Annotated in this window: 47 protein-coding genes, 3 tRNA genes and 1 pseudogene (2 of these 51 running past the window's edge); 41 read left to right on the top strand and 10 right to left on the bottom strand. The window is 35.5% G+C overall.

What is annotated here, in order from left to right; genetic code table 11:
- Both RT261_RS05325 and RT261_RS05330 read left to right on the top strand, forming a co-directional pair.
- On the top strand, positions 1 to 1,342 hold the 3' portion of the coding sequence (locus tag RT261_RS05325) for an ATP-binding protein (RefSeq protein ID WP_313130310.1). It extends 785 nt beyond the left edge of the window; only the last 1,342 of its 2,127 coding nucleotides appear in the window; its start codon lies off the left edge, out of view; it ends in the stop codon at positions 1,340 to 1,342.
- A 94-nt stretch (positions 1,343 to 1,436) separates the two neighbouring features.
- Positions 1,437 to 3,929, top strand: a complete 2,493-nt coding sequence (locus tag RT261_RS05330) for a transglycosylase domain-containing protein (RefSeq protein WP_313130312.1) — start codon at positions 1,437 to 1,439, stop codon at positions 3,927 to 3,929.
- A 131-nt stretch (positions 3,930 to 4,060) separates the two neighbouring features.
- Here the strand turns inward: RT261_RS05330 and RT261_RS05335 are convergent, their stop codons facing one another.
- From RT261_RS05335 to murC, 4 genes are all read right to left on the bottom strand, one after another.
- Positions 4,061 to 5,233: a ribose-phosphate pyrophosphokinase gene (locus RT261_RS05335; RefSeq protein WP_313130314.1), complete on the bottom strand. Its 1,173-nt coding sequence runs from the start codon at positions 5,231 to 5,233 to the stop codon at positions 4,061 to 4,063.
- A gap of 105 nt (positions 5,234 to 5,338) precedes the next feature.
- Positions 5,339 to 6,325 carry an ATP-binding protein gene (locus tag RT261_RS05340; protein WP_313130317.1) on the bottom strand — a complete coding sequence of 329 codons (987 nt, stop codon included), beginning with the start codon at positions 6,323 to 6,325 and terminating at the stop codon, positions 5,339 to 5,341.
- Between the two features lie 51 nt (positions 6,326 to 6,376).
- Entirely contained in the window at positions 6,377 to 7,477 is a 1,101-nt protein-coding gene (locus RT261_RS05345; RefSeq protein ID WP_313130319.1) for a DnaD domain protein, read from the bottom strand.
- A 460-nt stretch (positions 7,478 to 7,937) separates the two neighbouring features.
- Positions 7,938 to 9,341, bottom strand: a complete 1,404-nt coding sequence (gene murC / locus RT261_RS05350; protein ID WP_313130322.1) for a UDP-N-acetylmuramate--L-alanine ligase — start codon at positions 9,339 to 9,341, stop codon at positions 7,938 to 7,940.
- Positions 9,342 to 9,767: 426 nt separating this feature from the next.
- Between murC and RT261_RS05355 the strand changes: the two genes are divergently transcribed.
- The 7 genes from RT261_RS05355 to galE all read left to right on the top strand — a co-directional run bounded on the left by RT261_RS05355 (position 9,768) and on the right by galE (position 17,194).
- Positions 9,768 to 11,042 carry a glucose-1-phosphate adenylyltransferase gene (locus tag RT261_RS05355; protein ID WP_313130326.1) on the top strand — a complete coding sequence of 425 codons (1,275 nt, stop codon included), beginning with the start codon at positions 9,768 to 9,770 and terminating at the stop codon, positions 11,040 to 11,042.
- Positions 11,039 to 12,160 (top strand): glucose-1-phosphate adenylyltransferase subunit GlgD, encoded by a 1,122-nt coding sequence (gene glgD, locus RT261_RS05360; protein ID WP_313130328.1) that lies wholly within the window; start codon positions 11,039 to 11,041, stop codon positions 12,158 to 12,160. The genes RT261_RS05355 and glgD overlap by 4 nt, the downstream gene beginning before the upstream one ends.
- 161 nt (positions 12,161 to 12,321) lie before the next feature.
- Entirely contained in the window at positions 12,322 to 12,612 is a 291-nt protein-coding gene (gene spoVG / locus RT261_RS05365; protein ID WP_313130330.1) for a septation regulator SpoVG, read from the top strand.
- 267 nt (positions 12,613 to 12,879) lie between these two features.
- Positions 12,880 to 13,761 carry a transglutaminase domain-containing protein gene (locus RT261_RS05370; protein ID WP_313130332.1) on the top strand — a complete coding sequence of 294 codons (882 nt, stop codon included), beginning with the start codon at positions 12,880 to 12,882 and terminating at the stop codon, positions 13,759 to 13,761.
- Between the two features lie 178 nt (positions 13,762 to 13,939).
- Positions 13,940 to 14,869, top strand: a complete 930-nt coding sequence (locus RT261_RS05375; protein ID WP_313130335.1) for a nucleotidyltransferase family protein — start codon at positions 13,940 to 13,942, stop codon at positions 14,867 to 14,869.
- Between the two features lie 37 nt (positions 14,870 to 14,906).
- A complete protein-coding gene (locus RT261_RS05380) occupies positions 14,907 to 16,028 on the top strand; it encodes a phosphotransferase enzyme family protein (RefSeq protein WP_313130337.1) in 1,122 nt (373 codons plus the stop codon).
- A 152-nt stretch (positions 16,029 to 16,180) separates the two neighbouring features.
- The gene (gene galE, locus RT261_RS05385; RefSeq protein WP_313130339.1) at positions 16,181 to 17,194 is read left to right on the top strand and encodes a UDP-glucose 4-epimerase GalE; all 1,014 of its coding nucleotides are present in this window, start codon (positions 16,181 to 16,183) and stop codon (positions 17,192 to 17,194) included.
- 102 nt (positions 17,195 to 17,296) lie between these two features.
- Here the strand turns inward: galE and RT261_RS05390 are convergent, their stop codons facing one another.
- Positions 17,297 to 18,205 (bottom strand): PocR ligand-binding domain-containing protein, encoded by a 909-nt coding sequence (locus tag RT261_RS05390; RefSeq protein WP_313130341.1) that lies wholly within the window; start codon positions 18,203 to 18,205, stop codon positions 17,297 to 17,299.
- Between the two features lie 235 nt (positions 18,206 to 18,440).
- Here RT261_RS05390 and RT261_RS05395 point away from each other — a divergent pair, with 235 nt between their 5' ends.
- The 5 genes from RT261_RS05395 to RT261_RS05415 all read left to right on the top strand — a co-directional run bounded on the left by RT261_RS05395 (position 18,441) and on the right by RT261_RS05415 (position 26,245).
- A complete protein-coding gene (locus RT261_RS05395) occupies positions 18,441 to 19,442 on the top strand; it encodes a DUF4003 family protein (protein WP_313130343.1) in 1,002 nt (333 codons plus the stop codon).
- 115 nt (positions 19,443 to 19,557) lie between these two features.
- Entirely contained in the window at positions 19,558 to 20,121 is a 564-nt protein-coding gene (pth, locus tag RT261_RS05400; protein WP_313130493.1) for an aminoacyl-tRNA hydrolase, read from the top strand.
- A gap of 31 nt (positions 20,122 to 20,152) precedes the next feature.
- On the top strand, positions 20,153 to 23,692 hold the full coding sequence (gene mfd, locus RT261_RS05405; protein WP_313130345.1) for a transcription-repair coupling factor: 3,540 nt from the start codon (positions 20,153 to 20,155) through the stop codon (positions 23,690 to 23,692).
- Positions 23,693 to 23,777: 85 nt separating this feature from the next.
- Positions 23,778 to 24,971: a peptidylprolyl isomerase gene (locus tag RT261_RS05410; RefSeq protein WP_313130348.1), complete on the top strand. Its 1,194-nt coding sequence runs from the start codon at positions 23,778 to 23,780 to the stop codon at positions 24,969 to 24,971.
- Positions 24,972 to 25,072: 101 nt separating this feature from the next.
- On the top strand, positions 25,073 to 26,245 hold the full coding sequence (locus RT261_RS05415) for an N-acetylmuramoyl-L-alanine amidase family protein (protein ID WP_313130350.1): 1,173 nt from the start codon (positions 25,073 to 25,075) through the stop codon (positions 26,243 to 26,245).
- 250 nt (positions 26,246 to 26,495) lie between these two features.
- Here the strand turns inward: RT261_RS05415 and RT261_RS05420 are convergent, their stop codons facing one another.
- On the bottom strand, positions 26,496 to 28,001 hold the full coding sequence (locus RT261_RS05420) for a DUF1846 domain-containing protein (RefSeq protein WP_313130352.1): 1,506 nt from the start codon (positions 27,999 to 28,001) through the stop codon (positions 26,496 to 26,498).
- An 827-nt stretch (positions 28,002 to 28,828) separates the two neighbouring features.
- On the opposite strand from RT261_RS05420, the gene mscL reads away from it, so the two are divergent.
- The 21 genes and pseudogenes from mscL to RT261_RS05520 all read left to right on the top strand — a co-directional run bounded on the left by mscL (position 28,829) and on the right by RT261_RS05520 (position 48,163).
- Positions 28,829 to 29,263, top strand: coding sequence for a large conductance mechanosensitive channel protein MscL (gene mscL / locus RT261_RS05425; RefSeq protein ID WP_313130354.1), 435 nt, complete (start codon positions 28,829 to 28,831; stop codon positions 29,261 to 29,263).
- Between the two features lie 340 nt (positions 29,264 to 29,603).
- Positions 29,604 to 30,413 carry a tRNA pseudouridine(38-40) synthase TruA gene (truA, locus tag RT261_RS05430; protein WP_313130356.1) on the top strand — a complete coding sequence of 270 codons (810 nt, stop codon included), beginning with the start codon at positions 29,604 to 29,606 and terminating at the stop codon, positions 30,411 to 30,413.
- Positions 30,414 to 30,549: 136 nt separating this feature from the next.
- Complete coding sequence (gene spoVT / locus RT261_RS05435) at positions 30,550 to 31,098, top strand: stage V sporulation protein T (RefSeq protein WP_313130358.1); 549 nt, start codon at positions 30,550 to 30,552, stop codon at positions 31,096 to 31,098.
- A gap of 322 nt (positions 31,099 to 31,420) precedes the next feature.
- A complete protein-coding gene (gene mazG, locus RT261_RS05440; RefSeq protein WP_313130359.1) occupies positions 31,421 to 32,227 on the top strand; it encodes a nucleoside triphosphate pyrophosphohydrolase in 807 nt (268 codons plus the stop codon).
- Between the two features lie 125 nt (positions 32,228 to 32,352).
- Positions 32,353 to 32,628 (top strand): HU family DNA-binding protein, encoded by a 276-nt coding sequence (locus RT261_RS05445; RefSeq protein WP_091688851.1) that lies wholly within the window; start codon positions 32,353 to 32,355, stop codon positions 32,626 to 32,628.
- A 135-nt stretch (positions 32,629 to 32,763) separates the two neighbouring features.
- A complete protein-coding gene (locus tag RT261_RS05450; RefSeq protein ID WP_313130382.1) occupies positions 32,764 to 33,003 on the top strand; it encodes an RNA-binding S4 domain-containing protein in 240 nt (79 codons plus the stop codon).
- A 78-nt stretch (positions 33,004 to 33,081) separates the two neighbouring features.
- Positions 33,082 to 33,369: a sporulation protein YabP gene (gene yabP, locus RT261_RS05455; protein ID WP_313130384.1), complete on the top strand. Its 288-nt coding sequence runs from the start codon at positions 33,082 to 33,084 to the stop codon at positions 33,367 to 33,369.
- Between the two features lie 18 nt (positions 33,370 to 33,387).
- Positions 33,388 to 33,888 carry a spore cortex biosynthesis protein YabQ gene (yabQ, locus tag RT261_RS05460; protein ID WP_313130387.1) on the top strand — a complete coding sequence of 167 codons (501 nt, stop codon included), beginning with the start codon at positions 33,388 to 33,390 and terminating at the stop codon, positions 33,886 to 33,888.
- 1 nt (position 33,889) lies between these two features.
- A complete protein-coding gene (locus tag RT261_RS05465; protein ID WP_313130389.1) occupies positions 33,890 to 34,186 on the top strand; it encodes a septum formation initiator family protein in 297 nt (98 codons plus the stop codon).
- Positions 34,187 to 34,265: 79 nt separating this feature from the next.
- A tRNA-Met gene (locus tag RT261_RS05470) sits at positions 34,266 to 34,339 on the top strand.
- 259 nt (positions 34,340 to 34,598) lie between these two features.
- A complete protein-coding gene (spoIIE, locus tag RT261_RS05475) occupies positions 34,599 to 36,899 on the top strand; it encodes a stage II sporulation protein E (protein WP_313130391.1) in 2,301 nt (766 codons plus the stop codon).
- A gap of 146 nt (positions 36,900 to 37,045) precedes the next feature.
- Positions 37,046 to 38,422 (top strand): annotated as a pseudogene (gene tilS / locus RT261_RS20985) (tRNA lysidine(34) synthetase TilS); the annotation flags it as partial.
- A gap of 45 nt (positions 38,423 to 38,467) precedes the next feature.
- Complete coding sequence (gene hpt / locus RT261_RS20990; protein WP_334308245.1) at positions 38,468 to 38,986, top strand: hypoxanthine phosphoribosyltransferase; 519 nt, start codon at positions 38,468 to 38,470, stop codon at positions 38,984 to 38,986.
- A gap of 19 nt (positions 38,987 to 39,005) precedes the next feature.
- Positions 39,006 to 40,877, top strand: coding sequence for an ATP-dependent zinc metalloprotease FtsH (gene ftsH / locus RT261_RS05485; protein WP_313130396.1), 1,872 nt, complete (start codon positions 39,006 to 39,008; stop codon positions 40,875 to 40,877).
- A gap of 427 nt (positions 40,878 to 41,304) precedes the next feature.
- Positions 41,305 to 43,368, top strand: coding sequence for a glycoside hydrolase family 13 protein (locus RT261_RS05490; RefSeq protein WP_313130398.1), 2,064 nt, complete (start codon positions 41,305 to 41,307; stop codon positions 43,366 to 43,368).
- Between the two features lie 475 nt (positions 43,369 to 43,843).
- Positions 43,844 to 43,929 (top strand) — tRNA-Leu (locus RT261_RS05495).
- Positions 43,930 to 43,952: 23 nt separating this feature from the next.
- Positions 43,953 to 44,023 (top strand) — tRNA-Gly (locus tag RT261_RS05500).
- Between the two features lie 174 nt (positions 44,024 to 44,197).
- A complete protein-coding gene (locus RT261_RS05505) occupies positions 44,198 to 44,626 on the top strand; it encodes a putative ABC transporter permease (RefSeq protein ID WP_313130401.1) in 429 nt (142 codons plus the stop codon).
- 154 nt (positions 44,627 to 44,780) lie between these two features.
- The gene (locus RT261_RS05510; protein WP_313130403.1) at positions 44,781 to 46,637 is read left to right on the top strand and encodes a B12-binding domain-containing radical SAM protein; all 1,857 of its coding nucleotides are present in this window, start codon (positions 44,781 to 44,783) and stop codon (positions 46,635 to 46,637) included.
- Complete coding sequence (gene nth, locus RT261_RS05515) at positions 46,634 to 47,290, top strand: endonuclease III (protein WP_313130405.1); 657 nt, start codon at positions 46,634 to 46,636, stop codon at positions 47,288 to 47,290. Before RT261_RS05510 ends, nth begins: the two co-directional genes overlap by 4 nt.
- A 138-nt stretch (positions 47,291 to 47,428) precedes the next feature.
- The gene (locus RT261_RS05520; RefSeq protein WP_313130407.1) at positions 47,429 to 48,163 is read left to right on the top strand and encodes a 3'-5' exonuclease; all 735 of its coding nucleotides are present in this window, start codon (positions 47,429 to 47,431) and stop codon (positions 48,161 to 48,163) included.
- 107 nt (positions 48,164 to 48,270) lie between these two features.
- Here the strand turns inward: RT261_RS05520 and RT261_RS05525 are convergent, their stop codons facing one another.
- Positions 48,271 to 48,861, bottom strand: coding sequence for a hypothetical protein (locus RT261_RS05525; RefSeq protein WP_313130410.1), 591 nt, complete (start codon positions 48,859 to 48,861; stop codon positions 48,271 to 48,273).
- Between the two features lie 348 nt (positions 48,862 to 49,209).
- Between RT261_RS05525 and RT261_RS05530 the strand changes: the two genes are divergently transcribed.
- From RT261_RS05530 to RT261_RS05555, 6 genes are all read left to right on the top strand, one after another.
- The gene (locus RT261_RS05530; protein ID WP_313130412.1) at positions 49,210 to 50,760 is read left to right on the top strand and encodes a VanW family protein; all 1,551 of its coding nucleotides are present in this window, start codon (positions 49,210 to 49,212) and stop codon (positions 50,758 to 50,760) included.
- 178 nt (positions 50,761 to 50,938) lie between these two features.
- Complete coding sequence (locus RT261_RS05535; protein WP_313130414.1) at positions 50,939 to 51,922, top strand: AIR synthase family protein; 984 nt, start codon at positions 50,939 to 50,941, stop codon at positions 51,920 to 51,922.
- 151 nt (positions 51,923 to 52,073) lie between these two features.
- Positions 52,074 to 52,556, top strand: coding sequence for an Lrp/AsnC family transcriptional regulator (locus RT261_RS05540; protein ID WP_313130416.1), 483 nt, complete (start codon positions 52,074 to 52,076; stop codon positions 52,554 to 52,556).
- The gene (locus tag RT261_RS05545; protein ID WP_313130418.1) at positions 52,553 to 53,716 is read left to right on the top strand and encodes an aminotransferase class I/II-fold pyridoxal phosphate-dependent enzyme; all 1,164 of its coding nucleotides are present in this window, start codon (positions 52,553 to 52,555) and stop codon (positions 53,714 to 53,716) included. The genes RT261_RS05540 and RT261_RS05545 overlap by 4 nt, the downstream gene beginning before the upstream one ends.
- A gap of 34 nt (positions 53,717 to 53,750) precedes the next feature.
- Positions 53,751 to 54,218 (top strand): chemotaxis protein CheX, encoded by a 468-nt coding sequence (locus RT261_RS05550; protein WP_313130420.1) that lies wholly within the window; start codon positions 53,751 to 53,753, stop codon positions 54,216 to 54,218.
- 25 nt (positions 54,219 to 54,243) lie between these two features.
- Complete coding sequence (locus RT261_RS05555; RefSeq protein WP_313130422.1) at positions 54,244 to 54,744, top strand: tRNA (cytidine(34)-2'-O)-methyltransferase; 501 nt, start codon at positions 54,244 to 54,246, stop codon at positions 54,742 to 54,744.
- Positions 54,745 to 55,080: 336 nt separating this feature from the next.
- Here the strand turns inward: RT261_RS05555 and RT261_RS05560 are convergent, their stop codons facing one another.
- The 3 genes in view from RT261_RS05560 to RT261_RS05570 are tightly spaced (at most 52 nt apart) and all read right to left on the bottom strand, a layout consistent with a single transcriptional unit that may run on beyond the window.
- Positions 55,081 to 56,502 (bottom strand): HAMP domain-containing sensor histidine kinase, encoded by a 1,422-nt coding sequence (locus RT261_RS05560; protein ID WP_313130425.1) that lies wholly within the window; start codon positions 56,500 to 56,502, stop codon positions 55,081 to 55,083.
- Positions 56,503 to 56,554: 52 nt separating this feature from the next.
- Entirely contained in the window at positions 56,555 to 57,274 is a 720-nt protein-coding gene (locus RT261_RS05565; RefSeq protein WP_313130427.1) for a response regulator transcription factor, read from the bottom strand.
- Positions 57,275 to 57,305: 31 nt separating this feature from the next.
- A protein-coding gene (locus tag RT261_RS05570) for an endonuclease MutS2 (RefSeq protein WP_313130429.1) crosses the window boundary here: on the bottom strand, positions 57,306 to 57,671 show its final stretch. 2,013 nt of this gene lie beyond the right edge of the window; 366 of the gene's 2,379 nt are visible here — the last part of the coding sequence; the start codon falls outside the window, past its right edge — the gene reads right to left on this strand; its stop codon occupies positions 57,306 to 57,308.

Here is a 57,671-nt window from a genome sequence, read left to right on the forward strand (position 1 = left end):
GGACAGGAATTTAAAACAAGCCTTGAGGGAGAAGCAAAACAGGCAAAAGGAAGAACAAAGGGAGATATTGCATAATGGGAGGGAGAACCATTATGTATCCGGCCAGTTAAAAGAACTGGAAGATATAAACCACAGCATTTCACAATACGAACAAAAAATGTCCTTTTTTATAGAAGATTACAAAAATAAAGTGACAAAAATGAATCCCGGCAATCTGTTTATTGGGCTTATTCCGGCAATTTTATGTATTATCAGTATTCTCCTTTGGATGAATTATAAAAATCCCCTTCTACTAATCCTTGCAGCCATAGGAGGGTTAGGGGTTATTGGGTTTTTATCTATGGCAAAGCGTTCAAAAGAAAAGCAAAACAGTATGTTAAAAGAACAAAACAGTTTGGAAGATACTCTAAAACAATTAAAAGCCAGAAAACAAAGTATTTTAGACAATAATCATGTTGCAAGCCAGGAAGAATTAAAGGATCGGCATGAATATCATTTAAAAGCCGAAATGTCACTTGGGCATCTTCAAAGGCAAATAGAGGAATACGAAGAGCAGATAGCCGGTATTAATGAGAAGATTCATATAATAGAAGAAGAGCTGATAAGATATTTTCAAATTTTTGCAGAAGTGTTTCATAAAGAGGGGTTACCAGTCCATGAAATAAGTGATGGAAGTTTCTCTTTATGGGAAGATTACATAAAGAATGAAAAACAGATCATTGCAGAGTTAAAAGACCACAAAGTGAAAAGATATGAAGAAATCCGGCTGAAAAAAGAAAAGATAGGTTGGGAATTAAAAGGTCTGGAAGACAATGAAGAAAGGCTGCTGGAACTAAGTAAAGAGCTTCAGGAATTGGAGGAACAGGATAAAGCTAATAAAGTGGAGTTATCTGCAATTAAATTAGCCATAGAAACCATAGACTGTCTGTCTGTGGACATTCACGACAGTTTTGGAGGAAAATTAAATGAACTGGTTTCCGGCCTTGCAGGAGTTATCACCGAAGGAAAATATTCCAATATTAAAGTAGACGAAAAAATGAACATAAAAGTGGATCAGCAAAATAATTACATAATATTGGACAAGTTAAGTTCCGGAACCATAGGACAATTATATCTGGCACTTCGTCTTGCCATATCTGATCTGGTGTACGGAAAAGATGTTATGCCCATCCTGCTGGATGATTGCTTTGCTTTGTATGATGATAACCGGACAAAAGCAGCTCTTAAGTATCTTACTCAAAATAAAAACGGACAGATTATAATATTTACCTGTCATAAAAGAGAAAAAGAGTTTCTTGACGAGATGCAGGCAGATTATAATTATATAAACCTTAGCAGTTGATGTATATTATTCCTAAAAGTATTTCATGTACAGGCTTTCATGGAATCCAAACAAGACAGAACATTTGCATCCGGAGGGGAAGTGAAGGAAGAATATGAATAAACCAAATACGAATTCAAGATCTAATGCTAGACAAGCTACTAAAAAGAAGAATAATAAAAAGAGTACTAAAAAAACAAATCAAAAATCAAAAAGAAATAAGAAACAGACAGCCAATAAGGGAAAAAGCTCCATAGGTAAGAAGATAGGCTGGTTTTTTCTTATTCTGTCATTGATACTATCTTTATGCGTTCTGATAGCTGGTTTGTTTATTTACTTTAAATATGGTGCTACCCTCATCCGGTTTCAGGAAGAAGCCCAGGAGGCAGTTATTATGTCCGACAGGAATACTTTTCGTCAGGCAGAAACCAGTTTAGTATATGACGTAAAAGGAAAACCAATCTCTGTGCTAAAGGGAGAAAAAGATGTATATTACCTGGATTATAAAGATATTCCTGATATCGCAATAAAGGCTATGATTTCAATAGAAGATAAGAAGTATATGTCCCATGAAGGGGTAGATTTGTTTGCTATCATCCGGGCTATGAGGGCTCTTATTAAGAATGACGGTGATATTACTCAGGGAGCCAGTACCATTACTCAACAGTTGGCAAGGAATATATTTCTTAGCAATGAAGTAACCTATGAAAGAAAGTTAAAAGAAATATTTATTGCCATTGAATTAGAGAAGAAGTATAGCAAAGAAGATATTATGGAGTTTTATTTGAATAATATCTATTTTGCAAATGGTTATTATGGTATAGAAGCGGCAAGTAAAGGATATTTTAGTAAAAGTGCCAAGGACCTTACTCTGTCAGAGGTGGCATTTTTATGTGCAATACCTAATAATCCTACCATTTATAATCCATTACACCATATGGATAATACAAAGTCCAGGCGGAACCGTATTCTGGACCAGATGTATCAGGATGGCCGTATTGGGCTGGAAGATTATAATATGGCTTCTAATCAGGAGATTACCTTGTCTTTAAGTAAGGTGAAAAAGAACAATTATGTAGATACATATGTGTATTACTGTGCTATAAGGGCATTGATGGAGGAACAGGGTTTTGAGTTCCAGTACCGGTTTGATAATAAAGAACAACAGGAAAAATATGAAGAAAAATATTATGACTTGTATTACAAGATTCAAAAATCCTTATATTTTGAAGGCTATCGTATCTATACTTCCATTGATATGAAAAAACAAAAATTATTGCAGCAGGCAGTGGATAATACCCTAAAAGAGTATGGGGAAGTAAATAAAGAAGGAATTTACACTTTACAGGGAGCTGCGGTCAGTATTGATAATACGACGGGAAAAGTTGCAGCTATTGTTGGAGGGAGATCACAAGAATATAACGGATATACCCTGAATCGGGGATATCAAAGCTACCGCCAGCCGGGAAGTGCTATAAAGCCAATTATTGTGTATGCCCCAAGCTTTGAAAGAGGGTATTATCCCGACAGCATAGTTGTTGATGAACCTATTAAAGATGGACCCTCCAATTCCGGTAGAACCTATTCCGGGAAAATGGAATTAAGAAAAGCAATTGAAGTATCAAAAAATACCATAGCATGGAAGATGTTTGAAGAACTGACACCTGAAGTGGGATTATCCTATCTGCTGAATATGAACTTTTCCAAAATTGATAAGAAGGATTATATACCGGCGGCATCTTTGGGCGGCTTTACAATTGGAACTAGTCCGGTTGAACTTACCTCAGCTTATGCTGCATTAGAAAATGACGGAATCTATCGGGAACCTACCTGTATTATAAAGATATTAGATGCAGAAGGAAATGAAATTGTGGGTGAGGTCAATAAGCAAAAGCGCATTTATGATACCAACGCAGCAAGAATGATGACAAATGTTTTAGAAGGTGTTATGAAAAGAGGCACCGGAAAAAGTCTTGCTCTAGAGAAGATTACCAGTGCTGGCAAAACCGGTACCACAAACGATAACAAAGATGGCTGGTTTGTAGGGTATACCCCTTATTATACTACAGGGGTATGGGTAGGATATGATATTCCAAAGTCTCTGAGCAATTTATACGGCTCTAAACATCCCGGAACCATATGGAAAACTTACATGGACCAAATACATAAAAATCTGGAGAATGAAGAATTTCTAAGCTATACAGATAATAGGCCTCCGAAAGTGAAAGAGGAAGAAGCTGAAGAGGATTCTGCAATAGACCAGGAGAAGGCGGAGGATGCAAAGCCCGGTAAAGATAAGGATAAAGCGGGAGGCAGCGATCAAAAGACGGACAATAGTAAGAACAAAGATCCTAATTCTATTCCTGATTCAGGAGAGGAATGGAATGAATCCAATGGAGATGATTTTTATGAAGATATGGAATCGGGAATGGATTTTGATGACCAATCCGGCTTAGAAGGTGATTTTTATGAAGAAGATACCGATCAAGAGGTACCGGAAGATATAGATACGGATACGGGGGAAGATTTAAATGGTGATGGTGATATGAACAGTGGATGGGAAGAAGATATAAATGGTGGCATAGGGGACGTAGACAAAGCTGGATAATAAAAGAACTACATAAAAGTTAATAAAAAAAGTTAGTAAATAAAGTAAATAAATAAAGTTAGTAAATAAAAAATTCCCGGTTTTTAAATCCCGGGAATTTTTATCTTTCACATAGTAAAATTGTTTTCTTACTAGCGATTCTTATATTTGTTTAATAATTTCTGGATACGTTCGGTTGGACTTAAAAATTCACTGATGGATTTATCGTGATTTAAAGTATCAATTAATAAAGCAATGTATTTGCTCATATCCACACTGATATAATAAGGCTTAGAAAGCAATTCAGCTGATTGATACACTAAATTGGTGGTCAATACACGATCGATTAATCCTTGCTCGTAAGCTTCATCAAATTTCTTAAACCCGTTGGTGAATAATCCGAAAGTTGCACATACGAAGATTTTTCCTGCTTTTCTCTTCTTTAGTTCTGTAGCAACATCTATCATACTTTCGCCGGAGGAAATCATGTCATCAATAATTAACATGTCTTTTCCTTCAATATCATCACCCAGGAATTCATGAGCAACAATAGGGTTACGGCCGTTAACAATTGTGCTATAGTCACGGCGTTTGTAGAACATACCAAGGTCAATACCCAGAACATTAGCAAAATATACCGCACGACTCATTCCGCCTTCGTCAGGGCTGATAACCATCATATGATTCGGGTCTAAATTCAAATCTGGTACATTCTTAAGTAAAGCTTTAATAAACTGATAAGTAGGTTGTACTGTTTCGAAGCTCTTTAAAGGAATAGCATTTTGAACACGAGGGTCATGAGCATCAAAAGTAATAATACTTTCTACACCCATATTAGTTAATTCCTGCAAAGCCAAAGCACAGTCTAATGATTCCCTTGAACTTCTTTTATGTTGTCTGCTCTCATATAAGAATGGCATGATTACAGTAATTCTACGAGCTTTGCCGCCAACAGCTGCTATAATTCTCTTTAAGTCTTGGTAATGGTCATCTGGAGACATATGATTTACTTGTCCGCATACGGAATAAGTCAAGCTATAGTTGCATACGTCTACTAACAGATATAAATCGTCACCACGCACAGTTTCTTTAATGATGCCTTTTGCCTCACCGCTGCCGAATCTTGGGCAGGAAGCGTTGATTAAATAGGAATCTCTTTGATAACCAGCAAAGGCTATGGTAGAAGTATGCTCACTGTTCAACTCATTACGCCAGCTTACAATGTAATTATTTACTTTTTGACCAAGTTCTTTACTACTTTCTAAGGCAATTATTCCTAAAGGCCCCACTGGGATTGTTTCGATTATTTTTTCTTGCTGTGGCATTTGTATTTGTCCTCCGATAAAAATTTAATAAGTTAATGGGAAAATGTCCATTTACGTTATACCATTATCAATATGTTAAGTCAAGGCTAAATCTTAAACAAACTTTTAAAACAGTTTTTTTAACCGAATATCTTCACCTACAATTTTCAAGAGAATGTAATTGCTGGCAATACGGGAAAAAACTCGTTCACTGTAGTTGGTATTTATATTGTCTAAAGATAAGTTTGTAGAAATAATGGTGGACTTACGCCGTAAGAAACGTTCGTTAATACATAAGTATAACTGGGAAGAAACAAAAGTATTATTTAATTCTGTTCCTAAGTCGTCTACGATTAGTAAGTCACAGTCTAAAATATATTCAAACTGGTTTTGGGATTCAAAAGTTTCTTCGCTCTTACCGAATTTGTTCTTCTCCAATATATCAAATAATTGAAAAGCAGTTAAATAAATAACAGTATGAGCGTTGTCTAAAAGTTCCCTGGCGATACAGTTTGCCAAAAAGGTCTTCCCAACTCCAGTATTGCCATAAAGCAAAAGGTTGTTATATTCCTTATCAAAGTTCTCAATAAATTGCCTAGAGGTCTGAACTGCTTTTTTTATGTTCTCTCTTGGAGTCATATTAATACTTGGATCCACATAATCATCGGAATAAAAATCATAAGAAAATGTAGAAAAATTCTCTAGGTTAATGGCAGTTTTTATATTAGACTGGGAGTAAACAATATCCACAATAGCCTGCTTAAAGCAATGGCATTTTTTCTTGCCGATATAGCCGGTATCTTTGCAATCCGGACAATAATAGGAGGGTTGCAGGTAGTCTTTTGGAAAACCATACTGCTCTAACAGTTGAATTCTTTTTTTGGAGGCTTCTTTGGTGATTTTTTTTAAAGAATTTAATGCTTTCTCATCCCCATATAAAAGAAGCTTCGCACTTTCAATGGAACTGCTTATGACCTTCTCGTCAATCTCTTTCATTTCAGGGATTGTTTTATATACCAGCTCAGTGCGCTGGTCTAATTTGTGCTTGCTTTCCAATTGCTTTGCATCATAATCCCGTAATATTTTATTGTATTGAAAATTTTTCAATGCCATAGGTAATTCCTTCCTAATGATTCGCATCATTACATACCATTGCGTTATGATTTATTGCTTATTTAGCAGCCTCTGCTCCATAGAAGAATAATCTTCATCGGTATAAGTTCTTTGCGGAAAGGCATTAAAGCGGTTTGATTGAGAAGATTTGGATACAGGAGCTGATTTGGCGGAATTAGCTCTGGCATTTGCGTTCTTAGAATGTTCTTCATCTAATTTAGCTATATGGCTTAATTCTTTCACACCTTTTTTAAACCAGTTTTCCAATATTTTATCTGCATATTTAAAATCCGGTTTTTGAGTCATAAGAATGGTACGGTTGCAGGCTTCTACAATAATATCTATAGGAAAGCCATACTTATTTAACCATTTATTAATAAACTGTTTTTCAACATTACCGGGTGCTCTATTTAAGCCAAATGCTTTATTAACAGCATTGTAGTTGCTGTTATAAAGAACAGTGGCTGCTTCTGCTTTCTCTACGGTATCAATGCCTTCTTCTGCCCATGATAAGGCAACTGCTTCTATGTAAGATGGATTTTTCTTGTTCTTGGAAACACAGTACTCATACAGATACATAATCAGTTCTGCTGAGAAACCAAGACTTTCATATAAGTACAAGATTAATTGAAGATCCATTGGTTTTATCAAACGGTCCAGATATATTTCAATAATGTTTAATAACCATTTTACTTCATCATGATTGGTAAGTTGTTTAATTTGGGCCTCTGAGTAAGTTGGTTTTTCAAAGTTCTGTTTTGGTGAAATGGAAACTGTCTCAATCTGCTCCGGCTCTGACAGTGGAGCTGCGGAAGAAGTTGCATATTCTTCGGCATCCTGACTATCTTTTGCTGTATAGATGTCATTGATAGTAATGGATACAATGTGCTGGCTGTTATCTCTTGCTAATGAAAGCAGATTAACCTTTTCCCAATAACATAACCCTCGAATAATGTCTTTTTCAGTATCTTCCAAATGATCAGCAATGGAAGACAGGGAAATCTCCATGTCCGAAGAGGCCATACAACGCAATAAATATAAATAGACCTTCACATAGGCTCCATTTGCAGAGGGCATATAGTTGTCTATAAAAATATTTGGTATAACAGTACTTTCGGAGGTACTGTTGGATTGTAAAGTAATTGTGTTCATTTTTTATACCAAGCCTTTCTATGCAGAATACATACTATAAAACTTCTGCTGTTAATATGTAATTTGTATTTGCTATAACGCTATTATTAACATGAACAAATAGGTATTTCATGTTGTGCAGCGTCCATGAGAATTGACAGGAACGTTTCACAAGGGAGTGCTCCATCCCCTCACTATCCTCATTCCGCCTCATTATAGCATAGGTTTCAAAAGAATGAAATAGGCGAAATGGGGGTAGAAATTCCCCACAAAATATTTGTGGACAATGTGGATAATGTGGATAGAATGGTGCAAGAATCCTTTTAATTTATGTTGCAATAGCGAGAAAGGTTGATATTTTAAATAAATATTAAGAATTGGTAAAATTTTATAGTGAAGTACAAGGGTTATTATGTGAACTAAAAAATCCACAACCTTATCACAATAGAATTGTTGATAAGATTGTGGATAATGTGGATAACTATTCCCCAAGAAGTGCTTCTCCAATGTTTACAACGTCTCCGGCGCCCATAGTTATCAACAAGTCGCCGTTAGTACAATTTTGCAATAAAAAGTTTTCTATTTCTCCAAAGCCTTGAAAATAATAGGCTTCTTTTCCTAATTTCAACAGTTCATCCTGCAAATCTTTTGAAGAAATATCACCGGGATTGACTTCCCTTGCGGCATATATATCAGTTAAAACTATTTTATCTGCCAAAGATAAAGCTTTTGCAAAATCTTTTAAGAAAGATTTTGTTCTGGTATAGGTGTGGGGTTGAAATACACACCAGGTTGTTTGATGAGGATAATTTTTGGCAGCTTCTAAAGTAGCTCTTACTTCAGTAGGATGATGTGCATAATCATCAATAATGGTAACTCCGCCTATCTCTCCCTTATATTCAAACCGGCGTTCCGTACCCTGAAAGGATAACAAAGCTTCTTTGATAACTTCCAGAGGTATATTTAAACTTCTTGCCAGTGCAATTGCCGGTAAAGAATTGGAGATATTATGAATTCCAATAATATTTAAATCAATATGGGTCAACAGCTTGCCATTTTCCATTAAATCATAATGGCCATGGCCATTTCCATCAAATTTTATGTCTGCGGCACTATAATGAAGCAATGCCTTTGAAATTGGACTTTTTTCATGATTTACACTGTAAGTTATTATGTCACAGGGTAAATCCTCTGTGAAGTAACTTACATTATCAATATCCCCATTGATAATTAATAATCCATCATCGGGAAGGCGCTTTGCAAATTCACGGAAAGAACAACGGATATCATCTAAATCCTTAAAGAAATCAAGATGTTCTGCCTCTACATTCAGTATAATACTTCTTGCAGGGTTAAATTTTAGAAAACTGTTGGTATATTCACAAGCTTCCGTAACGAAATGTTCGGAATGACCGATACGGATATTTCCACCGATATTATCCAAGATTCCGCCTACGGAAATGGTGGGATCTAAATTCGCCTTTAATAGGATAAGGGACAACATGGAAGTTGTTGTAGTTTTACCGTGAGTTCCGGCAATGGCTATGGAGTCGGTATAATGAAGCATTACCTGGCCCAGGAGTTCTGCACGGTCCATAATGGGGATGCCCTCCTGTATAACAGCTTGATATTCAGGATTATCTTCCTTAACCGCTGAAGTATAAACAACGAAGTTAATATCAGGTGTAATATTTGAAGACCTTTGTCCATATATTATATTTATACCAATACTTTCTAGGTGATTTGTAATTTTACTCATTTTTGAATCAGAACCACTGACACGAAAACCCATCGTATGTAAAAGTTCGGCCAGTCCACTCATACTGATACCGCCGATACCAATAAAGTGTACATTTTTTGGCTTGCTAAAATCGATTTGATACATAAGACACTTCCTATTCTAAATTAATTGGTTTATATCTGAAATAAGTGTCAGATATAAGTTACATATTGTTATTATAACCGTTTCCTATAAAAATACAATTAAAATTTATACAATGGGGAAGCAAACATGGAATGTAAGCTGCGGCTAACTAAAAATACTCTGTCTTTGTTGCTTTCTTACTCCTAATTTCATTAAAAATAAAAACGTAGTTAGAATAATCGTATTCCTATAATATATGGAATATTATAATTAATGACAGGAATTAAGTAATTATGTTAATAATTTATAGTAAATTAATATTTAATGGTAATGGGTATATACAATATGTAGTAAAAGTTTTTAATTATTCGAAAAATATTGTAAAATTTATTCACAACAATAGAAATATATGGTATAATAGTCTCAGATTGAATAAGAGGTGATTGCATGATTAAAAAAGAAATGATAGCAATGCTTCTTGCCGGTGGACAAGGTTCCAGACTTGGAGTTTTGACATCTCATGTAGCTAAGCCGGCTGTGGCATTTGGGGGGAAATATAGAATCATCGACTTTCCTCTTAGTAATTGCATCAATTCGGGCATTGATACCGTCGGTGTGCTGACTCAGTATCAGCCTTTGCGATTAAACACACATATAGGAATTGGAATACCCTGGGATCTTGACCGGAATATTGGCGGTGTAAGTATCCTTCCTCCTTATGAAAAGAATACTTCTAGTGAATGGTATACGGGAACGGCCAATGCCATATATCAAAACTTAGGATATATGGAATATTATAATCCGGATTATGTACTAATTCTTGGCGGGGACCACATTTACAAGATGGATTATGAAGTTATGCTGGATTTTCATAAATCCAAAAATGCGGATATTACCTTAGCAACCATACCGGTACCAATAGAAGAGGCCAGCAGGTTTGGGGTAGCAATCACAGATGAGAATAAGAGAATTACAGAATTTGAAGAGAAACCGGAAAATCCCCGAAGTAATTTAGCTTCTATGGGAATCTATATTTTTTCCTGGAAGGTGTTAAAGGATGCATTACTTGCCTTATGGTCACAAGAGGGATGTGATTTTGGCAAACACATCATTCCCTATTGCCATCAAAAGGGGGACAGAGTATTTGCTTACGAATACAATGGGTATTGGAAGGATGTGGGTACCTTGGGGGCATATTGGGAGTCCAATATGGAGCTGATAGATTTGATTCCGGAATTCAATTTATATGAAGAATTCTGGAGAATATATACCAAAGCAGATACTATTCCACCTGGGTATATTTCAGATAACGCTGTCATTAATAAAGCAATCATAGGAGAAGGATCGGAAGTTTATGGTGAAGTACATAATTCAGTTATCGGTTCCGGTGTTACAATTGGGCCCGGTGCGGTTATCCGGGATTCCATTATAATGAAGGACGCAGTGATTGAAGCCGGAGTGCTTGTTGATAAATCCATTATTGCAGAAGGAGCAGCGATTGGTGCCAATGCACATTTAGGTATGGGAGAAGAAGTTCCCAACAAATTATATCCTAATATTTATTCCTTTGGTCTTGTTACTGTGGCTGAAAAAACTCGAATACCATCCGGTGTTAGGATAGGTAAAAATACGGCCATAGAAGGAATTACCCTTCCCGAGGATTATCCAGACGGAGTTCTTGAAAGCGGTGAAACTTTGATTAAGGCAGGTGACAGATTATGAAAGCAATAGGTATTGTTTTAGCAGGCGGGAATAACAATAAGATGCGGGAACTATCTAATAAAAGAGCTATTGCGGCTATGCCTGTTGCCGGAAGTTATCGTGCAATCGATTTTGTGTTAAGTAATATGTCCAACTCTCACATTCAAAAAGTTGCAGTTATTACACAGTATAATGCAAAATCTTTAAATGAACATTTGAATTCTTCAAAATGGTGGGATTTTGGGAGAAAACAAGGGGGATTATTCGTATTTACTCCTACAATTACCGCAAGAAATAGTTACTGGTACAGGGGAACCGCAGATGCCATGTATCAGAATATCAGTTTCTTAAAAAAGAGTCATGAACCTTATGTCGTTATTGCATCGGGAGATTGTATATATAAGCTGGACTATCACAAAGTTTTGGATTATCATATTAATAAAAGAGCAGATATTACGGTAGTATGTACCAGTCTTCCTAAGGATGATGATGCTGGCAGATTTGGTGTTGTTAAAACAGGGGAAGATGGGAGAATCGTACAGTTTGAAGAGAAGCCTATTATAACAGATGCTAATACTGTATCGGCAGGAATATATATTATCCGCAGGCGTCAATTAATTGAGTTATTAGAAAAAGCGGCTGAAGAAGTACGATTTGATTTTGTAAAAGATATTTTGATCCGTTATAAAGATATCAAGAAAATATATGCCTACTCTATGGATACTTATTGGAATAATATTTCTACCGTAGAGGCTTATTATAGAACGAACATGGATTTTTTGGACAAGGATATCCGTAATTATTTTTTCAGACAATATCCGGATATTTATTCAAAAGTAGAAGATTTACCTCCTGCAAAATACAATCAGGGTTCTAATACGAAGAACAGCTTAATTTCCAATGGCTGTATTATAAATGGTCAGGTGGAGAATTCGATATTATTCAAAAAGGTTTATGTAGGCAATAACTGTACTATTAAGAATTCTATTATTTTGAACGATGTATATATAGGTAATAATACCTATATTGAAAATTGTATTATAGAAAGCCGAGGGACCATCCGGGCAAATTCCAATTATATAGGAGAAGATGGTGAAACCAGGATTGTAGTGGAGAAAAACAATAGATTCGTTTTATAAAAACTCCAATCTGCGTGCTTTAGCACGCATACAAATTAAGAAGTTGAAAAAACATTATTTTTCAACTTAATCCTACAGGTTTTGGTGGGTATTAAATACGTTAAGATAAAATTTTTATCTATAAAAAACCAAAAGATAAACTCAGAAGGGGGACTTACAAAATGCAAATCACAGACGTGCGAGTACGCAAAGTAAGCAAAGAAGGAAAGATGAAGGCGGTTGTTTCAATTACCATGGATAATGAATTTGTTGTTCATGATATTAAGGTAATTGAGGGTGAAAAAGGTTTATTTATAGCAATGCCAAGCCGTAAAGCCGGTGATGGTGAATATCGCGACATCGCACATCCAATTAATTCTGAAACTAGAGATAAGATTCAAAAAATTATCTTAGAAAGCTATGAAGCAGCAGCTGAAGTAAGCGCAGATGAAAATGTGGCAGAAGCAGAATAAAAAGATAATAGGATAAGAATATTTCTAGTGTAAGAAAGTACCGTTTAGAAGTAAGGCATTATATAGTGCATAAATGGTTTATACCATTCTAAACAAAATTAATATGAAAGGGAAGAATACGGTTTAAGCTATTCTTCCCTTTCTTTTTTTTCATATGGTTATTGGTTTGGAAATAAGATATAATGAACCAATAAGTTATATGATAATTATATGAAACTTGTGTAATTCATGAAACCATAAAGATTTAGAATGTTAGAGGAGCCTCTTGTGAAAAAATTTATAAAAACTGTAGTTATTATAGTACTATTTGCTATTTTAATATATAAGCTTGAAGATAAATATAAAATAATAGAATGGGTATACCATGTATTCACAACGGAAGAAACCGTGGAAGAAGAGTTTATTGAAACAATCCGGCAAGCTATGCTGGAGGGAGAAGAAGAACTTATAGTGCAGTATGTGGGTGAATTTGAACGTATAGATTGGTTTACGGAGGATGCAATAAATCTGGCTTATTCCATAGATGATAAGGGAACCTCCAGTGACCATGATTATTTGAAATATAAGGTAGAAAGTATATATGCGAAAGTTGGCGGTTTGGGAAAGATTCTAACCGTTACTTATCGGTTTAAATATAATGAAACTGCCTATGAAACGAATAAAGTAGATGAAAAGGTTAAGAAGCTTTTTCGTAAGTGGAATATAGAAAAACTGAGCGATTATGAGAAGATTAAGAAAATTCATGATTATATTATAGAAAATGCTTCCTATGATACCTCTATGGCCAATTACTCCGCTTATGATAATTTGTTTGAAAAAAAGTCTACCTGTCAGGGATATATGAGTCTGGCCTATAAAATGCTTACGGAAGCAGGGATACCCTGTAGAATCATAACCGGAATAGGGAATGGTGAAGCCCATGGCTGGAATATCGTATATTTAGAGGGTGAGTGGTACAATTTTGACAGTACCTGGGATGATCCTATTACCTGGAACGGAGAAGATATAATTACTTATGACTTCTTTTTAAAGGCGGATAGAGACTTTCCAAATCATATCAGAGATGAGGAGTTTCAGACAGAGGATTTTAACAAAGAATATGTAATGAGTAAAGAAAGTTATGAATTTATTTCTGAAATCGTAAAATAATATAACATCACACTAAATTACTAATAATCATACGATTCTGCATAGTATTCTTTCACGTTATTAAATAAAATAAAGCTATAAATGAAATACTTTATAAAAACACCATATTAGGAGGATTTATAAAGTATTGAAAAATATTTAGCTGGATTTTATAGAACGGGTTTAGAAGGAGGAAACTATGGGCAATACAGATAACTTAACGTTAGTGATTATGGCAGCAGGAATGGGAAGCAGATATGGTGGCTTAAAACAAATCGATCCGGTTGGCAGACATGGAGAATTCATTATTGATTATTCCATCTATGATGCTCTTAAAGCGGGCTTCAATAAAGTTGTATTTATTATAAAAGAAGAAAATTACGATGTATTTCATGACACCGTTGGCAAACGGGTTGAGAAATTGATCGATGTAAAATATGCATTTCAGAAAATCAATACAATTCCAGAAGGAGCAGTAATGCTGGAGGGAAGAACAAAACCTTGGGGAACCGCACATGCTGTTTATAGCTGCAAGGATTTGGTGAATGAGAATTTTGCGGTTATTAATGCAGATGATTTCTATGGCAGAGATTCTTTTGTACAATTAGCAGGTTTTCTGAAAGAAAAGTCAGAAACAGGAGATAAATATCATTTTGCAATGGCAGGTTTTATCCTAAATAATACCTTAACTGAAAATGGCCACGTTGCAAGAGGTGTCTGCACCACAGACTCCAATAATTATCTTAAAAATGTAACGGAAAGAACAAAGATTCAATACAACGACGGAAAAGTTCAGTATTACGAAGAAGGTGAGGGCTGGACAACAATAGATCCCAATAGTATCGTATCCATGAACTGCTGGGGTTTCACACCGGATATCTTTACTGAAATCGGAAAGCAGATGAAAGATTTCTTTAAACAGGATATCGGTACTTTAGCAAAAGCAGAATTCTTCCTGCCATCCGTCGTGCAAAACTTAATTGACAATGAAAAATGTGATGTAAAAGTGCTTAATACCACTGCAAAATGGTATGGTGTAACTTATCATGAAGATAAAGAAGAAATCGTAAAATTCATCAGTAAACAAATTGAAAATGGTGTTTATCCGGAGAATTTGTGGAACAAATAGTATTATATGGTGCTAAAGCACCGGAATAGAGGTTAACATGGAAAATAAGATAATAGATACTAAGATAACAACAGAAGTTGTAAATCAATTTGATTTTAACGGTGAATTTATTCATATGGAACCCCTTGGAGAAGGACATATTAATTCAACCTATGCAGTTTATTTCAGAAGAGAAACAGTACCGCCGGTCCGTTATGTATTGCAGAAAATTAATACAAGCATACTGAAAGATCCATTGGCATTAATGAAAAATATTGAAGGTGTAACCACTCATTTGCGTAAAAAAATACTGGAAGCAGGCGGCAATCCGGACAGAGAAACACTTACGATTGTAAAAACAAAAGATGGAAAATTATTCTATGAAGATGGGGATAAGGAATGCTGGAGAGCCTATCTTTTTATTGAGAATGCTACTTGCTATCAGTCTGCTGAAAAGCCGGGACTATTCTATAATTCTGCAAAAGCTTTCGGCAAATTCCAGAAATTATTATCCGATTATCCGGCAGAAACTTTATCAGAAACCATTGAAAAGTTTCATAATACGGTAAATCGTTATAAAAATTTTGAAAAAGCAGTAGCAGAAGATAAGATGGGAAGGGCAAAAGACGTTCAGGAAGAAATTGAATTTGTTAAAGCAAGAAAAGGCGACTGCGGCATTGTATTGGACTTAATTGAAAAGAAAGAGATTCCTTTACGTGTAACCCATAATGATACAAAGCTTAATAATATTATGATGGACAATAAAACCAATGAAGGTATCTGCGTTATTGATCTTGATACCGTAATGCCAGGTTCTGTTTTCTATGATTTTGGCGACAGTATCCGTTTTGGAGCAAGCTCAGCTGCAGAAGACGAAACAGACTTATCCAAGGTTTATATGGACATTAATTTATTTCAAGAGTATGTGGAAGGATTCTTAAGTGAAGCCGGTGAAACACTAACCAAGAAAGAATTTGAATTACTTGCTTTCTCTGCAAAACTATTGACTTTAGAATGCGGTATACGTTTCCTTACGGATTATCTTGAGGGAGATACTTACTTTAGAATTCACAGAGAACATCATAACTTAGACCGTGCAAGAACCCAATTTAAATTGGTTGCCGACATGGAAGAGAAGATGGAAATAATGAACGAAATAGTAATGAGTCATTATAAGTAAAAAGTATCAGCAAAAAAACAATGGAAATAGATAGAACAGTATAGTATACTATACTGTAATGAATATATTGAAGATTCAATTACCTGCCTTCATAAGGCATAGCTTAAAGAAACTTATGAGGCAGAATATAAAGGAAAGGCATAGGTGTTGTTATGAATATATTGGTAACCGGCGGGGCGGGTTTTATTGGAAGCCATACTTGTCTGGAGTTGTTAAATGCCGGACATGATGTTATTGTTGTTGATAATTTATCCAATTCCAGTGAAGAATCCCTTAAACGAGTGAAGGAACTGACAGGAAAAAATATATTATTTTATGAGGCTGATTTACTTGATTATGGTGCGTTAGATGAAATATTTGATGAAAATATGGTGGATGCAGTTATACATTTTGCAGGTTTAAAAGCAGTAGGAGAATCTGTAAGCATTCCTTTAAGATATTATCATAATAATTTAACAGGGACCTTTAATCTACTGGATATTATGCAAAAGCATGATGTATTTAATTTAGTATTCTCCTCCTCTGCAACGGTTTATGGAACACCTGAGAAATTACCTATTACGGAGGATTTCCCACTATCCACAACCAATCCATATGGAACGACTAAGTTAATGATTGAACAGATTTTACAAGACTTATATGTATCGGATTCCAGATTCTCCATTGTAATCCTTCGTTATTTTAATCCGATCGGAGCCCATGAAAGCGGACGTATCGGAGAAGACCCACGTGGAATCCCTAATAATCTTCTTCCATACATTGCGCAGGTTGCTACGGGTAAATTAAAACAGGTAAGTATATACGGTAACGACTATCCTACAGTTGACGGTACCGGTGTAAGAGATTATATCCATGTAGTTGATTTAAGTATCGGTCACCTGAAAGCCATTGAGAAAAAAGCTGGAAATCCAGGAGTATATATTTATAACTTAGGAACAGGAAGAGGATATTCTGTATTAGAAATGGTTCATGCTTTTGAAAAAGCATGTAGAAAAGAACTTCCATATCAAATTACTGACCGCCGTCCGGGAGATGTAGCTGCATGCTATTCCAATCCAGAAAAGGCAGAAAGAGAATTAGATTGGACAGCAAAATATGATATTGAAAAAATGTGTCAGGATGCATGGAATTGGCAAAGTCATAATCCGGATGGATATAGACAATAAATTTAAATAAAATAAATAAAACTCCGAAATATCTTTAAACTTTCGGAGTTTTTTATCTGGATTTCTTGCGAAGATTAAAAATTAATTCCTGGATAATTAAATTTAATCTACCCTTTCATCACCTATTTCACAGCTTTTACGAAATTCTGTCGGGGACATGTTTTTATGTTTTGTAAATGCTTTGGTAAAATAATTTTGGTCGGAAAAACCACATAACGATGTAATTTCCCCAATGGTTTTCTTACTGTTTCGCAGGTAATTTTCTCCATGCTGAAGACGGACTTCTGTCAGATATTGATTGATACCTTTATGAAACCTCTCCTTAAAATGAGTATGCAGGGTGGATTTTGAACAGAAAAAATGGGAGCATAATAAATCAATGGAGATTTTTCTGCTATAATTTATATCAAGGTATTCTTTTACTTTCAGGGCAAGGTCTTGTTTTTGATGATTTAGACGGTTGCTTAAAGTAATATATTGAGCACAAACATTCATTATGGTAATTACCGATTGAATGGTTTCTTTGGAGCTGACAGGAACTTGTTTTAAAGCCTCGGATAAACTGTTTTTATCTTTTGTATAGGGCAATGCAGCATAAAAGGCATTATTCTTAGATTCGGAATCATCATCTAAATATTGCCCCATCATCAGGTAACCGGTTAAGGAGCCGAAGCTATAAAGAGGTGCAACAGCTTCACACAAGCCAAAATGACATTTGTAGATATATACATTTTTCAAAATCTGTACTTTTTCAAAAGCATTGATATCATTTTGTACGCATTTTTGTTTTCCTTCCGTAGATTTTTGTATAAGACTGCAATAGCAACTTAAATTTTTAGGATAGGCACTTATTTCGTTAAATTCGGTATCATAGATACTGATTCGGAAGCCGGATATATTATACAGTTCTTTTAAAATTCCCTCTAATGTAATTTCAGCAGACATGGTATCACCTCGTTCTTTTAATAAACCAATAATCGAATATAAGTAAATTCTATTATAGTAAAACATAAAAAAGCAAGTTTAACAAGATTTAAGAGTAACATTCAGTTTAAAAGACTTGTCCGCTCTTAATAAGGAATTAGTATTAGAAAAACTATTGCCATAAAATTTACAATGATTTATAATAATAAGCAATATGAAACAACGCTGCACGTATACATTACTATAGGTGCGGCGTTGTTGCTTGCATATTTTGCAGTATTGTACATGTAGTCCGTTCTTGTGAAAAGAGGGAGGTATTAGAGTGTTAAGTAACAATCTACAATACAAATGTGATTTATTTGAAGAAAACTATGGGATACTAAAGAAGAATTTTAAATGGGAATACTCCATGATGCTAAGATTAGGCGCTGCTATTTGTGTCAATTCCGGTATCAAAGCTGATGTGGAAGCGATTAAGAAGGCAAAAGGAATTATTAAGAATAATACAGGAGTTTTTTCTTCCTTTAAAGATATTTCGTTTTTTATTTTATCAACTTTATTTTCTCTTGAAAAGAATCAGGAAGAAATGTTTTTAAAAACAAAGAACATATACGAAGAAATGAAAAAAGTTGGTTTTCGTGGTTCGCCCTATTTAACTTTAGCTGCATTCTCTGTGGCAAAGCAAAGGCCTGAACAGGATGGGGCAGCGGTCATTGGCAGAGCCAAAGAATTCTATGATGCAATGAAAAGAGAACATAAATTTTTAACTTCTGCAGATGATTATGGATATGCGGCAATGTTAGCAGCAACGGATTTAGATATCACTTATGCAATTAACGAGATGGAGATTTGCTATGAGCTGTTAAAGAAAAATTTCGGTGTGGGTAATGAACTTCAATCTTTAACCCATGTTCTTGCTATGGGAGAAGAACCTGCTCAGGAAAAGTGCAACAGAGTAATAGAAGTGTTTGAAAGTTTGAATAGTAAAGATTGCAAGGCGTCAAAATATCATAATCTTGCTAATCTTGGCATATTAGTATTGGTTAGTGAAGATGTAGAGAAGCTGACAGATGAAATTGCAGAGGTCAATAAATATTTGTTGGGGAAAAAAGGCTTTGGAAGATGGTCCTTATCCAAACAGGACCGGACTTTATTTAGTTCGGTACTGGTAGTTGAGGAATACCTGAAGGAAACCAAAAAGGATTCCCTTACAATGACTTTGGCTAATGGGATAACAAATCTTGTAATAGCACAGCAAACAGCAATGCTTATTGCTGTATCCAGTACTTCTGCAGCAGCTGCAGCATCTTCTTATGGAGATTAATATTTAGAAAGTGAAAGAAAATTAAGAATGAAAGGATGCCGAAAATTGAATTCTTTCACATGATTTATGAATGGCAGTATCACAGGAAAGCTTGTGATATGCAATGGGTATAATTATGTACATTATTATAGGACTGGGAAATCCGGATCGAAAATACGCAGCAACGAGACATAATATTGGTTTTGATGCCATAACGCGAATAGCTGATGAGTATAATATTCCTTTGGATTTTAAAAAACATAAAGCTGTATGCGGAAAGGGATACATTGGAGGTGAAAAGGTAGTGCTTGCACAACCTCAGACCTTTATGAATCTAAGCGGAGAAAGTGTAAGAGAATTAGTGGATTTTTATAAAGTATCCAACGAAGAAATCATAGTAATATATGATGATATTAGTTTGGAGGTTGGGCAGCTTCGCCTTCGAAGTAAAGGAAGTGCGGGAGGTCATAACGGAATTAAGAATATAATCAGCCACCTGGGTACTGAGGAATTTGCAAGGATTAAAATAGGAGTAGGAGATAAACCGGAGGATTGGGATCTGGCAGACTATGTGCTGTCCCGTTTTCCAAAAGAAGAAGAGCCTGTTATTCGTGAGGCTCTAAAGAGGTCTTCCGAAGCAGTGAAATCAATTATTACAGATGGAATGGAATCTGCAATGAATATTTATAATAGAAAATAACGCAATAGGTGTCTATAAAGGAGGCAGCAATTTGAAAACCTTTACTTCTCCTCTGAAGGAATTAAAAGAATTTAATGACATTAAGGACAACTTAAAATTAAAAAACACACCAGTGCAGGTTACAGGTTGCATAGACTCACAGAAATGTCATCTCATCAGTGGCTTGGGTGAAGGCTATCCATGGAAATTAGTCATAACTTATAATGATATGAAAGCAAAGGAAATATATGAAGATTATAAGCTTTATGATAAAAATGTGTATCTGTATCCGGCAAAGGACATTATCTTCTACAGTGCGGATATTCATGGCAACGCCCTTGTGAAGAACCGGCTTAAGATCTTAAGAAAGCTTATGGAACATGAGCCGGTAACGATTATTACAACATTGGACGGAGGAATGGATAAAATTCTTCCTTTTGATTCTTTAAAAGAATCTGTAATTACCATAGAGGAAGCTGCTACCGTTGACTTTACAAGGCTTCAGGAAAAGCTGATTCATCTGGGTTACGAAAGACAGGGACAGGTGGAAGGCCCTGGGGAATTTGCTGTAAGAGGAGGTATTTTGGATATTTATCCTCCTACGGAAGACTGTCCTTACCGTATTGAACTATGGGGGGATGAAGTAGATTCTATTCGTTCCTTTGATGTAGACAGCCAAAGATCTATTGAGAATGTTAAAGGCCTTAAAATATATCCTGCGGCGGAAATGATCCTTAGTAAGGAGAGAATGTTAGAAGGCCTTAAAAAAATTGAGGATGAGAAAAAACAATATGTGGCAAAGCTCCGTGAACAATTTAAAACAGAGGAAGCTGCCCGTATTCAGAATATTATTGATGAGTTCAAAGAAAATATCGTTCATTTTCAAAGCTTTGTAGGAATTGATAGTTATATCAATTATTTTTATGATAAAACGGTCTCCTTATTTGAGTACTTTGAAGGGGATAACTCTATTATTTTTCTGGATGAACCCTCCAGAGTTGTAGAAAAAGGGGAAGCGGTAGAAACAGAGTTCAGAGAAGGTATGATTGGCCGAATGGAAAAGGGTTATATTCTTCCGGGACAAAGTGATGTTATATATAGCTACAAAGAGCTTCTTGCCAATTTAAACCGTAAGAATACCATATTATTAAGTACCATGGATTATAAGTCAAATGTCTTTACTATGAAATCCAAGTATGATTTTACGGTACGGTCTGTAAATCCTTATAACAATAATTTTGATGTTCTTATAAAGGACTTGGCAAAGTGGAAGAAAAGCGGATATCGTATTCTTTTGTTATCAGGTTCCAGAACCAGAGCCAAAAGACTGAGTGAAGATTTAATGGAGCATGATTTAACTGCATTTTATAGTGAAGATATGGATCGTGTTATTCAAAAGGGCGAGATCATGGTTGCCCATGGAAGTCTTCACAAAGGTTTTGAATATCCCCTTATTAAGTTTGTTATCATATCGGAAAGTGATATTTTTGGTGCTGAAAAAAAGAAGAAGCGGAAGATAAAAGAATATGACGGTAAGAAGATACAAAGTTTTACGGATCTAAACATTGGCGATTACGTGGTTCATGAAAATCATGGACTGGGTGTCTACCGGGGTATTGAAAAGATTGAAGTAGATAAAATAACAAAAGATTATATTAAGATTGAATATGCAGGAGGAGGCGTGTTGTATATACTTGCAACAGGCCTTGATGTGATACAAAAATATGCCGGTGCAGAAGCCAAGAAGCCGAAACTAAACAAACTGAATTCGCCAGAATGGAAGAAAACAAAGGCAAGAGTAAAAGGAGCTGTAAAAGAGATTGCCAAGGAATTAGTAGAGCTTTATGCTATCCGGCAGTCTAAAACCGGTTACCAGTTTGACTCTGATACGGTGTGGCAAAAAGAATTTGAAGAAATGTTTCCTTATGAAGAAACAGATGACCAGATTCGGGCTATTGAAGAGACAAAAAGAGATATGGAAAGTAAGAAGATTATGGATCGTTTAATCTGCGGTGACGTAGGTTATGGCAAGACAGAGATCGCCATTCGTGCGGCATTTAAAGCTGTTTCTGACGGTAAGCAGGTAGTCATTCTGGTGCCCACTACTATATTGGCCCAGCAGCATTATAATACCTTTGTACAAAGAATGATGGATTTTCCTATCAGCATCGATATGCTTTCACGTTTTCGGACCCCTGCCCAGCAGAAGAAAGTAATTGAGCGGCTAAAAAAAGGAAGCCTGGATATTATAATCGGCACCCACAGGGTTTTGTCAAAGGACATAGAATTTAAGAATTTAGGACTGCTGATTGTGGATGAAGAACAGCGGTTTGGAGTGACACATAAAGAAAAAATCAAGCAGCTAAAAGGGGAAGTGGACGTACTTACCTTAACGGCCACACCTATTCCAAGAACTCTTCATATGAGCTTAATCGGAATTCGTGATATGAGTGTTTTGGATGAACCGCCGGTGGATAGAATGCCCATTCAGACTTACGTCTTAGAACATAATGACGAAATTATCAGGGAAGCTATAAACCGGGAAATGGCAAGGGATGGACAGGTGTATTATGTGTACAACCGTGTAAATGGCATTGATGAAATTGCAGGAAAAATAGCAAAGTTAGTGCCGGAGGCAAATGTCTCCTTTGCCCATGGTCAGATGAGCGAACGGGAATTGGAACGTATTATGTTTGACTTTATTAATGGAGAAATTGATGTTCTGGTATCTACAACCATTATCGAAACAGGCCTTGATATTTCTAATGTGAACACTATGATTATTGATGATGCGGACCGCCTTGGTCTATCCCAGCTATATCAGTTAAGAGGACGTGTGGGAAGGTCTAATCGAACTGCCTATGCCTTTTTGATGTATAAAAGAGACAAAATGTTAAAAGAGATAGCGGAAAAACGACTTCAAGCCATTAAAGAATTTACAGAGCTGGGTTCCGGTTTTAAGATTGCCATGAGGGACTTAGAAATCCGTGGTGCCGGAAATCTGCTCGGCGCACAGCAAAGCGGGCATATGGAAGCGGTAGGATATGATTTGTACTGCAAGATGTTAAATGATGCAGTGCGGGCTATGAAAGGGGATACGGTAGAGGAAGAAACCTTCGATACCACCGTGGATGTGGATATGGATGCATTTATTCCTGCTACTTATATCAAAAGTGAACTTCAAAAACTGGATGTGTATAAACGAATTGCAGAGATTGAAGATGAAGAAGAATTCCTTGATATGCAGGAGGAATTACTGGATCGTTTTGGAGATATTCCTACTTCTGTCAACAATTTATTGAACATTGCACTTATAAAATCTATGTGCCATGGAGTATACATTACTTCCATGATTCATAAAAATGATCAGGTTAAATTGGTCATGTATAATAAGGCAAAATTAAGAGCGGATCAATTTCCGGAATTAATTAAAAAATACCAGCCGGCTTTAAAACTTACCATGGAGGCAAATCCCTACTTTACGTATGATTTAAAGAAAATAGTGAAAGGGAAAATAGATTGTATAACCTTTTTTGAAAATGTGAAAAATCTATTAAATGATTTAAAACTATTGCTAGATGAAGAAAATTAAACTATAATGAGACATGTGTTATGTAGTAAAATTGCGCCTGTAGTTTTTTCGGAGATAGACTGACTTAGGCAGGAAAGAGGAAAGAATGAAGAAAATAGCAAAAAGATTAATGTACTTAGGGCTTTTAACATCAATTTCGGTGTTTGCAGTAGCTTGTTTAAAGCCTGGTAAAAAAGCGAATGATGGAACAAGCACAAACCAGGGTACGAACGAAAAGGAAACAGATGAGAAAGGTACAGAAACAGACAATAAATTATTTGGAAAAGAAGTAGTTTCTGTTGGAAATAAAAAGATTTTATATAGTGAAGCAATGGCTTACTTTAAGTCATTTCAAGCCCAGATGGAAGCACAATACGGTTCTGAAATATGGGGATATGATTTTGGCGGAGGCCAGACTTTTGAAGAATTGGCTAAGCAGGATATTATGAACATGATGGTTCAGAACAAAATAATAAGTGAAAAAGCAGCTAAATTTAACGTATCAATTTCAGAAGATGAAGAAGCAGATATAAAAGAATATACAACAAAATTCTTAGCAGGTATTACAGAGGAAGATAAAGCTGCCTACGGAATAACAGAAGAGATTGTTACTAATATACTTAAAGATGATTTATTAAAACAAAAAGTTTATGAAGCAGCTACTTTAGATGTAGATACGGATGTATCTGACGAAGAAGCAAAACAGATAACCATTCAACATCTTTTAATTAAAACGCAAAAAACCGATGAAACCGGTAAAACTGTAAACTTTACAGAAGAAGAAAAAGCAGAAGCACGTAAAAAAGCAGAGAAGTTATTAAAGGAAGCAAAAGAAACTGATGATTTTAATAAATTGGCAGAAGCCAATACCGACGATTCAAGTGTAGAATATACCTTTGGTAAAGGCGAGATGGTAAAACCATTTGAAGAAGCAGCCTTTGCAATGAAACCAGGAGAAGTAAGTGATATTGTAGAAACAGATTATGGATTCCATATTCTATACTGTGTAAGTGATTTCAACGAAGATGCAACACAGGAGCAAAAAGAAGAAATCATATCAAATAGACAATCAGATGCTTTCCAAAAGTTATATGAAGAATGGAACAAAGATACCGATGTAAAAGTAAATAATGAAATATGGGACACCCTAACTTTTATATCAGAAGATGCGGATTCAGATAAAGCATCAGATGCTGCTACGGACGAAAAAGCCGGAGATACAACGGGAAAAAATACCGAAGATAAGGCGGGAGAAGCAGCAGAAGATACAGCGGATAAAACTCCAGAAGATAAAAAATAGATAAATAATCCATTTTAAAGACCGTAAGACAAAGACTATAAAATAAATTGGTAAATCCGCTTATTTTATAGTCTTTTTATATATAAGAGAGGAATAGAATTATGTTCAAAGAAAAGTTTAAGTTTATTTTAGTTCTTTCCAGTTTTATTTTCCTGTGGGGATGCAGCAGTAAGAAGGATAACCTTTCCTACCCCAAAGTGGCAGAACCAATGCTTTCGGAAACTAAAACATTGGAACAAGATATAAAAGAAACAGAAAAATCAGAAGTTAATAATGCGCCGGATGCTATTATACATACAGGTGCGAAAGAAAAAGAAAATGAAAGTAAGAATATAGATGTAAAGAAAAGCAAAAATGAAGATACAGGTATAGAAGAAAGCAAGAAGGAAATTGCAGAAGAAAGCAAGAAGGAAATTACAGAAGAAAGTAAGAAGGAAATTGCAGAAAAAAGTAAGAGCGGGAGTATAAAAGAAAGTAAAATCCCAAGTGCAAAAAGTAAAAAAGAGAGCTCAATAAAAGAAACAAAAGAGAGCTCAATAAAAGAAACAAAAGAGAGCTCAATAAAAGAAACAAAAGAGAGCGGAAAAAATAAAAAAGCAAATAAAAATCAAAGTAAGAATAAGGAAACAAAGAAAGAGAAGAAGTTAGTCGTTATTGATGCAGGGCATCAAGCGAAAGGGAACAATGAAAAAGAACCGGTAGGACCCGGGGCTAAGGAGAAGAAAGCAAAAGTTGCCTCCGGTACCACAGGGGTTGCCAGTGGACTAAAAGAGTATGAATTGACTCTGGACGTGTCCATAAAATTGAAAAAGGAACTTGTAAAAAGAGGATATGAAGTCATTATGGTTCGTGAAACCCATGATGTAAATATCAGCAATAGTGAAAGGGCAGCCATTGCCAATGAAGCAAAGGCAGATGTATTTATCCGAATTCATGCCAACGGCTCCGATAATAGTAAAGTATCCGGTATCATGACTATTAGTCCCACAAAAGAAAACCCTTATATCAGCAGCCTATATAAAAAATGTAAAGCTCTTTCGAAAGCTGTTTTAGATGGAATGCTAGAGACCACAGGGGCCAATTCCAAAGGAGTTTGGGAAACGGATACTATGAGTGGTATAAACTGGTGTGAAGTTCCGGTTACGATTGTCGAGATGGGATTTATGACAAATCCAAAAGAGGATAAATTAATGGCTACAGAAAAATACCAAGATAAAATGGTGCAAGGAATCGCTAATGGACTAGATGAGTATTTTAAGGTTGATATAAAATAGTTTTGCATTAATAAAGAGATGCACTTATTTTCTTTTTTACAGTTTTAGTAGTTCCGTCAGTAAATACAATAGATGTAACTTTATAATCAAATTTTAAGTCGACATAAACAGTAATATAAATAAGCTAACTATAGAAAATAAAAGAAGTGCCACTAGCTAACTTAACATGTAGTTAGCTAGTGGCACTTTCTATATTACTTTAATTATTGTTCGGTGGTTATTCTATATTATTTACCAGTAAAGCATACTTTTAGATATAGTACAAATTCTCTGATGGATAGAACGGATCGCAGGTAACATCTATTCCTAAGTCACGAAGCAATTGTTCGCTGCGTCTGTTTAACATTACAGTGGAGTGAGCCTGTACACCGTTTAGCTCAGTCAGTCTGTCATAAGCTAATTGAGCAGTTGGATTGGTAACAGCGCAGATACTTAGGGCGATTAATATTTCATCTGCGTTTAATGCCGGTATTTTATTCTTTAACTTCTTGTCTTTTAGGTCCTGAATGGTATTTAAAATTAATGGTGACAGCAGATATATTTCATCTGCGATTCCTGCCATATATTTAATTGCATTCAGGATGGCAGCAGAACAGCAATCCATTAAAGAGGAACCTTTACCGGTTATCATAGTACCATCCGGTAATTCGAAGGCAATAACAGGAGTTCTTTCAGAATCGGAAGAACTTACTTTTTGCTTTGACATATATTCTCTTGCAGGGAGAACCGGCCCTCTGTCTTCCTGCTTTAATCCTACTTCTTCCATAATGACCTTCATTCGATTTAATCCTTCTTCGTCAATTAAGCCTTTCTTAAATTCACAGGCTGTGGTAAAGAATCTGCGGATAATTTCCTGTCTAGAAGCTTCTGCAACCACATCATCGTCTATGATACCAAATCCTAAACGGTTTACACCCATATCAGTTGGTGACTGGTAAATGGATCCTTCTCCCGTAATTTTTTCAATAATTCTTTTTATAACCGGGAACATTTCTAAGTCTCTGTTGTAATTAACAGCTACTTCGTTGTATTCTTCAAAATGAAAATAGTCCATCATATTAACATCTTTTAAGTCAACAGTGGCTGCTTCATAAGCCACATTAAGAGGATGTTTTAAAGGCACATTCCATACAGGGAAGGTTTCAAACTTAGAATAGCCGGAAGAATTGCCTCTTTTATATTCGTGATAAAGCTGATTCAGGCAGGTTGCCAGTTTGCCACTTCCCGGACCGGGTGCAGTTACAACTACAATAGGTTTTGTAGTTGTGATATAAGGGTTTTTACCATAACCTTCTTCGCTAACGATGGCATCTACATCAGTAGGGTATCCTTCAATTGCCACATGCGTATAAACCTTTATATTTCTGCGTTCTAATTTATTCATGAATACAGTAGTAGCAGGCTGCCCGCTAAAACGGGTAATGACTACACTATTCACTTCTAAGTCATAGGCTCTAAGGTCATCGATTAAGCGTAACACGTCCATATCATAAGTAATACCAAAATCACCACGGATTTTATTTCGTTCGATATCACCTGCATATACACAGATGATAATCTCCGCTTTGTCCTTTAATTTTTGAAGAAGCTTGATCTTAGCATCTTCGTCAAATCCCGGAAGAACCCTCTTAGCATGTTTATCCCCTATTAGTTTACCTCCAAATTCCAGGTAAAGCTTGTCATAATTATTTACTCGTTCTAGAATAAATTTAGATTGTTCTTCAATGTATTTTTGAGGATCAAATCCTAATTTCATAATGATATTACTCCTTTGTAATATTGATTATCCCATCCATTTGAAATTTAGAGGGAGTTAATTGAGTCAAATTTTAATGTCAGATATTGAAAATGAACATAAGTAAAATGGGTAAGTACAATTACCCACAATTATTCATAGTATAGCACAGAATAAAAGAGAATAAAAGGACAGTTCTTACAATAATTTAAGAAATAATTAAAAATTTTTTGTAAAGTAAGTTTTTAAGGATTTGCATCCCAATTTTTAAGAAAAACCCTTATAATCTACATGATTTTATCCAAAATTTCCATAAATCATAACCAAGGTTATTTTTAAGGATGTATTAAATATATGTTAGCAATTATTATTAGTTATTGACGCAAGGTAAATAATGGTATACCTTTATATCGACAAGCATGCATAGCCATAATCTGTTATAATCAATATGGCAAGCATTAGCAGGAACGGCAAAGAAAATATATACATAGAAAGGCTGCCAGATCGATGTTGTTCTAATTGATTATTAGTATTTTTTAAATTATAATATAGACATGCCACAAATTTAAATAATCAGAATGTAAGCAATACAGAATGATAAGTTTATTAAGTACAAAGGAAGTAGATTTGCGAACAAAAGATGTATATTAGGAACAAAGGAAGTAGACTAAAAATCGATCCCGCTATTTATGTGAAAGCATAAAGCTGTGGTAATTATTAAAAGCGTTAAAGCGCTGGAATCGAGGTTAGGTTGAAAAAGCGAGTTTTTTCAACCGGCAATTTGTGCGGTCGCACAAAATTGCTGTTATTATTAAAATGGTGCTAAAGCACCGGAATCGAGGTATAGTATGTTAAAAGAATTTAAAAAGTTTGCCTTAAGAGGTAATATGATAGACTTGGCAGTGGGCGTTATTATTGGCGGTGCTTTTAATGGTATTGTAACATCTTTAGTCAATGATATTATTATGCCAATTCTTAGTATCTTCACTGGAAGTTTAGATTTTTCCAATTGGTTTATTGCAGTAGATGGTCAACCTTATGAAAACATTCAAGCTGCTCAGGCCGCTAATGTTGCCACTATTAATTATGGAGTTTTTATTACCGGAGTTCTTAATTTTCTTATTATGGCATTTGTTATCTTCATCATGGTAAGACAGATGAATAAGCTGCGTGAAAAGAATGCACCGGTGGTGGAGCCTACAACTAAAAAATGTCCACATTGCTTATCTGAGATTAATATTAAGGCAACAAAATGTCCTTTTTGTACATCTGATGTAGAATAATTTAGTAAAATATAAAAATTTAGGGTTTTCTTTTGGAAAGACTTGTGTATAATAGTAAATGTATTATTATACATATGTCTTTTTTTCACATTAAGAATTTTATTATGAGAATATGGTGTAAAGGAAACCCATTTGCTAATTTATATTATTAAACCCGGATATTATTTCAATAAAATTATAAAGAAATAAATGTAAGATTAATGTATTTTGATTTTTAGGAAATAAGTATCTTGGATATTATCTATTGGATCTATTTACTTATTAAAAGCAGTTAAATAGTTTGGAATAGATATTACACAAAAGAGAAAAGCTTAATGAAGCAGGTGTGGGAGTTCATTCAATGAATAATGGTAGAATCTTTGGTAATATTAGTAAAAGGAATATAAAAATAATCATAGAGTATGATGGAAGCAGGTATTCAGGCTGGCAAAGGCTGGGGAAAACTGCAGAAGATACAATTGGTAAATCCAACAAGAAGTCATCTATCCAGGCAGTTTTAGAAGATAGCTTTTCCAGGTTGTTAGAGGAAGATATTAAACTGATTGGTTCAGGCAGAACCGATGCCGGCGTCCATGCTCTGGGACAGGTTGCTAATTTTTATAGTCACACTAAGTTACCTTTAAGGGAAATGCTTATAGGAATAAACAAGTTGCTGCCGGAAGATATTGCGGTTGTAGAGGTTAAAGAAGTGGATTTCGATTTTCATAGCAGATATTCGGCAAAGGCTAAAACTTATGAATATCGGATTTATATGGGTGAAACACAATCGGTTTTCTTAAGAAAATATACGTATCACGAGCCTAATAGGCTGAATATAGAACATATGAAAAAGGCCGCCTCTTATTTAGTTGGAACTCATGATTTTAAGGGATTTTCAACAGATAGAAGAGATGGCAAATCTACAGTAAGAACAATTGATGATGTTTATTTTCATGTTAATGGAAATGTATTAAGGATAGGAATTACCGGCAATGGTTTTCTTTATAACATGGTAAGAATCATAATAGGAACCTTAATTGAAATTGGTGAGGGAAATAGGGGGACAGATGACATGCTGAATATTTTAAGAAACAAAGATCGTCAAAAGGCAGGAATTACAATTAGCGGACATGGACTTTTCCTTTATCAGGTTTATTATGAAAACGAATAATTTAAAATTATTCAAAGTCCCCGAAAAATATTTTTTTATCTAAATGACAAGTTTAGGTATAAATTCTTCCTTTTGACAAACAATAATAATCATAAGTATTGTACTATGATAATCACGCAAATGGAGGAATATTATTATGAAAGCCACTGGAATAGTAAGAAGAATAGATGATCTTGGACGTGTAGTTATACCCAAAGAAATTCGTCGTACACTGCGTATCAGAGAAGGAGATCCTCTAGAAATATTTACAGATAGAGAAGGTGAAATTATTTTAAAGAAATATTCACCGATAGGAGAACTAGGACAATTTGCAAAACAATATGCAGATTCTCTTGCACAAACTACAGGTTACATTATTGCTATTTCTGATAAAGATCAATTCGTTGCAGCTTCTGGCAGTATGAAAAAAGAGATCATTTCAAAACCAATCACAAGAGATTTGGAAGAAGTGATTAATGAAAGAGAAAATGTTTTAGCCGGTAAAGAAGATAAGAGTTTTATTAAAATTGTAGCGGATGACGAAAACGATTATACTTACCAGGTTATCTACCCGATTATAAGCGAGGGTGATGCAATAGGTTCTGTTATTATGCTTACAAAAGATCCAAAAGTGAAATTTGGAGAAGTGGAAACAAAATTAGCTAGTACAGCAGCTGCTTTTTTAGGCAGACAGATGGAACAATAATTTAAGATAAGGACATTTGTCCTTATAGGTTAGGATGGCCTTCCAGAGTATGGCGTATGAAAATTATATACCATACCCTGGGAGGCTTATTTATATTTGGAGATGTTTATAGATATTACTATATTTGTTTGGCCAGAATTGCCTTACTTTAGAACGAAGTAAAGGTAAAGGAATAAAAAACAGTATGGAATTAGATAAATTTAAAGGATTTTTTAACAAATATTGATTATATTTGCAATTATGGGTATTATAAATATTAGAATGTATTATACATGATTTTGAAGTAATTGTAATGTACGAAAGAAGGAAAAGAGGGTAAGTTATGGAGAAGATTGAGGGTAAGAAGGAAAGGGCGGAGGATAAGAAGTACTCCTTTGAGGATTTAGTTAACATTATCCGCAGACTTCGGGCAAAGGACGGGTGCCCCTGGGATAGGGAGCAGACCCATGAAAGTTTGAAGCAGTGTTTGATTGAAGAGGCTTATGAGGTTATTGAAGCTATTAATAACAAGGATTATAAAAATCTTTGTGAAGAGCTGGGGGATGTTTTGCTGCAGGTGGTAATGCATGGGGTCATTGCAGAAGAAGAAAAAGAGTTCGCCATGGAAGAGATAATCGGCGGTGAATGTAAAAAGATGATTCATAGACATCCTCATGTTTTTGGAGACCTGGAAGTAAAAGATTCAGAAGCCGTACTAAATAACTGGGAAGCTATTAAACAAAAAGAGAAAAATTACGATACTATATCTGATAGCATTCTAAATATTCCCAAAGCGCTGCCGGCTACTATCCGTGCAGAGAAGGTTCAAAAAAAAGCAGCAAAAGCCGGCCTGGAATTTGAGAACTTTGATCAAGTGCTAGGCAAGGTTTACGAGGAGCTCAAAGAGCTGATAGAAGCCCGAAAAATAGGTCAAAAGTCTGATATTGAAGAGGAATTTGGCGATTTGATGTTCTCAGTCGTAAATTTATCAAGGTTTTTACATGTAAATGCAGAAAATTCCTTGACAAATGCTACTAATAAGTTTATAAATAGATTTGTAGGTGTTGAATTTTTTGCAAGGCAAGAAGGTAAGCATTTATGGGAAATGTCCGCCAGTGAAATTGATACACTTTGGGGACGTGTAAAATAATCATAATGAGAAATTTTATGAATGAAAATATCATAAATGAGATATCATTTATGATGGTATCATTTATTATATAATTCATTTGATTATTAAAAACATAATAAATACTTTAGAGGAGGAGTCTATCCATGAACAAAGCAGAATTAGTTGCAGCAATTGCAGAAAAAACAGAATTATCCAAAAAGGATTCAGAAAAAGCATTAAAAGCATTTATCGATGTAGTAACTGAAGAATTAACAAAAGGTGAAAAAATTCAATTAGTAGGTTTCGGTACTTTTGAGGTAGCTGACAGACCAGCTAGAACAGGAAGAAATCCTCAAACAAAAGAGGTAATTACTATTGCAGCATCTAAAGCTCCAAAGTTCAAAGCAGGAAAAGCTTTAAAGGACGTAATTAACGCATAGTTAAGACAATTCAAAGGAAGCTGTTATTGGGAATCATGTTTACTGGTGATGTTTATTCGAGGAATGTGGTTTGCGTGGCAGCTTCTTTTTTGTAATCCTATAAATCAAGTAAAATTCATAAGGAAGGTGTTTTAATTGAGATTAGACAAATTCTTAAAAGTATCAAGATTAATAAAACGCAGAACAGTTGCTAATGAAGCCTGTGATGCAGGTCGTGTTTTAATTAACGGAAAAACTGCCAAAGCATCTGCGGCGGTAAAAGTGAATGATGTTATTGAGATCGGCTTTGGTACCAAAGCAGTAAAGGTTCAAGTGCTGGATGTTCAGGAAACAACCAGAAAAGATGATGCAAAAGAATTATACAAGTACTTATAAATGCTATTATTTTGGAATGAAATCAGAAGTCTTTTAATATACTGAAATGAGATAAAGTATATTAGGAGGCTTTTATTTATGGAAGATAAATTACAGGTTCAAAGAAATCATAAAGTTAATCTTAACGCAAGAAGTTCGGCTACCATTACCGGAGTAAAGGATGTTCTGTCTTTTGATGCCGGTGAGGTTCTTTTGGAAACAGAAATGGGCATATTGATGCTTCGGGGGAATGAATTACATGTAAATCGTCTTACCTTAGAAAAAGGTGAAGTTGATATAGATGGCAAAATTGACAGCCTTACCTATTCTGATAATAATACTTATGGCAAGTCCGGTGAATCATTTATTAGTAAGTTATTTAAATAGGCAGGGGGTTATGCAGTTATGAATAAAGTAATTATGGTAGAACTGCGCTTTTTTACCGCCTCTATAATCTGGGGAATGCTATTAATCGTATTTTACGATTTGCTTCGTATATTCAGACGAGTGATTAAGCACAACAGTTTTTTTGTTGCAATAGAAGACATTATTTATTGGGTTACTTGCAGTATTCTTATTTTTCGCATGATGTACAAGCAAAACAATGGTATTATACGTGGGTTCTCCATTTTGGCCATGCTCATAGGCATGTTGATTTTTCATCATGCCATTAGTGATTTCTTCGTAAATATTGTTTCTGTTTTTATACATAGATTGTTTCACTTTATAGGAATGATTTTAAAGACTATTTTCAAGCCATTTCATTTTATTCTGAAGAAGATTAGAAAAGTCTTTTTATGGGTTTTTAGCAAGATTAAAAAAATTAAAAACAATTTATTATTATCATTGAAAAAAAATAGAAAATCGAGTAAAATGGCAATATCAGATGATGAAAAAGGTGATTAATTTGAGGAATAGGAATAAGAGAAAGAAAAAAAGGACAGGCCTTGGTATCACTGCTCTTATGGTCTTTTTAATCTGTGGTATCGTTATTTATAAAAGGCAGGAATTATCGAAAAGCAATGCACGGACGGAGGCACAAATAAAAGAACTGCAGGAAGAACTCGAAGATGCCGAAGAAGAAGCAAAGGATATCAAAAAGAAAAAAGCCTATGTGCAGACTCAAGAATTTATTGAAGAAATGGCAAGACAAAAGCTTGGATTAGTCTATAAAGATGAGATTATTTTTAAGTCTGAGGATTAATCGTTATTTTTGTGACTTTAACTTATATTAAGAGGTTGACATTTTAAAAAAAAGCAGTTATAATGGACTTCGTCACTTCGGCGAAGTAGCTCAGTTGGCTAGAGCATGCGGTTCATACCCGCAGTGTCGGCGGTTCAAATCCGTCCTTCGCTATTTATAAAAAAGATATGAATTCCCACGGTTTTTTACCGTGGGAATTTTTTTTAACCTCTTCAATTTTCTGATTATTCTGAATTCTTCTTAATTTCCTAAAAAGACTGAACTCTCTTGATTCGATAGGAATACGCATTCTACGAATTTCTTGTCAAAAACTTTTTTGTTACCCATTCGGAATTTTGACAAACATTTTATATTTCCAAATCTATAATACAGGTCTAGCAGATAAAATCAATCTATGAGGAGGACATAATAAATGAAAGAAATTAACATGAGAAAAATAATCGTAAACTTAATGGGGGTTATGATCGGAAGAGCTGTATTTGCAGGAATTAATCCAATCGGAATAGGATTTTTTGCCGCAGTATACATAGACAAGAAGGGAAGATTGGCAATCCTGGCTTCCGTATTACTGGGAATGGCAACGGTTTACCCTGCTACGGATATTGCAAAGTATTCTATTATCATGCTTGTTATTGCTGCTATTGTCATTTTGTTAGAATATAGTAACAAATGCCTGCCTATAGGTGCTGTTGCAGGAGTGGCAGGTGGCGTAACTATGTTTATGTCCATAGCCAATGGATTATTAAAAGTGAATCCAAAAGACTATATTATATTGGGTATGGCAGAAGGAGTTGCAATCTTTGCTTTGACTTTTATCTTTCGGAAGGGGGTAGAGGCTATTGTCTTTACCACAAAGGGACAAGCTTTAGACAATGAACAAATTATCAGTATTGCAGCTATACTGGCGGCATTTATCTATGGGATACCCAATGTGGGTGCTCTGGACTTTTCTTTAACCTTAACAGCTGCATTGTTTAGTATTCTGCTTATTGGATATAAATACGGAGCAGGGTATGGTGCGATTGCAGGAGCAGCCTGCGGTATTATACTGGCCCTGAAAGACGGGCAGATCAATCAAATTGGTCTTATGTGTATGCTTGGGATTATAGCAGGCACATTTCGGGAACTTGGACGCCTTTTTACCATAGCCGTCTATTCTGTGGGGGTGTTCTTATTAAGTGATTTATACCATAATTATAGATTTGATTTAAATAGTTTGGGTGCTTTAGTTTCTACTGCGGCTATATTCTTATTAATGCCAAAATCTCTTTTGCTAAAAATTGATTTGGCAAGGGACGAATCCCAGGAAGATGTATTTGTAAAGCAAAATATTCAAAATGTAGCAAGGGGAAAACTAAAAGATTTTTCAAGTTCTTTTCATAATTTATCCGATACATTTACATCGATTACTGAGAAAAAGGGGAAGCTTTCTAAGAAAGATAAAAGTGAGCTGTTTGATGAATTAACAGAACAGTTGTGTAAAGATTGCACTAACTGCGACACGTGCTGGAAAAATAATTTTTATGAAACCTACCAGGGAGCCCATCATATTATGGAGGAGGTAGATAAATACGGAACCATTTCTGTTAGCGAAGTACCTACTGACTTTGCAGGGCGTTGCATTCAGGTGGAACGGTATGTGGCAGAGGCTAGAAGGGTTCTTGAAGTTGCCAAGTTAAATCTGGCCTGGAATAACCGCCTGGCTGAAAGCAGAGAGGCCATTGCCGGGCAATTAAATGAGGTTGCCAATATCATTGATGACTTTTCCCTGGATTTATATAAAACAGCCGATACTTCGGAAGGCATGCAGAAAAGAATTATCTATCACCTAAAGGAATATCACATTATTGTAAGCCGTATGGCAATCTTAGAGAAGAGAAATAATAAGCAGGAAATCTTCATGATTGCAAGAACGGAGAAAGGTAGATGCATCACCACCAAAGAAGCGGCTCAATTAGTGGGAGAGGCTTTTGGAAAAAGGATGCGTCCGGCTGATGGGTGCAAGAATGTTCTCGCTAAGGAATTTGAGACTTTTGTGTTTGTAGAAGATGCAGATTATAAAGTATTTACCGGTATGGCTAAAATGACCAAAGATGGTGGAAGAATATCGGGAGATAATTTTTCCTTCCTATACCCGGATTCAGGAATGGTAGTTATGACCTTGGCAGATGGTATGGGAACCGGAGAAGCTGCCTTTGAGGAAAGTGAATATGTGGTAGATTTATTGGAGCAGTTTATTGAGGCGGGATTTCGAAAGGAATCAGCAATTAATTTAATCAATTCTATTCTGGTATTAAAAGCAGAGGAACAATCTTTTTCTACCATAGATATGACGGTTATTAATTTATTCACCGGCATGTGTGATATTATTAAAATCGGAGCATCTACTACTTTTATAAAAAGGAGTAAAGAGGTAGAAATCATCAATTCCAATACTCTTCCAGTGGGGGTTATCAATCATATGGATTATGAAACCATATCCAGAAAACTAAGTGATGGTGATTTTGTTATTATGGTTACCGACGGCGTAGTGGATTGTATTCCGGGAGAAGAAAAAGAACAGTTCTTAGAGGAGTTTATATCGGAACTGCATATGAATAATCCGCAGGAAATTGCCAATGCAGTATTAAACCAGGCTCTGGAATTAAATGGATGGGTGCCAAAAGACGATATGACTGTATTAGCTGCAGGATTTTGGAAAAAATTAAATTAAGAAGATAATTCCAAATGAAATGCTTTATGCTTCTTGAAATTTAATTCGGATAGAGTTAAAATGGAAGAAAGTTGCATACTTATTAAAACGTAGAAACGAGAGTATTAATGCTAAGAACAATTGAGAACTACATGACTGAATATAATATGATTGCCAAGGGAGACAGAATTGTACTGGGAGTATCCGGTGGAGCAGATTCTGTCTGCCTTTTCCATGTATTGCTGCAATTGGTACCGGCATATGAGCTTTCCTTATTCGTGGTTCATGTCAATCATGGAATAAGGGGTGAAGAAGCAGAACGTGATGAGATGTTTGTAAAAAAGCTTTGTGAAAAGGAAAAGGTTCCTTTTTGGGCGGTAAAAGCCGATATACCTGATATGGCGAAAAGTGAAAGCCTAACAGAGGAAGAAGCCGGAAGAAAAGTACGTTATGAAGCATTTTATCAATGTCTTAAAAAAAACAAGTGTAATAAAATTGCAATTGCACATAATAAAAATGATAATGCTGAAACCATGTTGTTTCATTTGTTTCGTGGCAGCAGTATAAAAGGTCTTACAGGAATAAGTCCCATGCGGGATGTTATTATAAGACCTTTGCTTTGCGTTACCAGACAGGAAATCGAAGAGTATTTAAAACAGCATAAAGTTAGCTTTTGTACAGACAGAACGAATCTTACAGAGGATTACAGCCGTAATAAAATCAGACACAGGATATTGTCTTTTGCTCAGGAAGAGATTAATGCAAAAGCGGTTGAACATATGGCGCATACAGCCAATCAGCTAAGGCTTGTGGAAAATTATCTGGAAAAGAATGTAGATCTTGCTTATAATAAAATTGTTATATCCGGCAAAGAGGGCAGCTTTCAGATGAATGTACAAGAACTGCAACAGGAAGATCCGGTAATTCAACAAGGAATAATCCGAAAGGTGTTTTATAGGCTGGCAGGCAGGTTAAAAGATGTAGATGCTGTTCATATCGAACTTGTTCTGGGATTATTGGAAAAAGAAGTTGGTAAACAGCTTCATCTTCCCTATGGCATACAGGCAGTAAAGGGCTATGAATATATTACAATGTCTGTAAATTCAGATAGACATCTATGTAAGGATAAGGATTCCTCCGGAAGCGTCTCTAAAAGGGAGTCAGCAGGATTTGAACACATAGTTAAGATTCCGGGAGAAACTTATATTACTGAAATAAATCATAATATTAGTGCACGAATTATAAAATATAAAAAAAATTTAATAATTCCCCAAGATGGGTATACGAAATGGTTTGACTATGATAAAATAAACAATACTGTTATAATAAGATCAAGGAATAGTGGAGATTATATTCAGATTGCTTCCAAAGGGAACAACTTGTCTGGGAATAAGCCCCAAACAAGCAGGAAAAAGATTAAATCTTTATTTATTGATAAAAAGGTGCCAAGGGAGGAAAGAGATCAGATTCCTTTATTGGCAGATGGCAATCACATAATGTGGGTCATTGGAGACCGAATAAGTGAAGCTTATAAAGTAAATGAGGAAACAAAAGCTATACTTGAGATAAGTTTAAATGGAGGAAATGAAATGGATAACAAAGTTAGTGTATTAATATCTGAGGAGGAAGTGGCGAAAAAAATTTCTGAATTAGGAAAACAAATTAGTAAAGACTATGAAGGAAAAGAAATTCATCTTATCTGCGTATTAAAGGGCGGTGTATTCATTACCGTTGAACTGGCAAAACATTTAACGATTCCAGTATCTCTGGATTTTATGGCAGTTTCCAGTTATGGAGACGAAACTGTAAGTTCCGGCAGAGTTAAAATTATCAAAGATTTAGATGAATCCATAGAAGGTAAAGATGTGTTATTAGTAGAAGACATTATTGATTCTGGAGCAACATTAGCTTACCTATTAGAGTTATTAAACAGCAGAAAACCAAAAAGTATTAAACTATGTACTCTATTAGATAAACCAGAACGAAGAGTAGCTGATGTTAATGTAGATTACGTAGGTTTCCAGATTCCAGATAAATTTGTTGTTGGGTATGGCTTAGATTATGCACAAAAATATAGAAATTTACCATATATTGGTATGATAGAATAACTAGAAAGGGGGTCATTTAGTGAAAAAACAGTTAAAAGGTTATGGGTTCTATATCATAATCCTTGGCATCATATTAGTGTCACTGCTTTTATCGGACAGTTTTGAATATCCAAATACACAAAATTATCAATATTCTGACTTTTTGGAAGATCTAAAAGATAATAAAGATAACATAAAGGAAGTTAATGTTTATCCGAATGAATCGGGCATTACTGGAAAAGTCAAAGTTACTTTTACCGGTGATAAATCCATTACTTTTGCAGTTGTTGATGTTGCAGGTGTACAGGCAACATTACTGCAGGATTTTCCAGGTTATACAATGCATAACCCGGCTAAACCAAATTGGTTTTTAACTAGTGTATTACCATATTTATTAGGATTTATTGTAATTATAGTATTATTTTCTTTCTTATCCAATCAGGCAGCAGGCGGAGGCGGCGGCAACAGCAAAGTGATGAATTTTGGTAAGAGCCGTGCCAAGATGACCAAGGATGAGAATAAGAACACTACATTTAAGAATGTAGCCGGTTTAGATGAAGAAAAAGAAGAATTAAGGGAAATTGTAGATTTCCTCAGAACTCCAAAAAAATATATGCAGGTAGGTGCCAGAATTCCAAAAGGAGTTTTATTGGAAGGCCCTCCGGGAACAGGTAAAACTCTTTTAGCAAAAGCAGTAGCCGGCGAAGCAGGTGTTCCCTTCTTTAGCATATCCGGTTCTGATTTCGTAGAAATGTTTGTTGGTATTGGTGCTTCCAGAGTTAGAGATTTATTTGAAGATGCCAAGAAAAATGCACCATGTATTGTATTTATCGATGAAATCGATGCGGTTGCCAGAAGAAGAGGTACCGGCATGGGTGGCGGACATGATGAAAGGGAGCAAACCTTAAATCAATTGTTAGTTGAGATGGATGGGTTTGGAAGCAATGAAGGCATTATCGTAATGGCAGCAACCAACCGTGTTGACATCTTAGACCCTGCAATCTTACGTCCAGGACGTTTTGACCGTAAAGTTATGGTAGGCAGACCGGATGTTAAGGGAAGAGAAGAAATCTTACATGTTCATGCAAAAGGAAAACCTCTGGGAGAAGATGTGAACTTAAAACAAATCGCTCAGACTACGGCCGGTTTTACAGGAGCAGATCTTGAGAACCTGTTAAATGAAGCTGCTATATTAGCGGCTAAGGAAAGCAGAAGTTACATTAATCATGAAGACATTAACCGTTCCTTTATTAAAGTGGGAATCGGTGCTGAGAAAAAGAGCAAGGTAATATCCGATAAAGAAAAACGAATCACTGCTTATCATGAAGCAGGTCATGCAATATTATTCCATGTACTTCCGGATGTGGGACCGGTTTATACCGTATCCATCATTCCTACCGGAACCGGGGCAGCAGGTTATACTATGCCATTACCGGAAAGAGACGAAATGTTTAATACCAGAGGGAAAATGAGACAGGATATAATCGTAAGCCTTGGAGGCAGGGCGGCAGAGGAAATTATCTTTGACGATATTACAACTGGTGCTTCACAGGATATTAAGATGGCCACCAAAACAGCCAGAGCAATGGTTACTAAGTATGGTTTCTCTAATACTGTGGGTATGATTAATTATGACAGTGATGATGATGAAGTATTTATTGGCCGGGATTGGGGCCATACAAGAAGTTATAGTGAAAATGTAGCGAGAGTCATTGATGACGAAGTTAAGAATATTATTGATCATTGTTATAATGAGGCAAAGAGAATCCTGGTAGAGCATAATGATATTCTTCATGAGTGTGCAAAATTGTTAATTGAAAAAGAAAGAATTAACCGTGAAGAGTTCGAAGGTCTTTTTATAGCTTCAAATGAGGATGATCAAAATATGCCGAATCCGATTTTAGAAGGCTGATTTTCAGATAACAAAAAAATATAATATAAATGTTGTTTTTTATATGATTTTTTTGGAAGGTATGCCAAAGTTGCTTCCGGAGACAACAAAAACAGACAAAAAAAGTTAATAAATTTTATAATGTTTGTGCACACTTATTGAGGTACCGATGCTATAATAATACTCGTAAACCCCAATACATTATATAGTTTTTGCTACACCCCATAAGTAACAAAAATACCTTCTCCAAAAAAGGACAGCGCTCGGAATGCTGTCCTTTTTTTTGTGGTTAAAGGACGAGACCACTGAAATAGTCTTTTGAAGTTGGTCAAGAAAACAAGGTTGTGGGAAAGACTATTTCAGTAATTATTATAGTAGTGAATATTCTTGATTTTTGGTTGTTTATTGAGAGGGATTGCTATAGAATGTAGAGAGTATTAATTTTGGTATGAAGGGAATGTTTTTTGAGTTTATGATTAATTTGGATGCTTTGTTTAGTGATGGGACTAATGATTATAGAATTCCTTGTGAACCCTTGGTAAATGATAGGGTTTTGCTTCGGTTTCGGGCGGGGAAAGATAATGTGGATTTGGTTTTTTTGGTTGTTGGGGATGAGAAGAGGGTAATGAGGAAGGCTTTTTGTGATACTTTGTTTGATTATTATGAAGAAGGACTTCAGCTATCAGATGAGAGGGTGGAGTATTTTTTTGAGATTGTAAAGGGGGATGAAGTTTGGGGCTATAATAGAGAAGGGGTAGTGAAGGAAGTTCAGGAGAGTTTCCATTTTGTGATTACTCCGGGGTTTGTTACTCCTGATTGGGCTAAGGGGGCAGTTTTTTATCAGATTTATGTGGATCGGTTTTTTAACGGGGATATGAATAATGATGTTTTAGATAATGAGTATTTTTATATTGGTGGAGGTTCTAAAAGGGTTACGGATTGGAGTAAGTATCCGGATTCTTTTGGTGTGAGAGAGTTTTATGGGGGAGATTTGGCTGGGGTTAAAGAGAAGTTAGACTATTTGGAGAATTTGGGGGTAGAGGTTATCTACATGAATCCTATTTTTGTTTCTCCTTCTAATCATAAATATGATGCACAGGATTATGATTATGTAGATCCTCATTTTGGGGTGATATGTGAAGATGGAGGAGAGGTGTTGGCTCAGGAGGCTTATTCCAACCGTCAGGCATCCAAGTATATTAAAAGAGTGACGGATATGAGGAATCTGGAGGCTGGCAATGAATTGCTTATTGGGCTGATTGAGGAAATTCATAAAAGGGGTATGAGAGTGATTCTTGATGGAGTGTTTAACCATTGCGGTTCCTTTCATAAATGGCTGGATCGGGAAGGTATTTATGAGGAAGCTGGTACCTATGAAAGTGGTGCTTTTCAAGATAAAAACAGTCCTTATCAATCTTTCTTTAAGTTTAAAGAGGATAAATGGCCAAATAATAATAGTTACGATGGCTGGTGGGGGCATGATACCCTTCCTAAGTTAAATTATGAAGGATCTCCTAAGTTATATCAATACGTTATGGATATCGGGAAGAAATGGGTATCCCCGCCTTTTAACTGTGATGGCTGGAGGCTGGACGTTGCGGCGGATTTAGGGCACTCTCCTGAGTTTAATCATAAGTTCTGGAGTGATTTTAGAAAGAGCGTCAAGGAAGGTAATCCGGAAGCAATTATCATTGCGGAACATTACGGTGATCCAAGCTCCTGGCTGAAAGGGGATCAATGGGATACGGTAATGAATTATGATGCCTTTATGGAGCCAGTGACCTGGTTTCTTACGGGTATGGAAAAGCACAGTGATGAGTACCGGGAGCACCTTTTGAATAATCAGGAAGCTTTCTTCCAAGCTATGAAATACCATATGTCAAAGTATCAGACTTCTTCTCTATTTGTAGCCATGAATGAATTGTCCAATCATGATCACTCCAGATTTTTAACAAGGACCAACCGAAGGGTCGGAAGAGTAGGGAATGTGGGCCCGAAATCAGCAGAGGAGAATATTAATAAAGGTGTTTTTCGAAATGCTGTAGTAATACAGATGACATGGCCGGGCGCGCCTACTGTTTATTATGGAGATGAAGCAGGTGTCTGTGGCTGGACGGACCCGGATAACAGACGTACGTATCCGTGGGGGACAGAAGATAAAGGGCTTATTGATTTCCATAGAGATATAATAAGAATCCATAAGAATTATGAAGCTCTTCGAAAGGGATCTATTCGTTTCTTAAATGGAAGCTCGGGGTTCATCAGCTTCGGAAGATTTGATCAAAAAGATAAATTTATTATTGGGGTTAATAATAACAATACAGAGGTTACGGTTAATATTAACGCCTGGGAGATATGTATTGCTGATGAAGATTCACTGGCAACCCTGATAGTCACTACAGAAAGAGGATACAGTCCGGAAGCCGTTATATACCATACTCATTCAGGTATTCTTAAACTGACTTTAAGTCCGTATTCCTCTGTTGTACTAAAGAATATTGTTAGAAAATAAGAAAATGTGCATAGAGTATGTTTATTAAAAATCTTAAGAATGTGCATAGAGCATGTTTATTAAAAATCTTAAGAATGATGTTTAAAGCATGTATGTATTAAAAAGTAAGTTTGAGAAAAGATATATGAAGTATGGCATGTTTAAAAGTAGGTAAGTCTGGCAAAGATGTATAAAGTACGGTATATAGGGGATAGCATATTAATATAGAATATATGGAAGTATAGTATATTTAAATTAAAGTATATTAAAGGTATAATACTTGATCAAGTACAATGAAGAGGGAGTCTTATACAGTAAACAGAGCCTCCCTGCCTTGTTGAGGTAATAAATTCCATATAAAAAAGTAAAAAAATTTTCAATACTACTTGAAAATGAATTTAGAGTATGTTATAATTTTTCCTTGTCAGAAGCTTTATAGCACGGATTGGTTAAGTAACCAATATTTGGTGATTGGCCATCAATTTGTTATAAAAATGCCGGCGTGGCGGAACAGGCAGACGCACAGGACTTAAAATCCTGCGGGACTAATCTCCCGTACCGGTTCGATTCCGGTCGCCGGCATTATTTAACAAAAAACTATATTTGCGGGTGTAGTTCAATGGTAGAACACTAGCCTTCCAAGCTAGATACGTGGGTTCGATTCCCATCACCCGCTTTTAAACCTTAATTTCGAAAGAAATTAAGGTTTTTTTGCGTATTCCTATATTTTATTTTAGAACCCTTTTCCATGACTAATAAATTGCTCATTTGAGAATACTATAAGGAAAATGTCATATTTTTTATTCCTGTGTAATATAACTATGATACCATAGAAAGGGAGGAAAATAGTATGATTAAACTATATAATAATACTCTAAAATATATTCTTCTATTTTTCATTGGCGGATATGGATATTGTGGGATTGAAATTTTATTTCGCGGATTTTCCCATATATCCATGCTTATAGCAGGCGGCTTAAGTTTTGTGCTGATTGGTTTACTTAATGAGAATTTTAATCATAAGATGGCTCTGGTAAGTCAAATGGTTCTTTCTGCTTGTATTATCACTGCTGTTGAATTCCTGGTTGGACTGGTAGTAAATGTATGGCTGGGTTTGAAAGTTTGGGATTATTCCAATATGCCATATAACTTTATGGGCCAAATTTGCTTATTGTATGTTAACATCTGGTTTTTCTTATCGCTGGCAAGTATCCTTCTGGATGATTATTTAAGGTACTTTTTGTTAGGGGAAGAAAAGCCACATTACAAAATTTTCTGACAAAACTGTAATAATCTAAAACTTTACAATCTATAGAAGTATGATAAAATATAGAATGATTAATAAAATAAGTGATTAGTTAATCATATGATAATAATAAAGAAACCAGAATCGGAATTACAGATTATTAAATACTTTTAAGAATGGAGTAATAATGAAAGTACTGTTAGCAGCAATAAATGCAAAATATATACACACAAACCTGGCGATTTATTGCTTAAGAGCATATGCAAAAGAGTATAGAGATTATATTAAACTGGAAGAATATACAATTAATAATTATGCAGATGATATTTTGCAGGGAATATATAGGGAAAAGCCTGATTTTATCGGCCTTTCCTGCTATATATGGAATATAGCAATAATAGATCAGCTATGTGTAGAATTACGTAAGGTTTTACCTAATACAAAAATCTGGTTAGGAGGTCCGGAAGTATCTTTTGACGTAGAAAAGCGATTGAGAGAGAATAAGGACATCGACGGAATTATAATCGGGGAAGGTGAGGAATCCTTTAAAGAACTGCTAGACTACTACATAGGCAGAAAAATCAAATTAACTGACATAAGAGGCATTGCATTTAAAGAGACAGCTTGGCTAGAGGAAAAAGAACAGAAAAATATTGAGGAAGATTACCACCACAAAGATAATGAAATTGCTGTTACCCCTTTTCGACCGGAAATGAATTTTAGTACTTTGCCATTCCCATACGAGAATATGGAAGACTTTGAGAATAAGATTATTTATTATGAGACAAGCAGGGGATGTCCATATTCTTGCAGATATTGTCTGTCTTCCATAGATAAAAGAGTACGGCTTCGGGATATGAAACTGGTTCAGAAGGAATTGGATACATTTTTAAGCCATAAGGTCCCCCAGGTAAAGTTTGTTGACAGAACCTTTAACTGCAGCCGGGCACATACAAAGGCCATTTGGGAGTATATTAAAGAACATGATAATGGAATTACCAATTTTCATTTTGAAATATCAGCTGATATACTGAATGAAGAGGAAATTGCCTTATTAAACTCCATGCGGGAAGGTTTGGTACAATTAGAAATCGGAGTTCAGTCTACCAACCCTAAAACTATAAAGGCGATTGACCGGCATATGGATTTTAACCGGTTAAGTCAGGTAGTTCACGATATTCATAAAGGAAGAAACGTTCATCAACATTTGGATTTAATAGCCGGACTTCCATATGAAGATTATGAATCCTTTAAAAGTTCATTTAATGATGTATACGCTTTAAAGCCTGACCAGCTGCAATTGGGATTTTTAAAAGTGTTAAAAGGTTCCGGCATGTTTTATGACAGTCAGGAGATGGGAATTGTTTATAAAGACCAGGCTCCATTTGAAGTATTATATACCAATTGGCTTAGTTTTGATGATGTTTTAAAACTAAAAGCGGTGGAAGATATGGTGGAAGTCTATTATAACAGTGGACAGTTTATATATACAGTGATGTATCTGGAACATTACTTTAAAACTCCTTTTGATTTTTACGAGGCATTAGGAGAATTTTATGAGAGAAATGGTTTGTTTCAGCTTAACCATAATCGATTACGCCGATATGAGATCCTGCTTGATTTTATAACGGAGCAATTGGAGCTTCCAGGAGATCATACCAATGAAGCTATAAACCATAACTTTATAGAGAATTTTGATATGGATACATTTAAAAATATTCTTATGTTTGACCTGTATTTAAGAGAGAACATAAAAAGCCGTCCTTATTTCGCGGAGAATCAGGAAGCTTATAAAAATAGATTTCGTGATTTCTATATGAGTGAAGAAATGGTTGAAAAATATGCAGGCGAAGATTTATCGGGAGAGAAAATTACTCAATTAAAGAGATATCTCCATATCGAACATTTTGATATTCAGGTAACGGAATCTGCTAAAACAGGTAAAAAATTAGCAGGAGGCCAGTTTATATTATTTGATTACCTTCATAGAAATAAGTTGAATGGGGATGCCAAATTTTCAGTCATAAAGGAGATGAGTAAGTGAGCAAAAGAATTACCAAAGCGGAAAAGGAAAGAATTGCTGCAATATTAGATTTATTGGATAGAGAGTATTCAACGGAAATTAAGATATATCTGAACCATGAAACGCCTTGGCAGCTGCTGATTGCAACAATACTAAGTGCACAGTGTACGGATGACAGGGTAAATATTGTTACAAAGGATCTTTTTAAAAAATATAAAACTCTTGAGGATTTTGCCAATGCGGATGTAAAAGAACTGGAGGTTGATATTCATTCTACCGGTTTTTATCGCAATAAAGCAAAGAATATCATCCAATGTACGAAAACCCTTATTAGGGAGTATGGCGGTGAAGTTCCCAAAGATATAGATGAGTTGACCAAACTGGCGGGAGTGGGTAGAAAAACAGCAAATGTTATAAGGGGAAATATATATAACGAACCAAGTATTGTGGTGGATACCCATGTAAAAAGGATATCAAGAAAGCTTGGCTTTACAAAAGAAGAGGATCCGGAAAAAATTGAATATGATCTTATGGAAATATTGCCAAAAGATCATTGGATACGGTATAATATACAGATAATTACTCATGGAAGAACGATTTGCGTAGCTAGAAATCCCAAATGTGAGCAATGCTTTCTGAATAGCTACTGCAAATATTATAACTCCAAAGCATAGAGTATCAGCAATAAGGTAATAAGAAAACTAAAGATAGAAAGGGATAATAAAATGAAAGCTGCTATAGTGGTTATTTTGCTATCCCATAACCCTCTCCATCAAAATTATTTAAGAAATGGAGATTAGAAATGAGGTTTTATGAAAGACGTTAAATTAAGAGATCCGGTTACTTCCTTTGTATGTTTTGATATTGAAACCACAGGACTGAATCCACAGACGGATAGAGTGATTGAAATTGGAGCTGTTAAAGTAAAGGATAAAAAGGTTGTAGAATATTTTTCTGAATTAATTTATCCGGGAATGAAGCTTTCTCCGCTGATAACTAATTTAACCGGTATAGATGATGAAATGTTAAAGGGTGCAGACCGAGAAGAACAAGTGGTTCAAAGATTCATTGATTTTACAGAAGATTATCCGGTAATAGGGCATAATATTATGTTTGATTATAGTTTTATTAAAATTGCAGCTGAAAGGATTCAAGCCAGTTTTGATAAAAGGGGAATTGACACTTTGGAATTATGTAAGAAATTACATGGAAATTTGGAAAGCAGAAGTTTAGAAAGCATGTGCCGGTATTATAATATAAATAACGAGCGTGCCCATCGAGCTTACCAAGATGCAAAAGCAACGGTTATGCTGTATGTAAATCTGTGTAATGCATTTTTTCAAGACAACCCTAAGGTATTCGAACCAAGGCAACTAATATATAAAGTAAAAAAAGTACAATTTGTAACGAGGAAACAAAAAAATTACTTGCTAGATTTACTTAAATATCATAATATAGATATTGTACAGCCAATAGATAACCTAACTCAAAGTGAAGCATCAAAATGGATTGATGAAATTATATTAAACCATGGAAGAATGAAGTAAGGAATAAAAAATACATCATCTACAAGGAGGTGTTTTATCATTGTAAATGATGCATTCATTTTATTCTTTATAAAAGGTTTCGGATTATTTCCTATATGGAATCAAGTTTATTGTAGGGCTTCTAAATCTTTTAAAATAGAATCCTTAGACAAGGAACTAAGAGACTGAGCAACTTCAATTAACTGGGTTATTTTATTACTGTTATTCATATTTTTGTATATGGTGGCAAGGAGATGATAATGTTTGGCCACATCGGTTTTGCATGTAATACCGAACTCAAGAACTTTGAGGGCATCTTCTATATTACCTTCCTGGTAAAGATAAGAACCCCATTGATAAAGGGTACGGGCCAATAAAGTAAAATTAGCATCACATTCCGATAAAAATGTAAGGTTAGCAACACCATAACGCAGCTTTAATTCGGTATTAGATAAACCGGTTAAGTTAAGAATCGGTTTTTTAGATAAGTCCGTTATGGTTTTATGTATGGAAAGCAGTGTTGTATCTGGTGTTTCGGTAATGGGCAATGTGTCCATGGGAATTTTAATATAATCTAAATTGGAAATATCTTTTTTGCGAACATGATTAGATTCTGTTTCTTTTTCCCAAAACTGCTCCATATTCCTACGGTTGTTTCGGTCTGACTTTCTTATCATAAAACGAAGCCAGATTGTAAATGCTAAAATTATAATTAACATTAAAGGTATAGGTGGTAAGTGCATAGCATACACATCCTTTCAAATTATTAATAAAGAGGTGAAAATAATGAATTTTGGAAGCAAAAAATCAAGAAAAATAATATCTACAATTATAATTGTCCTACTTGTTTTATCGATGATAGTGCCAGTAATATTAAGTGCAATTGCATAATTTAAATTACTATTTATTATGAATATACATAATATATATTAAAATGTCAAATAGCAAAATAGTCACATATGCAGCCGGATAAATCCCGAATTATGGGAATTAATTCGGGCACTATCTTGATAATTTTAAGTATTATGATAAAATAAGCATGTTGAAAGAAAGGAGACATAAGAGCCATGAAGAAGAAAACTGCGTATAAGATAATGTTATTTGCAATTTGCTTTTTTTCCACAATGATTGTCTCTAAAGTGAGTGCTGCTGAAGAAGATGAAGCAATTACTCAAGGAATTTATATAGATTCTGTTGATATAGGCGGAATGACGGAGGCACAAGCTAAGGAAGCAGTACAGGAGTACATTAATAATTTGAAAAGTAAGACGGTAACTGTAAATATCGAAGATAAATCAGAAACAGTTTCTTTAGATGATTTAGCTTATTCCGAAGCAAAGAATGATTTTATAGAGCAGGCAATGAAAATAGGTAAAGAAGGCAATTTAATAAAACGTTATAAAGACTTAAAAGACGTTGAAGTTAATAAACTAGTTTTTGACCTTGCATTTACTATAGATGACAGCAGGATAAAAGAATTTTTAGAAACGAAATGTAGTATTTATGATGTAGAACCATTGAATGCTACTGTAAAAAGAGGAAATGGTGGTTTTGTTTATACCAATGAAGTGGTAGGTAAGAAATTAGAAGTTCAGGATACATTAGCAGATATCAAGAATGCATTATTCGGTGATTGGAATAAGGAAGATATTGTTATTACAGGAAAGGTGGTAGAAGTTCAACCAAAGTATACAAGAGAAATGGTTGAAAGAGTAAAAACTGTTTTAGGCTCGTATTCCACAACCTATACATCTTCTTCTTCAGACCGGGCAGGAAATCTTGCAAATGGTGCAAGATTGATTGATAATACAATTCTTTATCCTGGTGATGAATTCTCTGCTTATGATAAATTAACTCCATTTACGCCGCAGAATGGATATTATGCAGCCGGTTCTTACCTGAATGGTAAAGTAGTTGATAGTATCGGCGGCGGGGCATGTCAGGTTACCACAACATTATATAATGCGGTATTGGAATCGGAACTGGAAGTTACGGAACGTGCTGCGCATTCTATGACAATCGGTTATGTGGCTTTATCAAGAGATGCTGCCATAGCTGGTACATGGAAGAATCTTAAGTTTAAGAATAATACAAATGCCCCTATCTTAATTCAGGCATATACTCAGGGCAGAACAATTACCTTTACTATTTGGGGTGAAGAAACAAGAAATGCCAACAGACGAGTAAAATACGAAACAGTTATTCTAAGTGAAACAAAGCCGGGACCTGACGTTGTAACAAAAGATCCTACAAAACCCACAACTTATGAAGTTACAACTCAGTCTGCTCACATTGGATACGTAGCCGAATTATATAAAGTTGTTTATGAAAATGGTACTGAGGTCAGCAGAACCAGAATAAATAAAAGTTATTACAGCGCGTCACCTCGTTATGTAACTGTTGGTACCATGGAAGTGGAAGAGGTACCAGAGGACGAGGTTGAAGAGAAGGATAAAGATAAAGAAGAAGGTAAGAAACCTTCTAAAAAGCCTTCTGACGAAAATAAGAAAGAAGATAATACAAATGTTACAAATCCGGATGAAATCAATATAGGGGATAATACTCAGCCAGAAGAGGCAGAACCAATTAATCAAAGCGATGCAAGTGGTAATGACTGATACTGGGTTTGAATCAGAATATGGGAAGGAAACTTCTCATATTCTGTTCTTTTAATATTGACATAGTAATACATGTAATGGATACTGATAGAAAATATATGTATATAAAGTAACTACATTATAAAATGCAATAGATATAAATTTAAAAAGATACTTCTGGGAAGGCTTGGTGGAACAGATGAAGATTGGTAAAGTCCCTGAAACAGTTTTAAAGAGGTCTATATTAAAACAAATAAAACATAGACGAGATGAAGTTCTTGTAGGACCCGGTATTGGCGAAGATTGCAGCGTCATTCAATTAGGCGCGGATGAAGTGTATGTAATGTCCACTGATCCTATTACAGGAACGGCAGACAATATAGGATCATTAGCAGTACATATTACCGCCAATGACATTGCCTCTAATGGAGCGGAGGTGGTAGGTATTATGCTTACCATTTTACTGCCGGAAGGAACAAGAGAAGAAGAATTAAAAGGAATTATGAAAGAAATTGAAGGGGTATGTTCCAAGCTAAATATTGAGATACTTGGTGGGCATACAGAAATAACTGCGGCGGTGAACCAGCCTATAGTTACAGTAACCGGAGTTGGAAAGATGCCGAAAGGCTATATAATTAAAACGGCAGGTGCCAAGCCGGGACAGGAAATTGTTATGACAAAGTGGACAGGTCTGGAAGGCACAGCGATTATTGCAAAGAAGAAAGAGTCCGAACTGCTAAGTAAATATACCAGAGACTTTATTGATGGTGCCAAGAACTTTATTGGGAATATTTCCGTAATACCAGAAGCGAGAATTGGGAGAGAAATGGGAGTTACCTCTATGCATGATGTAACAGAAGGAGGAATCTTTGGAGCTCTTTGGGAAATAGGGGAAGCGTCGAAGGCAGGTATCGAAGTTGATCTTAAAAAAATCCCTATAAAGCAGGAAACCATAGAAATATGTGAGTTTTATGACCTAAATCCTTATCAATTAATATCCAGCGGAGTTATGTTAATGATAACGGACAAGGCCAATGCCTTAGTTGATGAATTGAAAAGGCAGGGAATCTCTGCAGCTGTTATTGGCCGGATTACGGAAGGAAGAAACCGTATTGTTATGAATGAAGAGGAAAAACGCTTTTTAGAGCCTCCAAAAAGTGATGAATTATATAAAGTGATGTAGCGGGACTCTTTGTTAATAAATCAGTTATTAATTTGGCATTAGAATATCTTTGTTTTATTAGATAAGCTATTATGGATAATATAAAATGATTAATCAATTTATTAGGTTGAAAACTGGTTTTTTCAACTCTGAAAGGAGCAGGAATATAAAAATGAGAGAGAAAATTTTAATGGCTATTGATAAGAATAGTAAGTTAACATCAAAAGATCTGGCCGCCATGTTAGGCACAACAGTGGAGGAGATTGAAAAGACCCTCAAGGAATTAGAGGATGAAACCATTATCTGTGGCTATCCAACTTTAATCAATTGGGATAAGACGGAAAGTGAAAAGGTAACAGCTCTTATTGAAGTAAAAGTAACTCCCCAAAGAGGACAAGGCTTCGACAAAATTGCGGAGAGAATCTATAAGTTCGATGAAGTGGAATCCGTTTATTTGATGTCAGGCGGATTTGATTTAACGGTTATGATTGAAGGAAAAAGTATGAGAGAGGTTGCTAATTTTGTATCCAGTAAATTGGCTCCCATGGAAGCTGTTTTAAGTACAGCCACTCATTTTGTATTAAAGAAATATAAAGAACATGGCTTGCCATTAGTTCATGAGAAAAGCGATGAAAGGATGCTGATTACACCTTGAGAAACCCATTATCGAAAACAGTTGTAGGAATTGAACCATCCGGTATACGTAAATTTTTTGATATTGTAAGTGAAATGAAAGATGCTATTTCTCTTGGTGTAGGTGAACCGGATTTTGATACACCATGGCATATCCGTGAAGAGGGCATATATTCACTAGAAAAAGGAAGAACCTTTTATACCTCCAATGCCGGTCTGAAGGAACTAAAAGTAGAAATCTGTAAGTACTTAAACAGAAGGTTTAACCTTTATTACGATTACAATCAGGAAACCATTGTAACTATTGGCGGCAGTGAGGCGATTGATATTTCCTTAAGAGCCATGTTAGATCCGGGAGATGAAGTTTTAATCCCCCAGCCAAGTTATGTATCCTACCTTCCCTGTGTAACCTTAGCAGGCGGAAAACCGGTTGTTATTGAATTGGAAGTAAAGGATCAATTTAAATTAACCAAAGAAAAATTATTAAATGCCATAACGGATAAAACAAAAGTTTTAATATTACCATTTCCCAATAATCCAACCGGTGCCATTATGGAGTATGATGATTTAAAAGAAATTGCAAAAATTGTAGAAGAAAAAGACTTATTTGTAGTTACCGATGAAATATATTCGGAATTAACTTATGGGAAGCAGCACGTATCCATAGCACAGTTTCCGGGAATGAAGGAAAGAACCATATTGATTAACGGTTTTTCCAAATCCTATGCTATGACAGGCTGGAGACTTGGATATGCAGTGGGGCCAAAGAATATTATAGAACAGATGGTAAAAATACATCAATTTGCTATCATGTGTGCTCCTACTACCAGTCAGTATGCAGCTGTGGAAGCATTAAAGAATGGGGATCCCGATGTGGAAACCATGCGTAATGCCTATGATATGCGCAGAAAGTATCTCGTTAATGCTTTTAATGAGATAGGACTGGAATGCTTTGAGCCTTATGGAGCCTTCTATGTATTTCCTTGTATAAAAAGCTTAGGAATGACATCGGATGAATTTGCCACCAGACTCTTAAAAGAAGAAAAGGTTGCAGTGGTGCCTGGTACTGCTTTTGGCAGCTGTGGTGAAGGATTTTTAAGAATATCCTATGCTTATTCCATTGAGAACTTAAAGATAGCAATGGAAAGAATAGAACGATTTGTTATGAAGTATAAAAGATAGTATTATGATATGAGTTACTTAGGAGGAAATCAGCATGGCAGGAATGAATGCGGAACATATAAATCCCTTTTTGGTTGCAGCTGCTAAGATACTAAAAGATATGTGCAGCATAGAGACAAAAATGGGAAAACCTTATATAAAGGATTTGAACTTTAAAGATGATACGGTAATTATCATTATTGGAGTTACAGGAGAAATGAAAGGACAAGTAATGATGGCATTTCCCAATCATGTTGCCTGTGATATAGCAACAAAGATGATTATGATGCCAATTACCCAATTGGATGATTTGTCTGTCAGCGCTCTTAGCGAGTTAGGTAATATGATACTTGGAAATGCTGCAACCATATTCTCAACCAAAGGTATGGGCATTGACATAACACCTCCCACCATTGGAATGGGAAATATGACCTTCTCAAATACATTTTCTCAAAATATATGTATACCGCTAATATATGATGATGATAAAACAATTGAAATAAATATTGCAATGAAAGCGTAGTTCCAAGGAAAGGCATGAATTAGAAATGAATATAGTATTATTTGAACCGGAGATCCCGGCAAACACTGGTAACATCGGCAGAACCTGTGTGGCTACAGGTACCAGGCTGCATCTGATTGAACCGCTGGGATTTCGATTAAATGAAAAAGAAATTAAAAGAGCAGGCATGGATTATTGGAAGGACCTGGATGTCACTGTTTATGATAATTATCAGGATTTTTTAGACAAGAATCCCGGTGCCAAAATATACATGGCCACTACCAAGGCGCTGAACACTTATACAGAAATAAGCTATGAACCGGATTGCTTTATTATGTTTGGTAAGGAAAGTGCAGGAATACCGGAAGAAATTCTATTGGAAAGCAAAGATAATTGTATGCGTATTCCTATGATCGGAGAAATCCGTTCCCTTAATCTGGCTAACTCGGCCGCTATAGTTTTATATGAAGCCCTGCGTCAGAATAACTTCTCCGGTATGAATATGGTAGGGCATTTGCACCATCATTCCTGGAACGAAAGTTTATAGTTATAATTATGCTGCCATAACCTTATATTTTTTATTCTGTACCTCAAAAGTAAAGAGTCATGAAACCGTAGGCTAGTAAGAACAGTAAAATAATAGTAGCTAACATAAACAAAGCGAAGAATCTTAGAATTATAAATTATCTGGATTCTTCGCTAATTTAACCTCATCAGGGAAGAACCTTGCTTACAGAACCGGGAGGGGAGGCCTTCCCTGCTTCTGCAGGCGTTCAAGCTCCTGCTGGAATGCCACGAAGCGGCAATGAGGTTATGAGCAAGCAGCATAAGCGGATAAACTTGCTTGAAGGCAAGTGGAAATATCTGCATTGACTTGTTATAATTAGATCAGGAAACCTTCTGTTCGTGGAAGGCTGAATATAAACTCCGTACCGACACCTTTGGTGCTGATTACATTTATATTTTCATCGTGAGCTGTGATGATTTCTTTTGTAATGGAAAGACCAAGTCCGGTACCTTTCTTGTCTTTGCCTCTGGAGGCATCTGTTTTATAAAATCTCTCCCAAACCTTTTTGAGGTTTTCTTTTGGAATTCCGATGCCATAATCCTTTACAGAAACAAAGGCTTTATCGCCTTTTTCGGTGGTAGATACTTTTATACTTGAATTTTGAGGGCTGAATTTAATAGCATTATCCAGCAGATTATATAGGACTTGCTGAATCTTACCCATATCCGCATCCACATAAATTTCTTTTGCAGAGAACACCAGATTTAAAGTAATCTTTTTCTTAGTACAGGTTCCTTCAAAGCTTTCAGCAGTTTGCTTAATGATATGGTTAATATCAAAGGAAGCTATCTCAAGGAAAGTACCTCTGTTCTCAAATCGATTTAAGGTCAATAAGCTGGAAGTAAGCTTATTCAGACGTTCTGTTTCAAAAAGTATAATACCAAGGTATTTGTCTTTCATTTCAAAGGGAATAGTGCCGTCTAAAAGAGCTTCCGCATATCCTTTTATGGAGGTTAAGGGTGAACGGAAATCATGTGATATATTCGCTACAAATTTCTTCTGGTACTCATCCAGCTTATTCATTTCACCTGCCATATACGATAAAGAATTGGCAAGGTCCCCATATTCATCTGTCCGATTTATTTTAAGGGGATAGATATAATTACCGGAGGTATATTCTTTAGCTGCCTTATTTAGCTTTGATAAAGGCGTAATTGTGAAAAAATATATTACAATGAATATGATACATAAAAAAGCTAAAAAGGCTAGAAATATCAGGTTAATACCATCTACAAAATAAACTGCATTTTTACTTATTTGATTTAAAGAGGAATGAATCACAATATAGCCCTGCACCTGATAATTATAACTTACCGGCAGTACAACACTAAGCATAGGTTCTCTTAACACTCCGGGCATAACCGTATAATCGGAGAAAGTTTCCGATAAAAAATCAGGATCGATATTTAAGACATTAATTTCTTTTACCTTTGATTCTTCCGGTCTGGTATCGGATATTACCAGGCCGCTTCTGTTTACGATCCAGATTCTAGCATCTAATATATTGCCGATCACTGTTATTTGGGTAGTCAGATAGCCAAGAGCCATTTGCTTTTTATAAAAACTACTCATGTATTCGGAAGATATGGAAGTGGCTTCATTATAGAGTATATCTTTTTTCTCTCGTATCATTTTTTTCTCTATCCGGCTGATTCCATAAGTATTTAGCATGGTAAACATAAAAACAGCAGACAGTATATAACATATGACCAGATTAAACCATAACTTGCGTTTCATACTCTATTAAGCCTCCTTTCCATTTGGTTTGAAACCAGAATATATTCCTACATCAATTCTTTTTCACATCGAATTTATAACCAATACCCCAGACGGTAGATAAACTCCAACTGGGGTGATCTTTAATTTTTTCACGGAGTCTTTTTATATGAACATCTACGGTTCTAGTATCACCTATGTATTCATATCCCCAGATGTGGTCCAATAATTGCTCCCTGGTAAATACCTGATTTGGGTGAGAAGCCAGGAAATAAAAAAGTTCTAATTCTTTTGGTGGCATCTCAATGGTATGACCATAGTATTGTACGGAATAATTGGACTGGTTGATAATCAAATCAGGGTATGATACATATTCTCCTGTTTGCTCCGGAACTTCCGGTTCTGCAGGCTTTGCCGCAGCAGGGTGAAAACGGCGTAATACTGCCTTTACTCTGGCTACTAATTCTTTTGAATCAAAAGGTTTAATAATATAGTCATCTGCTCCCAATTCAAGTCCCAATACTTTATCAAAGATTTCACCTTTCGCAGATAACATGATAATTGGGACAGAAGAGGTCTTACGTATCTCACGGCACACCTCATATCCATCAATTCCAGGCAGCATTAAATCTAATAATATTAGGTTGGGCTCATAAGTAGCAAAGCTTTTAATAGCTTCTTCTCCATCATGAACCATTAAGGTATCAAAACACTCTTTTGTTAAATAAAGAGAAATTAATTCGGCAATATTTACATCATCATCTACAATTAAAATCTTTTGCTTTGTAGCCATAATTACCTCGATTCTGGCGCTTTAACGCCTGTTACTTAAATTCTACTACGGTAACACCTTGTCCGCCTTCTCCAAAGTCTCCTAAGCGATAGGACTTTACATATTTGGCTTTCTTAAGGAAAGTGTGAACTGCATTCTTAAGAGCACCTGTGCCTCTGCCATGAATAACGGTTACCTTTGGAAGATGGGATAAATAAGCATCATCTAAGTATTTATCCAATTCAGGAAGCGCTTCATCTACGGTTTTACCAATTAGATTCAGCTCCGGACTGATAGAAGCAGTTTTAGACATTTTAATCTTACCGCTTCCAGTACGGTTTAATGTAGGTCCGGTGATAACCGGCTCATCAATTAGTTCCAGGTCTTTTATATTTACTTGGGATCTTAATATTCCCAT

Origin of the sequence: Anaerocolumna sp. (genome assembly GCF_032079385.1) — a bacterium.
Classification (GTDB): Bacteria; Bacillota; Clostridia; order Lachnospirales; family Lachnospiraceae; genus Anaerocolumna.

Bases quoted from the DNA above. Each gene is read 5' to 3' on its own strand.
- RT261_RS05330 (WP_313130312.1), top strand. From the start codon at position 1,437: ATGAATAAACCAAATACGAATTCAAGATCTAATGCTAGACAAGCTACT.
- RT261_RS05335 (WP_313130314.1), bottom strand. From the start codon at position 5,233: ATGCCACAGCAAGAAAAAATAATCGAAACAATCCCAGTGGGGCCTTTA.
- RT261_RS05340 (WP_313130317.1), bottom strand. From the start codon at position 6,325: ATGGCATTGAAAAATTTTCAATACAATAAAATATTACGGGATTATGAT.
- RT261_RS05345 (WP_313130319.1), bottom strand. From the start codon at position 7,477: ATGAACACAATTACTTTACAATCCAACAGTACCTCCGAAAGTACTGTT.
- murC (WP_313130322.1), bottom strand. From the start codon at position 9,341: ATGTATCAAATCGATTTTAGCAAGCCAAAAAATGTACACTTTATTGGT.
- RT261_RS05355 (WP_313130326.1), top strand. From the start codon at position 9,768: ATGATTAAAAAAGAAATGATAGCAATGCTTCTTGCCGGTGGACAAGGT.
- glgD (WP_313130328.1), top strand. From the start codon at position 11,039: ATGAAAGCAATAGGTATTGTTTTAGCAGGCGGGAATAACAATAAGATG.
- spoVG (WP_313130330.1), top strand. From the start codon at position 12,322: ATGCAAATCACAGACGTGCGAGTACGCAAAGTAAGCAAAGAAGGAAAG.
- RT261_RS05375 (WP_313130335.1), top strand. From the start codon at position 13,940: ATGGGCAATACAGATAACTTAACGTTAGTGATTATGGCAGCAGGAATG.
- RT261_RS05380 (WP_313130337.1), top strand. From the start codon at position 14,907: ATGGAAAATAAGATAATAGATACTAAGATAACAACAGAAGTTGTAAAT.
- galE (WP_313130339.1), top strand. From the start codon at position 16,181: ATGAATATATTGGTAACCGGCGGGGCGGGTTTTATTGGAAGCCATACT.
- RT261_RS05390 (WP_313130341.1), bottom strand. From the start codon at position 18,205: ATGTTTTACTATAATAGAATTTACTTATATTCGATTATTGGTTTATTA.
- pth (WP_313130493.1), top strand. From the start codon at position 19,558: ATGTACATTATTATAGGACTGGGAAATCCGGATCGAAAATACGCAGCA.
- RT261_RS05410 (WP_313130348.1), top strand. From the start codon at position 23,778: ATGAAGAAAATAGCAAAAAGATTAATGTACTTAGGGCTTTTAACATCA.
- RT261_RS05415 (WP_313130350.1), top strand. From the start codon at position 25,073: ATGTTCAAAGAAAAGTTTAAGTTTATTTTAGTTCTTTCCAGTTTTATT.
- RT261_RS05420 (WP_313130352.1), bottom strand. From the start codon at position 28,001: ATGAAATTAGGATTTGATCCTCAAAAATACATTGAAGAACAATCTAAA.
- mscL (WP_313130354.1), top strand. From the start codon at position 28,829: ATGTTAAAAGAATTTAAAAAGTTTGCCTTAAGAGGTAATATGATAGAC.
- truA (WP_313130356.1), top strand. From the start codon at position 29,604: ATGAATAATGGTAGAATCTTTGGTAATATTAGTAAAAGGAATATAAAA.
- spoVT (WP_313130358.1), top strand. From the start codon at position 30,550: ATGAAAGCCACTGGAATAGTAAGAAGAATAGATGATCTTGGACGTGTA.
- mazG (WP_313130359.1), top strand. From the start codon at position 31,421: ATGGAGAAGATTGAGGGTAAGAAGGAAAGGGCGGAGGATAAGAAGTAC.
- RT261_RS05445 (WP_091688851.1), top strand. From the start codon at position 32,353: ATGAACAAAGCAGAATTAGTTGCAGCAATTGCAGAAAAAACAGAATTA.
- yabP (WP_313130384.1), top strand. From the start codon at position 33,082: ATGGAAGATAAATTACAGGTTCAAAGAAATCATAAAGTTAATCTTAAC.
- yabQ (WP_313130387.1), top strand. From the start codon at position 33,388: ATGAATAAAGTAATTATGGTAGAACTGCGCTTTTTTACCGCCTCTATA.
- spoIIE (WP_313130391.1), top strand. From the start codon at position 34,599: ATGAAAGAAATTAACATGAGAAAAATAATCGTAAACTTAATGGGGGTT.
- hpt (WP_334308245.1), top strand. From the start codon at position 38,468: ATGGATAACAAAGTTAGTGTATTAATATCTGAGGAGGAAGTGGCGAAA.
- RT261_RS05490 (WP_313130398.1), top strand. From the start codon at position 41,305: ATGAAGGGAATGTTTTTTGAGTTTATGATTAATTTGGATGCTTTGTTT.
- RT261_RS05505 (WP_313130401.1), top strand. From the start codon at position 44,198: ATGATTAAACTATATAATAATACTCTAAAATATATTCTTCTATTTTTC.
- RT261_RS05510 (WP_313130403.1), top strand. From the start codon at position 44,781: ATGAAAGTACTGTTAGCAGCAATAAATGCAAAATATATACACACAAAC.
- RT261_RS05520 (WP_313130407.1), top strand. From the start codon at position 47,429: ATGAAAGACGTTAAATTAAGAGATCCGGTTACTTCCTTTGTATGTTTT.
- RT261_RS05525 (WP_313130410.1), bottom strand. From the start codon at position 48,861: ATGTTAATTATAATTTTAGCATTTACAATCTGGCTTCGTTTTATGATA.
- RT261_RS05530 (WP_313130412.1), top strand. From the start codon at position 49,210: ATGAAGAAGAAAACTGCGTATAAGATAATGTTATTTGCAATTTGCTTT.
- RT261_RS05535 (WP_313130414.1), top strand. From the start codon at position 50,939: ATGAAGATTGGTAAAGTCCCTGAAACAGTTTTAAAGAGGTCTATATTA.
- RT261_RS05540 (WP_313130416.1), top strand. From the start codon at position 52,074: ATGAGAGAGAAAATTTTAATGGCTATTGATAAGAATAGTAAGTTAACA.
- RT261_RS05550 (WP_313130420.1), top strand. From the start codon at position 53,751: ATGGCAGGAATGAATGCGGAACATATAAATCCCTTTTTGGTTGCAGCT.
- RT261_RS05555 (WP_313130422.1), top strand. From the start codon at position 54,244: ATGAATATAGTATTATTTGAACCGGAGATCCCGGCAAACACTGGTAAC.
- RT261_RS05560 (WP_313130425.1), bottom strand. From the start codon at position 56,502: ATGAAACGCAAGTTATGGTTTAATCTGGTCATATGTTATATACTGTCT.
- RT261_RS05565 (WP_313130427.1), bottom strand. From the start codon at position 57,274: ATGGCTACAAAGCAAAAGATTTTAATTGTAGATGATGATGTAAATATT.